The sequence below is a fragment of the Bacillus lumedeiriae genome, from assembly GCF_044891285.1.
Taxonomy (GTDB): Bacteria; Bacillota; Bacilli; order Bacillales; family Domibacillaceae; genus Pseudobacillus; species Pseudobacillus lumedeiriae.
This window is the reverse complement of sequence record NZ_JAUIYO010000007.1, coordinates 1-57,671: the sequence shown is the minus strand read 5'-3', so window position 1 is coordinate 57,671 and position 57,671 is coordinate 1. Positions and strand designations below refer to the sequence as shown.

Sequence of the window (57,671 nt, the reverse complement as noted above, 5' to 3'; positions counted from 1 at the left end):
CCAAAACAGCAATTACGAATAAAAACCAAATAAAAAGTCCAGATGGATCGAGATTGCTAAGTGTGCCGTTATCTAATAAAGAGGGGCTAATCAAAGATGTAACGATCTTTAATGATGGTAAATGGCCAAATAAACACTGGGGTTCACTTCAAAGAAACTATGCACGAGCCCCTTTCTGGAAACAATATCAACACCTTTTTGCTCCTATCTTTGAAAATCCCGACGAAACATTAGCCGATTTTAACTTGCGGCTTATAGATGTCATCCGTACTATTCTTGAAATAAAAACCCCTATCATCCGCTCTTCAGAAATTCTAGGAACAACAGGGTTAAAGGGAGATAAAATTATTAGCATCTGCAAAACGTTACAAGCAGCTGTTTATTTATCAGGTACTGGAGCGAAATCCTATAATGATGAAAGTGAATTTGCAAGAAATCAAATACGCTTAGTTTATCAGGAATTTGATCCGCCTTGTTATCCTCAGCTATGGGGTGACTTTATACCAAATTTGTCTGTTATTGATTTACTATTCAATTGCGGTCCAAAAAGTAAAGATTTTTTACCAAAACAGGTGATTGATTTATGAACACAATAAATGTTCTTGTAACTGGAGCGGGCTCTCTCTATGGTGTGGCGGTTATTCAGTCCCTCTTAAAATCAAAGCTACATATTAAGATAGTAGCAATTGATATTCACTCCCATGCCTTGGGGCTTCATCTTGCCTGCCGCAGTTATCTCGTTCCTCCTGTCAAGGAAGAAGAATTTTATTTAGAGAAATTACTAGAAATCTTAAAAAAAGAAAACATTCATGCTGTTTTTATCGCATCTTCGCAAGAACTTTCCTTTTATAGCCGCTACAAAACATTGATTGAAGCAGAAACCAATGCGAAAGTGTTCACCAACTCGGCACGTGTGTTATCTATTTGCAGCGATAAATGGAATACAGTCAACTTTCTCAAAGACCATCATTTCCCCTATCCAAAAACAATTCGTTACCCGGAAGATAAAGAACAGATCGACTCTTTTCTTAAAGTTGTAGACTTCCCCCTTATTGTGAAACCAAGGCGTGGAAAGGGTTCTGAAGATGTACATGTAGCACAAAATTTAATGGCCCTTCATCAGCTTCTTTCGGAAAAAAAAGACATCATCCTTCAGCAATATCTTCCTGATGATCAAGGAGAATTTACCGTGGGAATTTGCAGCGGCATGGATGGAACTGTTTTATCCTCCATTGCATTAAAAAGACATTTACAGGACGGCATTACCATGAGGGCAACATCTGGTGACTTTAAGGATATTACAGAGTATTGCAAACAAGTCGCTGTTGCTCTTAAACCTTACGGGCCTTGTAATTTTCAACTTCGCTTTTGGCAAGAAAAAGCTTATATTTTTGAAATTAACCCGAGGTTCAGCAGTACAACAGGCATGCGCACACTATTAGGCGTAAATGAACCTGAAATCTTATTGCGATCCGAACTGCTGCAAGAAGAAATTCCTGAACTAAACATAATAAAATCAAGTGTAATCCGGCAATACGCAGACTATTTAGTACCAACTGAAAAAATCTCGCAATTAGAACAAGAAAGTATCTCTACAAAAAGCAAAACAAAAGAATAAAATCAATTACTTTTTAGTTTTTTTATATTTAGGCTTTGTTAAACTCGACGGTTGATTCCCCCTGAGGGTGCTCACTTTTCATTCTAATTAACAAAGCATCCAAATCAACAATAGTCTGTGACACAGCCTATGTTTTACATTCGCTTGCATACTACAGCTTTTCATGTTACACTTAATAAGAATTATTTTTGTTCGGTAAGGATTGATAAGTGATATACTTTCGTCTGGAAGATTTGGAGCAAGGATAGTAACACAATGTATGCACTGCATACGAGGAGGAAACACAAATGGAACAAGGTAAAGTAAAATGGTTTAATGCAGAAAAAGGTTTTGGATTTATCGAACGTGAAGATGGAGACGACGTATTCGTTCATTTCTCAGCTATTCAAGGCGATGGCTACAAATCCTTAGACGAAGGTCAATCTGTAACATTTGACGTTGAACAAGGTCAACGCGGACTACAAGCAGCTAACGTTCAAAAAGCATAATCAACATTAGCACATATGAACAGACTCTAAAATTAGAGTCTGTTTTTTTAATTTTAAAAACATAAAAATTCCCTACTCACGAATGAATAGGGAATGTCGAAACAAGTAATAGTAAATGGTAGACTCAGTATAACATAGGATTCTCGCCGCCACTAATCATTTTCATTATTTTTAACGATTATCCACCGTCTCCGGATACATATCATGATTCATCAAACGATAGTTCGCCATTTCCTCAAACTTCGTCCCAGGACGTCCCCAGTTGCAGTACGGATCAATGGAAATGCCGCCTCTTGGCGTAAATTTCCCCCATACTTCGATGTAACGCGGATTCATTAATTTAATCAAGTCATTCATAATGATATTCACACAGTCCTCATGGAAATCGCCATGATTGCGGAAACTGAACAAATACAGCTTCAACGATTTGCTTTCCACCATCTTAATATCAGGGATATAGCTAATATAAATCGTCGCAAAATCCGGCTGACCTGTCACCGGGCAAAGACTCGTAAATTCAGGACAATTGAATTTCACGAAGTAATCACGATTCGGATGTTTGTTATCAAATGCCTCTAAAATCGATGGATCGTATTCAAATGTATATTTTGTTCCTTGATTGCCTAAAAGTGAAATCTCTGTTTTTAACTCTTCTTCTTTTCTTCCTGCCATGTAAAACCCTCCTTAATCTCCCCTTTATTATAGTGTGATCCGCTCAACAGTACAATAGGAGCGGTTTCACTTGATTGTATATGCCCCTATAGGTAAAGTAATGAAAAAGGAGAGATGGATCATGGAACAAATAACAACAATGACTGTTTTGCAGGAGAACTTAAAAAAGAATCCAATCGTGCTGCTTTATATTTCCCGTCGGAGCTGTTCTGTCTGTCATGCCGTGCTGCCGCAGGTGGAAGAATTATTACTGAACTATCCAAAAATTTCCTCTTTTCATGTGGATGCTGATGACATCCCTGAAGTAGCCGGAGCGTTTTCCGTTTTCACCATTCCTGCCGTTCTATTTTTCGTGGAACAAAAAGAAATGTTTCGCAAAGCACGATTTATTCCGATGGAAGATCTCAACGATCAAATAAAAAAAATTTATGATCTTATATAAAAATTGATTCGTCAAAATGTTTAATTTAGCAATAATCATGTAAAATATATTTTGTAAAAGAAAGGAGCGTTATCAAATGACTCTATTAGAAGAAGTATTATCCTTTAATAAAGAGTTCGTAACTAACAAAATGTATGAGGAATTTACAACAGACAAATTTCCCGACAAACGGGTCGTCATTTTAACTTGTATGGACACACGTCTTGTAGAACTAGTAACCAAAGCAATGAACTTCAAAAACGGCGATGTAAAAATCGTCCGTAACGCCGGTGCAATCATCAATCATCCATTTGGGAGCATCATGCGCAGCCTGCTTGTAGCTGTCTATCAATTACGGGCTGACGAAGTATTGATTGTCGGCCATCATGATTGTGGAATGAGCACCTTGTCAAGTGATGTAATGTTTGATGCGATGAAAGAGCGCGGTGTCAAACAAGAAACGATTGACACACTGCGTCACGCAGGAATTGAAGTCGATCAATGGCTTGAAGGCTTTAGCAGCGTAGAGGAGAGCGTCCAACACAGCGTACATATGGTGAAATCCCATCCGCTGATGGTTCCTAACATTCCCGTGCATGGACTTGTGATTCATCCAGAAACGGGTGAACTGGATCTTGTAGTAGATGGATATGAAAAAGAAGCGTCTCTTTAAGAGACGCTTCTTTTTTGTCTTAGTCTGTTTCTACCATGCTATGTTTAATTTCGCTATATAATCCGGCACAAATAACTTTCAATGCTTTCTCTGCTGTACGATCAAACCCGACTAAAAAACAAGTTGCCGGTCCAGCAGATTTTTCGATGTCAAGCGAACACTCTACGTCCTCCTGCTTCATTTCTGTATGTCCACTCATTATCCTCCACTCATGAAGGATTCCCTTTGATCCGACAGGTAAAATACTCCGGACTCCCTCGATTTCAATCACTTTTCGAAACAGATAAAGTGGAGCAACAGCATGCGGTTCAGCCAATACTTCCAGGCCTACAAGCGGCTTGCCGATCACACCATAACAAACGGAATCACAGTCAAAATCATCTACTTGCCTCGCATGACTTCCAATGACTGTAATGCCGGCAGCTGATTCGCTCATCGTAAAATTCGTTTCTGTGCTTCCTGTCATCTGTATGGAACACTCTGCTTCCCTAGCCGCCTGCTCGATGCCAGCCCTTAATTTTGACCATGCTTCTTCTCCAGCAAAGTTGTGAATGACTGCGGCAAACGGTTCCCCTCCGGCTGCGAGACATTCCATTAATGCCACGCGTGCAGAGAAATAGCCGACCATTTCATATTCTGCTTGTACGGTGTCACCCTTTTTTTCACCAACTGAACCGCTGTTATCAGCAGCGATGACAAGTCCATTTGTATAAATGACATCCCGCTTCATGCGTGAACACGCCCAAAGCGCTTCTCAAACACTGGCAGAACACGCGGAAGTAAAACAGCTGCCACAATCCCATTGAAAACAGCTGCAATCGTAATAGCTGGAGCGGCGCCAGCATAAAACGGCCAGCCCATCACCAAAATGAATGGAGCAGGTGCGGCTAAACCGTTTAAAAGAACAAAAACAAGAACAGCCAATATTCTTTTACCTGATCCATACATTTTACCAAATAACCAGACGACGACCGCCATTTCAGCAGCTACAAGCAAATGCAGCGGCCCCATCGGCAGACCGCCGATGAGGGCAGAAATCAGATGCCCAAATGCACCCACAAGCGCCCCCGGCCCGGCCCCGAGAAGACCTGCGGCTAAAAGCGCAGGAAACGAGTCAAGCGCTATGCTTGAAACCGGTCCCGGTACTTTGATCATCCCGCCGATTACCGACAGGGCAATAAATAATGCAACCCATGATATTTTCTTTACGTTCACTGCTTATCTTCCTTCCTCTTCCCATCTCGAAAGACGTTGGCGCTGCGGACATACTCTACGTCCTTGACACCGAGACGGAAATTGACGACGCGGGCAATTGCAAAGAAATAATCAGAAAGTCGATTTAAGTATTGCAGCGTGACCGGATGCACTTCTTCTTCCTCACGCATTAAAGCCACAACGAGACGTTCCGCGCGTCGTGTAACGGTACGGGCAATATGAATAGAAGCTGATGCTTTGGATCCGCCTGGCAAAATAAAGCGCTCCAACTCCGGTGCTTCCTTAATGTATTCATCAATTTTCTTTTCAAGCGCATCCACTGACTCGGACTGCAGTTTCCAAGGACGCTTGCCCGCAACAGTGGCCAAATCACCGCCACAATCAAACAATTCGTGCTGAATTATTTCTAAATCAGCTAAAATATCTTGAAACTTGTCAGGATCAAGTTCTGCCATCGCCTGGCCGACGAAACAGTTCGCCTCATCTACTGTTCCATAAGCCTCTACACGTATATGATCTTTCCCAACACGTCCTCCAATAATGCTTGTGTCCCCTTTGTCACCTGTTCTTGTATATAATCTCATTTTCCTTCCTCCTCATTTTTTATTATTTGCGGCAAACCATACCACACTTGAATCACTCGCTGTGCTTGATAAGCAGTATCTTGAAAACACCAGCCGGCCGCATCCCGCCACATTCTGTCAAAAGGGTTCGCCGGCACAACCCCTTTCGTCATATCGGTGCCAATAAGAATCAATTGCCGGTCTTGCTTTTCCTTTTCCCACTCCAGCCATCCAGCCACTTCCTTGTTCCACGCAACGCGAGCTGCTTCGGAACTTCCTTCTTTCTCAACGAGCCGGCGGACGTGCCTCTCGATGCCTTCCAATACGATGATCGGATCCGTCCATTCTATCGGCTCACCGGTCTGATAAAACGAATACCAGCGATAGGGCACCACCTCTAACTTATATTCTTTTTTTACCCATTGCTTTTTGCCGTTGAAGGCACCGCCTGTAATGAGATGCATCGTTCACCCCTCCTTAACGCAGAAATTGAACCAGTCAGTTCATACCCCCGGCCATTTTCCGTTTGCCATTCCCAAAATTCCTTTTTCTCGGGAGCCACTTCTGTCAACAGATGGCGGATCACGCCTCCGTGAGTAACGATGGCAGCGCGCTTGATTCCCTGTACAATCAGATGATCGAGCCACTTCCGCCAGCCACCAGCGATCCGGCTGCTAAACTGCGCATACATTTCTCCTTCCGGCAGCGGATTCGAGAATGGATCTTTTATCCATGTAGTGTATTCTTCCATATGCTCCAGCTCCCGGTGAACCTTTCCCTCCCAGCGGCCAAAATTCATTTCCCGAAACTCCGGCCACCTATCAATCATAGAATCAGGAAAAAGAATAGCCGCTGTATCCACACAACGCTGCAAATCGCTTGCGATCACTTTTTCATAAGAAGGGATGTGCGGCTGAATCAGCTGAAGCTTCTTTTTTCCTGTCTCGCTTAACATTGAATTCGTCCAGCCGCTGAAGGCTTTCCGTTCATTGTCCATCGTTACACCATGACGATAGAGACCAATAACCACAAGATCATCCATAAAAGCAATTCCGCTCCTTCCAAACTAGCACCGAGCAGGTCCCCGGTAATACCGCCAAAATGTTTAAGTGCTCCCCGCCGGGCAAACAGGAAAAACAAACCCGCCGCTGCAGCAAGCGTGAGAAATGTCTGGATCCCCCCCATCATGGTGAAGGTAACGAGCCCAATGGCTAAAATCCATATACCATATCTAACAGCAAGACGGCGATCTTTTCCCTGTTGAAAAAAATAAGCAATCCCCTCCTCTTTAGCCGGCTTCACGCCGTTCAATAACAAACCGGTGATCATCTGGCTGTAAAACGGAATAAGACCAACAAAAATGGCGAGCTGACTGTTTCCAAATAAAACAATTTCATATAAAAAGAGAAAGCGGGAAGCGAGCAGGACAATGAGTGAAAGAACACCAAATGCACCGACCCGCGGATCTGTTAATATTTCCAAGCGGCGCTTCACGTCCCGATAGGAAAAAAACGCATCACTCGTATCAATCCAGCCATCTAAATGAAGGCCTCCCGTCCAAATAATCGGCAGCAGCCAGAGTAGAAAGGCATTCGCTAAGGGAGAGAGCGGCGATAGCTCAAGAAGCAGCCAAAAAACACCGCCATACAGAAGACCCTTCACTAAACCAAAGAGCGGAAACACCCTTAAACACGCCCGCAAATGACGAGCATCTATCGGCAGTTCACGATTGACCGGTACGAGAGAAAAAAATTGCAGGCTAAGTAAAAAACCGTTTGCATACATTTTCCAGTTCATTCGCTGCTTTCCTTTACATGTCCGCCAATAATCGAAAGAAGCTGCTCCCAATCCAAATACTTTTGTAAATGGTCAGCCAGTTGATTATATGTTTCTTCTTTGTCTTTCATTATTTTTTGTTCTTTTTCTACCTTTCTTTCCCCTGCCAAAGCATCCTCTTCCTCCAGCTGATGGTCGGCTAAATAAGGTAGAACAGCCAGCACGGGAATGCCCGTCCGTTCCTCAATCCATTGTTTCCCTTCATCAAATAATGCCGGCTCCCCATGAAATTTATTAATGATGATCCCTTTTACACGGGCACGTTCATATGGATCAAGCAACTCAAGCGTGCCGACTATACTGGCAAATACACCGCCGCGGCGAATATCGGCAACCATTATGACTGGTACATCCGCCAGCTCAGCCACCTTCATATTTACGACTTCATTCTTCTTTAAATTCATTTCTACCGGACTGCCGGCTCCTTCAATAACGAGAAAATCAGCCTTGCTGCTTAATCTCTCTAATGACTGTTTAATGACTGTGATCGCCTTCTCATAATACTGTTTGCGATAGGTAAATCCCGAGATCCTCTCAATTCGTTCACCAAGCCAAATCACTTCTGAACGGCCAGATCCCGATGGCTTTAACAAAATCGGATTCATTTCGGGACCTACATTGATTTTGCATGCTTCTGCTTGCAGTACTTGTGCAGTGCCTATTTCTTTGCCATCGCCAGTCACATACGAGTTGTTCGTTACATTTTGCGACTTAAAAGGCGCCGGCTGAAACCCCTTTTGAACGAGCAGACGGCACAGCGCGGTCACGATGAAGCTTTTTCCTACATCAGAAGCCGTGCCTTGGATCATAATGCCGTTCATATTGCCGCCCCCTTTTTCTTTACAATCGGATATCCATGCTCGATAAGCACAGCGCTCTCCGCATCATTGATCAGCCACTGGTGAAGTTCACCTAACGCTTTCGCATAATGAAAAACGAGCGGGCTGTCCATCGGTTCAAACGCTAATTCATTAGATACGATGATGACAGCCCCGGCGGATCTTCTAATCGCACCGATTCCTGTTTGAATGATATTTTTTACACTCGCATGAAAATCCGGCCGTTCCCATCTCTCTTCGTTCATATCACCCGCAAACCACTCGTTTGTTAACAGCGTCGTCAAGCAATCAATTAATACCGTATCCCTTTTCGTGAAACCACCGGATAATGCACCGATGTCAACAGGCTGCTCCCACGTTATCCACTTTTGTCCCGATGATTCCCTCTGCTGTTGATGGGAACGAACACGGGCTTTCATTTCTTCATCCGTTACTTTTCCGCAGGCTATATAATGAAGCTTCCCCTCCAATTTATCAGCCTCAACGATCGCCCTTGTTTCCGCTTCCCTGCTCTTTCCGCTGCGCACGCCCCCAAGAATAATCGTTACCTTTGCTTTTTCCATTGAATTAGCGCCTCTTTCAGCTTATTGTTTTCTTCTTTCGTTTTAACAGCTGTTCTCAGCCATTTGCCGTTAAGCCCCGGATAATTGTATGTATGGCGAAGTATGATACCTTTTTTCAATAAAAATAACAAAAGCGGTTTTTGGTCTTCAAGCGCTGGATCACGAAGCAAATAAAAGTTAACAACCGAGCGGGTAAAGTTAAATTGTTCCCTCTCCAACCATTCAAACATTCGATTTCGTTCCTCTGCAATTTTTTGTCGTGATCTTTCAGCAAATGAAGAATCAGTAAGTACCGCTTCTACCGCTCTCAAAGCCAGGGCATTCACATTCCAGTGAGGACGAAAGCGCGCGATTCGTGTTGCTACCGCCTCGCTTGCGAGCAAATAACCAATCCGTAAACCCGCAATCGCATACATTTTGGTGAGCGACCTTAACACAATAAGCTGCGGGTATTTATGAAGTAAGCTGGCAAACGTAAATGAACCGGCAAAATCGTAAAATGCTTCATCAATGACAACGTAGCAGCGGCTGTTCTTAAGCTGTTCCAAAAGCTGAATCATCTCTTTTGTAGAAAAAGCAATCCCGCTCGGATTGTTTGGGGTACAAATAAAGATAGCGGAAGCCCCTTGTGCTTTGTTGACTATTTCATCGACTGGAAGACTGCCCGTTTCATTGACAAACGAATAGTCGATTTCACACTCATACACTCGACAAGCCGTTTCATATTCGGAAAATGCCGGCTGAACAAGAATGACTTTTTGACGGCTCCATAATTGGCCGAGAAATTGGATCACTTCTGCTGCGCCGTTTCCTAAGACGACTTGATGTTCATCCACTTGATCATGCTGTGCAATTTGCTTCGTTACTGTTTTTCCGTAAGGATCAGGGTAATCAGAAACATCCGCCAGCCAGCTCATCCACTTCTCTTTTATCACTTGCGGCGGGCCGTACGGGTTCACGTTCACACTGAAATCAATGATTGATTCCGGCTGTTCTATTTGCAATTGTTCATATAAGTGGGCCGGATTCGAACCATGAGCGGGCCAATTCATAGCAAATGCCTCCTATCCACATCATTAGTAAGAATAAAAGAGAAGACCGCTCCATAATTTGATTAGCAAGCAGGATATCTCCCGCTGTTTTTTCTTTCAAAGGATCTCCCATTTTGGCACGGTGAGAAACACTGCCTTTATATGTATTCACACCACCAAGCTGAATGCCGAGCAGACCAGCGACAGCTGCTTCACACCAGCCGCTGTTCGGACTCGGATGCTTTTTCGCATCACGGAGGACGATCTGCCATACTCGTTTTCTCGGATACTTACTTTCTGGAAAAGACAAAACCATCAGCCAGCCGGTTAAGCGGGCAGGCAGCCAGTTAACGAGATCATCCAAACGAGCGGAAGCCCAGCCAAACGCTTCATACCGTTCATTCTTATAACCGACCATCGAATCACACGTGTTAATCGCCCGGTACATCATCGCTCCCGGCGCACCGCCGATCAGCGCCCAAAAAAGCGGTGCCGTCACGCCGTCACTTGTATTCTCAGCAATTGTCTCGATCGCTCCCCTCGTGATTTCCCCTTCATTCAAATGATCGGTATCCCGGCCGACAATATAAGAAAGCTTTACACGTGCTTCCTGCAGCTCTCCTCTTTGCAGCGGTTCATACACACTGAGCCCAGCTTCTTTTAAGCTGCGGCAGGCAATGGCAGAAGCGATCAGCACCGCTTCTGCTGCTATGCCGGCTGCGGGATGAAGGCGGTAAAAAACAAATACCAATAAAAAACTCACGCCTCCTGTTAGCAGAAGAACAATAAGAAGCATGAGAATTCCTTTTATTCGCCGATTCCTCCCTTTGTTTAACCGCTGCTCCAGTCTATGAATCAAGGAGCCGATCCATCGAACAGGATGCGGAAGGTGCGGCGGATCTCCAACGAGACGGTCAATGAGAAAGGCAATAGCGGCAGCAAGAAGATGATGAATCATGTTTCCCTCTCTCCTATCCCATTGTTCTCCAATGCTTCCATCGTACACTCATAAACAGCTTTGCCAATGGCCTGGCCGAGCGGTGAAATGGTGCCAGCGAACGTCTGACACGGACCGCGCTGGGTAGCCGCAATTAATACACTATCCGTAGAGGTGCCGGTCGCCTGCGAATTCGTAAGCGGGTCCTTCACTTTTTTATCAAACAGCGCTTTGACCTTCGCTTCTGTTGCAGTCATCACCGCTTGTACGAATGCTTCTTCCGATAAATGTCCGTTAGCAAACACCCAGATGTTAATCGTGCCAGGGGAAAACGCGCGATCGTGTTCTACAGAGCGCGATACATCCACCGCATTTCCAACACCAGCTGTGACAATCGAGAATACTGAGACTCCATCTATTTCTACGAATCGGCAAGCCGCAGTGTGCAAATACACAGCGGTCATCATGCCAACCGTTTCATTCACATCGAAACCGTGCCCACGGAGAAATTGTCTCATATCTTCCTTATAGGAATCATGCCAGTAATTTTTATCGACATGGCGGTTCACGAAGCTGCGGTGCCATCCCCAGCCCGCTCCAACCACGCCTGCTGACAATGTTTTTAATAGAGCGGGAGCATCAAGTGCAATAAATTCCGCAGTTTCCCTCAGATGCATGCGGTCAATCTTTATTTCCTCGTCCTCTTCCCTCGTTTTCTCAGGGAGAATACTCATTTGCGGCTTCGGCACTTCTGGATGAGGACGCTGATGGATCTCTGTTTGATACACTTGTTGAATCGGCTCCTCCTTTAACACTTCACTTGGATTGCCAAGGCTGCGCATCTTTCCGTCTTTCATGAGCAGCAATCTGTCACAATAAAGAGAAGCGAGATTTAAATCATGAAAGATCGAAATCACCGTTAAACCCGTTTCTTTCGTCATTTTCTTTAACAAATCAAGCAATTCTTTTTGAAAAGATAAGTCCAGGTGATTTGTCGGTTCATCTAAAAGCAGGATTTCTGGCTGCTGAGCGAGCGCTTGCGCGAGAAAAACACGCTGACGCTCACCGCCTGACAGTTCTTCAAGAGAAGCATCTGAAAACTGCAGCGTTCCTGTTTGTTCCATCGCCTGCCTCACAGCCCGCTCGTCTTCTGCTCTCCATACTGGGAAGAAGCCGCTTTGATGAGCATAGCGCCCTAAGGAGACCGTTTCTTTCACTGTATAGGAAAAAGATTGTGAGGTCATTTGTGGAAGGACAGCGAGACGTTTTGCCAGTTCTTTCGGCGTGTAATCCGGCAGTTTTTTCCCGTTAATCCATAGTGTCCCGCGGCTTGTAGGGATGATGCCGCTCATCATTTTAAATAGCGTCGTCTTCCCGCTTCCATTTGGTCCTAATATGCCAAAAAGCTCTCCCGCCCCCACAGAAAAAGATAGTTCGTGAACAATCATTTTGCCATTATAGCCGCCGGTGAGTTGTTCTGCTTGAATCATGCTGCTCTTCTTCCTTTCCTTTGTTTACGAAGTAAAATAACGGCAAATACTGGTGCACCGATAACAGATGTGATCACCCCAATCGGCAGTTCTGCCGGCGAGATAATGATCCTGGATACAAGATCAGCCAAAATTAAAAAGCCGGCACCCGTTAACAGTGACAACGGCAGCAAATGGCGATGATCAGGTCCCCAGATGAGACGGATGAAATGAGGAATGACGAGGCCAACAAAGCCAATCGTTCCGGAGACAGCAACAGCTGCCCCTGTCAATACCGAGCCGGCTAACAGCACTGTCAATTTTTTCCGACGGACATTCACTCCTAAATGCTGGGCTTTCTCTTCTCCAAACGACATCGCATTCAATTCGGGCGCATGAATGATTAACAGCAGCGTCCCTCCCAGAAAAAACGGGAGAATAATTCCAATGTAATCCCAGCCACGCATCGATACACTACCAAGCAGCCAGCCAATAATTTGCCGCAGCTCTTCACCTGTCAAGGCGATCATTAAAGAAATGACCGCTCCCAAGAAAGAGCTAAAAATGATTCCTGTCAAAATGATCGTCTCCACTTTAAACGATCGTTCAATCGATTGAGCAAACAAAACGACTATAAAAATCGTCACGATGGAAGCTGCAATACTGACAATAGGCAGCGTAAAGCCGGTCAGCCACGGCAGCTGAATGCCGAAGAACAGCACCATGACCGCACCAACAGAAGCACCAGATGACACACCTAGTGTGTACGGATCTGCCAGCGGATTACGCAGGAGCCCTTGAAAGGCAGCTCCTGCCACCGCTAAAGAGGCACCAACAAGGCCGGCTAACAAGACTCTTGGAAACCGGATCTGCCAGACGATGTTATCGATAGAAGAATCAATGCCATACAGCGGTGTCCCGAAAAAATGGTGTGACAATAGGAAGACAATATCCTTAAATGGAACGTGTATCGTCCCAATGGAGATACCGGCAAATACAGCGATCGTAAAAAAGGCAAACGCTGATAAATAAGCCGAAACTTTATTTCTGAAAAACATCTGAACAAATGGTTTCGGCAAATTTCTCTACTCCTTTAACAAAACAAGTGTCTATCCTATACATCCCTTTATTTTTCATCAGTTTGTTCCTTCTCTCTTCTCTTTGAATGATAAAAATAGGCATTAAAAAAACACCTCTACACGATGAAGAGATGCAGTGAAAAAGGGCAGACAGGCGCAATGAGCCGGCAGCCGCTTCTACACCATCCCATCCGCGCAGGTTATCAGTGTTTTAAATCAGGCAGGTTTTCTGGCTTATAAAATGACATCATTTCACTTACAGTGGCGGGACCGCGCTGGATTTTCATCAGCTTGCCCTTTTAAAAAGCTCTTCTCACTCGAGCTTTACCTGATTCAACGTATGTAGTTTCCTATCAAGCTTATTATACACGAAAACAACGTGACTTCCATGCCATTTTAAAGTAGAAGATAAGTAAAATCACTTGCCAGTCTTTTTAAATGAATGGATTGATATTCTAAAAGTTTTAAAATTTTTGAAGCATAATCAATGATTCCGTTTTACATGCGTGTTTCAAAGAATAGATATAGAACAAACACAAGTGAAAGGAGTGTCTATCATGGGGCTGTTTACCGTCATCGGACTAGCATTTGTCTTGCTTTTTATCGCATCCACTCTCGTCTACTTCCTCCGTCAGTCACTTGACTCTTCCGATACAACTCGGATCGACAACATTCCCGAATACTACAATGATTTACCTGATCACGATTCCACACATGATCGCAACTCATAACATGACAAGGGTGCCCCAATAGTATAACTGCTAGGGGCATCCCTTGTATGGTTCTTTACACGTGTCTGTTGATTTCCGTTCTAGGTACTTCGCTTTCCCCCACAGGAGTCTTCGTGCCTTCCACTCCAATCAACTTAGTGAAAAATTATTGTTTCAACTTTCTTAAAGAAAAGAAGAAAGCCATCGGATTTAGTATTAAGTAAAGGAGCTGTCTAAGACAGCTCCTTCTTGTTTTCTCTTTAATAATAGAATACCATTAATTATTTAGTAACTAGCTGAATGTCTTTGATGGCCTGCTTCATGATTTGACCCATCTTAGTCAGCTCTTCATAAGTAGCAGCAAGCGGCGGCATAAATACAATGACATCACCGAGCGGTCTCGTCAGCATCCCAAGTTCCCGCATACGCAGCGTTGCCCGGTAAGCAGCCCTTTCTTCAAACGGAAAAGGCTCGTTCGTTTCTTTATCTTTCACAATGTCAATGCCGCACATTAGACCAAGCTGACGGATTTCGCCAACGTGAGGCAGTTCCTTTAATTCTGCCAATATCGTTTGAATATATTCCGCTTTACGGGCGGCCTGTTCAACAAGCCCCTCTTTTTCAAAAATAGCTAAGTTCGCTAAAGCAGCCGCGCAGCCAAGCTGATTGCCTGTATAAGAATGACCATGAAAAAAAGTTTTCATTTCTGTGAAATCGGCATAAAAAGCCTCGTAAATCTCTTCTGTAGTAAGTGTAGCAGCAATCGGCAAATATCCACCGGTAATTCCTTTTGCGACGGTCATAATATCCGGAGAGACTCCTTCATGTTCAACGGCAAACATTTTCCCCGTACGGCCAAACCCTGTCGCTACTTCATCGACAATGAGTAAAATATGAAACTCCTGGCATAAGCGCTCAAGCTCTTTCAAATAGCCAGGCGGCATAATGTGCATTCCGCCCGCTCCCTGTATCATTGATTCAACGATAAGCCCGGCAAGCTGCTCATGTTTTTCTTCAAATAGTGTACGCATAGCCGTAAGTGACGATTTCCCATCCCCCGACGGAAATGGAACTGCATATGAATCAAACATAAGGGCACTGTATACTCGATGATAAATGTCAATTGAGCCAACACTGATCGCGCCCACTGTGTCGCCATGATAGCCGTTGGACAATGTTACGAACTTCTTCTTTTCGGTTTCTCCTTTGTTTTGCCAGTATTGATACGCCATTTTTATCGCTATTTCCACCGATTCTGCTCCGCTGTCTGAATAAAATACGCGCATCAGCCTTTCTGGCGAAAGCTCAATTAACTTTTCCGCCAGCTCGATGGATGGAACATTTGCCGCGCCAAGCAGCGTTGAATGCGCAATTTTTTCAAGCTGAGCTTTAATCGCTTCATCAATTTCCTGCCGGCGGTGGCCATGCACGTTCAGCCATAACGAAGAGTAACCGTCTAAATATTCGTTACCGTGAATATCTTTTAACCGAATCCCCTCGCCGCTTTCGATAATGAGCGGGGCTTCTTCATAATCTTTCATTTGTGTAAACGGCAGCCACATATGCTTCTGACTAATCTCATATAAGCGTTTCGTATCCATTCTTTATTCCCTCCATCAGTCTATTGAATTTCCAACCTTTCACGAGTTGGGAGCGGTAATCACTCTCTTTAAGTGCAGTATGAATATCTGGGATGAATGGAATATGCCCAATGACCGGCAGATGCGATAATTGCCCAATAACCTTGATGTTATCCTGATCAATGTCTTCTCCGCCAGGTGCAGTACTTGAAAATACGAGACCAGCGATCGGCAGTTTTCTTTTAATAACTGCTTCAATCGTCAGCATCGTATGATTAATGGCCCCTAGCCCGGCTCTTGCCGCAATAATGACTGGCAGCTTGACTTCTTCCATTACATCAATCATGCATCTTCCTTCACGGTTCAGCGGCACATACAATCCGCCCGCTCCTTCCGCGAGTAAAAGCTGCTGACCGGATGCACGCCTGTTAATTTCAGCAATCAATCCAGCTTCATCAATAGTCGTCCCCTCTTCTTCAGCTGCTAAATGGGGAGAGCTCGCTTTTTGAAATAAATATGTATAGAGCTGATCTTCCTTCACCTCTGGGAGAAGCTTGTACATTTCAGCATCCGGCGCCGTCCACTTCCCTTGCTTCCATTCTGCTCCGCTTTGCACCGGCTTGTATGGAATCGCATCAACGCCCCGTTCCATTAATCCATGAGCAAGCAAAAGTGTCGTGATCGTCTTGCCTGCATCCGTATCTGTACCTGTAATAAAAAATCCCGGCATCGGCAATAACCCCCTTGTAAATATGTAAACTATATTTACAAATATGTTAACATATGAAAAAATGAGAAACAATTATATTTTTAAGGAGAGAAAAATGAATGAAAGCAAATGACATCGTTCTTTGCGCTCTATTTGCCGCATTAATGGCGGTGGGCGCAAACGTATCATCCTTTTTAATGATTGGCGGCGTGCCTGTCACACTTCAGCTCATGTTTGCCATGATTGCAGGCGGTTTGCTCGGCAGCCGGCTCGGAGCCCTGTCCATGACTGCTTATCTATTTATCGGTCTTGCTGGTGCACCAGTGTTCGCACAGTTTAAAGGCGGTCCTGCCAGCTTACTTAGTCCTACATTCGGCTTTATCCTTTCTTTTATTCTTGTAGCCTATGCCTCTGGCAAGATTCTGGAAAATAGACACAAAAAAACGGCTTACCTTTTTGCCGGTATCGCCGCTATTTTCTTCAATTACATGATCGGAACTAACTATATGTATGCAGCATTCAAATGGTGGGCGGACGCTCCAGATGGCTTCAGTTATGCGGCAGCCTGGTCGTGGATGGCTGCTTATCTTCCTCTTGATCTAGCGGTTACCGTTCTTTCTCTTGCTGCTATACCAAAAATCCAGGCGGCGTTACGGCACCGAGGATTGAAATCTTCCAACAGCCAAAAAGTTATGTAGCGTTCTTATGTCAAAAACTCTTCAGAAAGGCCATAAGATATTGCCCTGCCACTATAGTTACAATAAACTTGTTACATTCGGATATCCCAGCCATGCAAAACCCCGTTCTCATTTTAGGACGGGGTTAAAATAAAGTTGTTTCATTTTTAGTGTAGATTCTTTTTACCTCCACGAGACCAGATCACCACCGGAATGAGTAATAGGGATAAAATCCCTCCAGCAAATGATAATGTTAGATAGCTTGAACCTGCCACAATCATCCCAGACAATGCTCCGCCAGCAGCTCCTGACAATGCAATCAAAACATCCACTGTACCTTGCGTTTTAGCCCGTGTGGACATTTTAGTTGAATCAACAATCAGTGCAGTTCCGCTTATCAAACCAAAATTCCACCCTATTCCAAGTAAAGAAAGAGCAATGACTAGGAAAATCATAGAATCTCCTGATGCCAATGCTGCTGTTAAACCTGCGAGAAGCAATGTAGTTCCAGAAGCAATAGCCATCGCGGTACGCCCCAGCTTATCAACAAGGATACCTGTAACCAATGAAGGGAGATACATGGCACCTATATGAAAGCCAATCACAAGACCTACTGCATCCAAGCCATGTCCATGATGTCTCATATGAATGGGTGTCATTGTCATAATAGCGATCATGACCATTTGAGTAAGAACCATAATTGTCGCACCAACGATTATGCCTCTCTTGTTTTCTATATGTTCAGTTGCTGCTAAATGTCCTTTATCACTAGGTTCTTGGCGGGTTACTTCTATCATTCTCGCTATAACTAATGGATCTGGACGAAGCATGATGTAAAGGACAATACCTGCTAAGAAATATGCTGCTGCAGCTAAAATGAAAGGACCTGCAAGTGATGGAACACCAATAGAAAGAGCGAAATTCCCCATCACATTTACTAAATTGGGACCTGCAACTGCACCAAATGTTGTAAAAACCATAGTCATACTAATAGCAGTTGCCCGCTGTTTACTATTCGCTAAGTCCGTACCGGCATAACGGGCTTGTAGATTTGTTGCTGTTCCTGCACCGTAAACAAGTAGAGAAGTAAATAACAGCAAAATACTATTTATTATTGCCGCAATAATAATTCCTATTGCTCCAAGTCCGCCGATCATAAAACCAGCCGTCAAACCTATACGGCGTCCATACGCTTGCGAAAGTCTCCCGACAAATAAAGCGGCTCCTGCTGACCCTAAAGTAAATAAAGCTGAAGGAAGTCCAGCAAACGCAGCAGTGCCAAGCATTTGCTGTGCAAGAAGTGCGCCCACAGTAACGCCTGCTGCTAACCCTGCACCACCAAAAATTTGTGAAATACTTACAACGAATAATGTACGCTTGTATAACGTTTTTTGTTTTTCTTCAGAACAAATGTAGCTTTGTAACGAAGCTGTTTGGGCGTCTAATGCTTCTATACTCTCTTTGTGTAACATCATCTAACCTCCTTTTCTAGAAACCTTATTCTATTTCTTATTCATCCTTCAACTAGATTTGAATCATCATAACACGCACAAAAAAACCACACAATATTATAATTGTATGGCGAACAATATTAGGTAAGATCATTTAGCAAACGTTTAAGGATCATCAATCCATGCTGGAGCTCTTGGAGTGTTTTTGGTGCACAGACAGAAATCCTTACAGCTCTTTCTGGACAACTATTTCCAACTACAAAACGTTCAGCCGCATACACCTGTACCCCTTGCTGTGCAGCTAACGTTTCAAATTCAGCACCTGTGATCTTTCCTGGTAATAGTAACCACCGAAAGATGCCTGTTTCAACCCCGAGGCACGTATAGTCCGCCAAATATCGATTGACGGCTTGGTTTCTGCTAATTGTTTGTTCCCGATGACCCTTAATTAAGACTTCAAATTGATTCGATACAATCGTACGTGCTGTCAGTTCTGCTAATAACGGAGAAACCGTTATATTTAAATTATAAAGTGCCTTTGAAATCGGCTCCTTGAATTGACTCGGCACGGCTACATAGGCTAGCCGTAACCCTGGTGCTAACGATTTAGATAAACTTGCAATATAGATGACCTGTTCTGGGGCAAATGAGGCGACTGCTGGAAGTGGCTTCTCGTTCAGAAGATGGTACGACGCATCTTCAATAACAAACTGTTTATACTTTTTGGCAATGGCTGCAATCCTTTTTCGATTCTCAACAGACATAAATGTCGCTGTAGGATTATGATAATCTGGGATCAAGTAAATGCCTTTAATATTATCATTTTTACATGCATCTTCAAAGGACGCTGGACTCATTTCATCGTTCTCTGATTTTATCGGTACTATTTGCACACTAAGCATCGCTGCAACAGTTTTTAAGCCAGGGTACGTATGTTGGTCAACACCAATGCGATCTCCAGGCTTACAAAGACTTGCCAATGTAGCAGCAATCGCATTTTGTCCCCCATTTGCAAATAAAATGTGATCAACGGTTGTTTCAAACCCGCCTCTTCGGATTAGCTTTATAGCTGCATCCTTTTGCCAAAGGCTTTCGCCTGTCCGGCCATAACTAAACCACTTTTCATACTCGGTCTCTTGCAGCATACTTTTTAATTGGAGTAGCAGCGGCTCGTAAGAAGTGTTATCCGGAAGTGTGGCTCCCATTTCAATTAAGTGCTTTGGCTTTGTATCTTCAAGTAAATACGCATTCGATAACGCATCATACGATACAAATGTCCCACTTCCAACTGCTGCACTTAACAATCCCTTTAACTCACACACTTTAAAAGCTTTTGAAATGGTACTCAGATTCAAATCCAAATAATCAGCTAGCTCTCTTTGTGGAGGGAGTTTTGTTCCAGGCAGCAATCCCCCGTTTAATATGTCCTGTTCCAATTGCCTTGCGAGCGCTTTATAGATAGGCTTTTCAGTTCTATCAATCGCTGGCTTCCAGCTCATCGGATAGTTATCAAAAGAATTAATTGGCATGATATGCACCCTTTTTCACACAATTATAATTTTCTTTAATATTATGCCTTTTAGTGAATATCCGAGCAATGATTACTTTTACTCCACTTTTCCAAAAATGAAAAATCCGAATAAGACTGAACCCTTAATTATATGGCCCTTTTATTACTCTTCAATTATGTTGTTTAAGAATATAGTCTAAACAAAAAATAAGCATATCCTCGTTTGAGAAATACGCTCTATAGCTAAATGAATAGGGAATACATATTTTTGATTAAGAAAATTGATTCAATTGGCATTGAAAGCTATTTACTATTTCTATAATAAAAGAAGGCGTAGAAGGAATGTTGACCGAATCAGCTGTTTTTCCTTTCAACATTTCTTCTCCCCTGGGTACAGAAGATGCGTAGTTTTTTTATTCTCTTTATTTCTCCAACAACTTCTCCCCCACTACCACTCCATCCTCATCCGCATAGACATAATGCCCCGGCACCCATTTCACTTCACCAAATTGCAAGGCAATGCCCTCTTGGCCTTCGCCTCTTTTGATGCTTTTCAGCGGATGGCTGCCTAGTGCGAGGACTCCGATGTTTAGCTGCGCCAATTCAGCCGTGTCACGGACGCAGCCATTAATAATCACGCCGGCTAATTTTCGCTCTTCTGCGATCTCTCCTAAACGGTCACCTAGCAGAGCACACCGCTTGGAACCTCCTCCGTCCACAACGAGAACGTGGCCTTCAGGAATCGTCTGCAGTGCTTTTTTAACGAGTACATTATCTTCAAACACTTTCACCGTTGAAATCGGACCAAAAAAACGCTTTTTCCCTCCGTAAGATTTAAGATCCAATCCACACACTTGCAGTTCGTTGGCAAAGTCATCACATAAATCAGCTGTTTTCACATCTAATTCGTTCATTTTTTTTCCCCCTTTTCCCCGTCGTCTTTACCTTTATTCGACAGATTTTCTCTGTTTCCTGTTCCTCTTCCTTTTCATTATGTTTTTTATGACAGGCATTGGGTATGTATAAAGTGACATTGTTTCCTAACAATTCGACAGATAGAAAAGGGATCAGCCATACAGACGGGACTGCATCAATCAATTATTCATCTCTTCCATCACAGCTTTTTTAAATCAAACGTTTTAACAATATGACAGCGGGTATCTATGCATCATAGGAAATTTAGACATTTCTTTACTAGGAGGCTATAAAAATGGAGAACACGAAGAAGTTCATTGGAGTTTTTAATAGTCAAGCAGAGGTTATTCAAAAAATTGAAGAATTGAAAGCAGAAGGTTACGCAGAATCGGATATTTACGCGGCTGCGAAAGATGAAGATTACATTTCAATGGTAAGAGGCCGGACAGGAGTAGAGACGGAATCGGCAGCTGGCGGTTCTTGGATGGATAAATTCATGGCTTTTCTCTCTGGAGAGGATGAAGTGCGAGGCGGATTGCGTAACATGGGATTAAACGATGTGGAAGCAAATCGTTATTATAATGACATTGAATCCGGCAAAATCCTTCTATATGTAGACAAAGATTATGATCAATATTATCGGGATCGGACATTAACGAATGAAGCGAATCCTCATCTTGGAGCAAATGCATTCGTAAACCGAGATCTAAGTACAACAGATGGCTACGCGAAAGGTGTAGGGGCTGACAGAGTACCAGACCTTGAGGCAGATGCCGGTCTTATAGACGAACAGCGCCTTCTACTTCGCGAGGAACGCCTTGAAGTGGACAAAGAACGTGTGCAAAAAGGAGAGGTATCCTTAGAAAAAGATGTGGTAGAGGAAGAACGAACCGTTGATGTCAACGTGGAGCGGGATGAAGTCTATATTGAACGCCGGGCCATAGATGAAGTAGCAGCTGCCCAGGACACGTCTCCGATCATGGAGGACAATAATACGATCCGCATTCCAATCACTGAAGAACGTGTGGAAGTAACGAAAAAACCTGTCATTTCAGAGGAACTAGTCATTGGGAAACGCAAAGTAAAAGATACAGAAACCGTAAGTGACACAGTGAAGCGGGAAGAAGTGCATGTAGAAAAAGAAGGAAATATCCATGTAGAAAACCGCGGTCGTACCGATCTGCCGCTTAACAAGCGCCATGATCACAATTTAACAGACAATCTCGATCGATACAATCGCCATTAATATCAGACTGAATATGAAAAGGACGCAGCTATTGCCGCGTCCTTTTCGTATTTATTGTCGGCTCCACAAACGTTCTCTGTCTGCCGCATAACGGGAGAAAAGTACATTCGTCCACTTTCCCCGCTTCCCTTGGAAAAGCTGACCATCTATTTCACTGACCGCTGTGATTTCCTGAATAGAATTCGTAAAAAACACTTCGTCAGCTGTTGCTGCTTCATAAGGCGAAAATAAGCCTTCGTTGACTTCCATCCCTATCTCCTGGGCGATGCTCATCACATATTGCCGCGTGATCCCATTTAAAATGCCTGTTTCAATAGCTGGTGTATAGAGCCGATCTTCCTTCACCCAAAACATATTAGATACGACTCCTTCTGCTATCATTCCGGTTTCCGTTAGAAAAATACCCTCTATCGATCCATCTTTGCCTGCTTCTCTCTTGCCAGCAATATTGTTTAAATAATGATGAGACTTCAACCGTTCATGCATTTCAGGAGAATTGCGCCTAGTAGTCAGCCATGTGCCTTGCTTTTCTAACAATTCACCAGGAGGCTGCAGCGGCTTTTGAAAGATAATGACTGTCGGCTGCTCGTATGCTTCTGTTTGCAAGCCAATTTCACCGTTCCCCGCTGAAACATTGAAACGAATGTAAGAATGCTCCCAACTGTTTGCTTCCGATAAACGTTGCAGCATCACCGTTGTTTCGGCACGATTAAACTCCGTGCTAATCATCAATTCCTGCAGACTGCTATTCAAACGGTCTAAATGGTCATCTAGCAAAAAAGGATGGCCATTATAGATTCGAAATGTTTCAAACACACCAACACCGTATAAAAAGCCATGATCGAAAGGAGAAATCCTTGCCTGCTCTTTCGGAACAATCTCTCCGTTTAAATAAATAAACATGTTATACCCGTACTTTCCGGTAGCAGCGGATAAAGCTTTGCAGCATTTCTTTCCCGCCGTACGTCATAATGGATTCTGGGTGAAACTGCACCCCTTCAATTGGCAGCTCCCTATGGCGGATCGCCATGATTTCCCCTTCTTTCGTCCAAGCAGAAACTTCGAAACAATCAGGGAGGGTGTCCCTTTTAACGATTAACGAATGGTAACGCGTAGCTGGGAATGGATTTGGAAGACCTTCAAAAATCGTCCGTCCATCATGAAGCATATCCGATGTTTTTCCATGCATAAGCCGGTCTGCCCGTACGACTTCCCCTCCAAATACTTGGGCAATCGACTGCTGACCGAGGCAAACACCGAAGATCGGTATTTTTCCTGCAAATGTACGAATAGCCTCCAGACTGATCCCCGCTTCATTCGGTGTACAAGGTCCCGGTGAAATCATGAGAAAGTCTGGATTCATCCGCTCAATTTCCTCGATAGAAATCTCATCATTTCTCTTCACGATCAGCTCTTCGCCAAGCTCTCCTAAATATTGAACAAGATTGTAGGTGAAAGAATCATAGTTATCAATCATTAAAATCATGAACGTTCTCCTCCTGGTCTGACAGGGGCCAGCCTGTCCTCAGCCAGCTCTTTCGCTTTCCAAACCGCTTTTGCTTTCTTCAGCGATTCTTTGTATTCATTCAATGGATCAGAATCAATGACGACTCCCGCTCCCGCCTGAACGTGGCACATGCCATTTTCAACGAGCATCGTTCGAATCACGATGTTCAGCTCCATGTCACCGTTAAAGCCGATCCAGCCGATTGATCCAGTATAAATCCCGCGTCTAACCGGCTCCAGCTCCTCAATAATTTCCATCGTTCTAACTTTTGGAGCACCGGTAATGGTTCCGCCTGGAAAGACAGCATGGACGACATCTGCATTCGTTTTTCCTTTAGCCAGCTTACCTCGTACGTTAGACACGATGTGCTGAACATGTGAATACTTTTCAATGACCATAAATTCATCGACTTCTACAGAACCATACTCACTGACACGGCCGAGGTCATTGCGCTCTAAGTCAACGAGCATGACATGTTCCGCCCGTTCTTTTTCATTTTCGATCAGCTCCAACGCTAACCGCAAATCATCAGCATCATCTTTTCCACGTGAGCGGGTGCCGGCAATCGGCCGGGTACTTAATTCATTTCCAGCCTTTTTAATAAGCAGTTCAGGTGATCCCGATACAATTTGAAAATCCGGTGTATGCATATACGCCATATAAGGAGACGGATTGAACCTCCTTAATTCTTCATAGACGGCGATGGCCGGAATATGAAGCGGCTTAGACTGTCTAACGGATAAGTTCACTTGAAAGACATCTCCTGCAGCGATATACTTCTTCGTTTTTTCAACAGCCTCTTGGAATTCTTTCTCTGAGAAAGGCACGCTCCATTCATCCGCTGCTCTCTCTACAGGTACACGTTCCTCTTCGCCGCATGAAACTGTCCACTTGCTTTCCGCTTCATTCAGCACCCGTTCACCAGCTGCTTCATCTTCACTTACAGCAAGAAGCCACAGTTTGTCTGTTTGATGATCAAATACCGCCCATTCCTTAAACACAAGGAAGTACAGCAGCGGCATTCCAAGATCATCTGCCGCAGCGTTCGGCAGCCTCTCAATATACCGGGCGTAATCATAGCTAATATAGCCGATTGCCCCGCCCTGAAAATCAGGAAGACCGTCTTGCTTTGGTACCTCAAACGTCTTCATCCAGCCTTCAAGTTCTGACAGCGGAATGCCTTTTTTGTCTTCGCGTCCACTAGCTGTCTGCACGTGAATCCCTTCATCATTGGAAGAAATAATTGCAAACGGCGACAGCCCCGCTATACTATAACGCCCGCCCCGTCCGCTCTCCAGAAATACATGATGGGACTCAGCAGCCGTCAGCCATTTATATTGATGAAAAAATTGTTCTTTGTTATAGGGAATCGTCCGATAAAACACACGTCGATCACTCACTAGTTATCCCCCTTTTATTTCGCCATAGTCTTTCTAAGCATACTAGACAAAGAAGAAAGAAAAAAGCATCAAAACCGCTTTTTTAGAAGGTTTTTATGCCAAACCATCTTCTTCCTTTATAATGAAAGAAAATGATGGGAGAAGACAATGAAGAATAAACCATTTGTTTCACAAACAAAAGCATTGATCACGATCGGCACATTAAAAAACGATCTTTATTCTCTTGGAGCAGCTCCTGGTAATATTGTGATGGTTCACTCCTCCCTGCGCTCTTTAGGATGGATAGAAGGAGGCGAAGTAACGGTTGTCGAAGCGTTAATGAAAACGGTGACCGAAGACGGAACCATTGTCATGCCGGCTCAGACGACTCATAATACCGATCCAAAATATTGGAAAAACCCTCCTGTTCCGGAAGAGTGGCGGCCAAGCATTCGTTATATGATGCCTGCTTATTTGCCGGAGTTTACACCTACACTCGGCATGGGACGGATTGCAGAGGCATTCCGGACTTTCCCTAATGTGAAGCGCAGCCTTCACCCTTCTAATTCTTTTACAGCCTGGGGAAAGTATGCCGCGTTCATCATTGATCACCATTCACTTGATTTTGCTTTCGGTGAACAGTCTCCTCTCGCCAGGCTATATGAGCTGGATGCTTCCATTTTGTTTATCGGCACCGATTACAGCACATGCACAGCCATGCATCTAGGCGAATTTCGCGCAAACGATGGCCGAAAATCCTTCCAACAAGGATCGGCCTTAATGGAAAACGGCGAACGGGTATGGAAAACTTATCACGAACTTGAAGGAAATTCTGAACAATTTAATGAAATCGGCCATGCCTTTGAAAAAGAAGAAGAAATTAATATTGGTACAATCGCCCAAGCTCCGTGTAAGCTGATTAAAATCCGGCCCTTAGTCGATTTCACTGCCCGTTATCTCAGCAACCTTTTAAAGCGATAAAGCGGTTGACAACAATGGGAAGTTCAGGCGTTTCTATCAACTCTGTCCACCCTTGTCCTATTGCTTCCACAGTAGAACGAGCTGTAACTTGCTGAACAAATATCGTTTCAAAGCCGATTTCCCTTAGCAAATCCCAATAATATGGCAGGCTTTTTATGTAAGCAATGTCTTCTATATGCCGTAATGCTCCTTCTTCAGCTAAATCAATAACGAGCCGGCCTCCCGCTTTCAACAAATCAAAGCTTTTTCTCAGCCAGTCTTCTCCTTCATCCCAAAAATGAATACCCAATTGGCCGGCCACGCCGTCAAACTGAGCCTCTGCGAAAGGGGATGCAGAAGGAGAAGCTGTAATAACGCGCGCTTTTTCAATGGCTATTTTTGATAACAAAGGTGAAGCATCTTCTCCTAGCCACAAAATGTGCTCTCCTTCCCTCATTCGAACGGTATGTAAGAAGCTGTCAGCTGCAATTGTCCATTCCGCTGCGTCCTCTTTTGTCATTAATTTATGGTCAGTCACGATCATGTTCCATTCCTGCCTTTCAGTTAAATATACAAAAAACCTCTTCGATAAGAAGAGGTTGAATAGTTAGCACTCTTTCTTATCTGTCAGCTATTGCTGCAAGAATTAGCACCGTGCTCGTATAAACGAGTCGGTTGCCGGGCTTCATAGGGCTTGTCCCTCCACCTGCTCTTGATAAGATGTTCGTTGTTATTGAATTGTTTTCATTTGCATTGTTGCACGTTTATACTCTACTGTCAATCTACTTTTTAAATATATCAAGCTGTGCAATCCGGCTAATCGCTTCTTTGATTTTCTCTTCAGACGCAACTAAACCGACACGGACATAGCCTTCCCCATACTCGCCAAAACCAATCCCTGGAGCGACTGCTACATTGGCCTTCTCAAGCAGCAGATCGCTAAACTCTTCTGAAGTATAACCATCTGGCACTTTTAACCACGAGAAAAAAGATCCTTGCGGGGCTTTCACTTTCCAGCCAATTTCATTTAAACCGTTAATTAATAGATTACGTCGTTTTTCATACATCTCTTCTTGCCTGCGTACTTCATCCTGCGGTCCAAGTAAAGCAGCCGCTGCCGCTTCTTGTATGCCGCCGTACAAACTGCAGTGCAGATGATCCTGGATTAAATTCAATGCAGCAATCACACTTGGATTGCCCACCGCAAACCCCACTCTCCAGCCTGCCATATTGTACGTTTTCGACATCGTATAAATTTCAATGCCGGTGTCTTTCGCTCCATTAGATTGAAGATAGCTGATTGGTTTTTTCCCATCAAAGCCAATGGCACCATACGCAAAGTCGTGTACGACACAAATATTATGTTGATTGGCAAACTCGATCGTTTTTTCAAAAAACGCTTCATCAGCTACTGCGCCTGTCGGATTATTCGGATAATTAATAAATAACAGCTTCGCTCGCTTCAGCACCTCTTCAGGAATTTCTTCATATTGAGGAAGGAAGCCATTTTCCTCTTTCAAAGGCATCATGTGCATCCCTGCTTCTGCAAGGGCAATGCCCGACCAGTAATCCGGATATCCCGGATCGGGTACGAGCGCGATGTCTCCTGGATTTAATAGACATTGCGGAAGTTCAACAAGCCCCGCTTTTCCCCCAATGATCAGCGCAATTTCTGTTTCAGGATCAAGTTTGACGCCATATTCTCTCTGATAAAATTCAGCACATGCGTTTTTCACATGAGCAAACCCTCTGAAAGGAGAATATTTATCATTAGCCGGATCATCGACGGCTATTTTCAGTGCTTCTTTTATATGGCCGAATGCCGGCTGATCAGGGCTTCCCTGTCCTAAATTAATCACATCACGGCCTTCGTTCACAGCATTGTTTACTTTCTGGACTAATTTAGCGAAGAATTGCTCCGGCAAAACCTGAAGCCGATTCGCTGTTTCAAAGTTTCTCATATATACAGCCCCCGCTTTCAAATTACAGTTAATAATGGTATAACGAAAGGTAGAGAATGTAAAGAAAGAATCTTCAGAAAGGGAAGTGGAGAGAACATGAAATTGAAAGTGGCTGCAATCCAGATGGACCTTGCATTCGGAAACCCGGAAGAAAACTACAATCGCATGAAAAAGTGGCTGCAAAAGGCAGCTGATGCAGGATGTCAGCTAGCCGTGCTTCCAGAATTATGGACAACAGGCTATGATTTAACACGTCTTGATGAAATTGCAGATAAAGAAGCGAATCAAACGATTACTTTCTTGTCTGAACAGGCAAAGAAACATCACATGCATCTCATTGGCGGATCGGTAGCCAATCAAACGAAAGACGGTGTCGAAAATACACTGCTCGTCATTAACAACAAAGGGGAATTGCTTAAGAAATACAGCAAGCTGCATTTATTCCGGCTGATGGAGGAAGAGAAGTTTTTTCAAGCGGGAAAAGATGATGGATTATTTACATTAGAAAATGAAACGATGGCGGCGTTCATCTGCTACGATATCCGATTTCCTGAATGGCTGCGAAAACATGTACTGTCAGGAGCCAGCGTGTTATTCATTCCTGCCGAATGGCCGCTTGCCCGCGTAGATCACTGGCGGACACTGCTTATTGCTAGAGCCATCGAGAATCAAAGCTACGTGATTGGCTGCAACCGCAGCGGAGAAGATCCGAACAATAAATTTGCTGGTCATTCGATCATCGTCGATCCATGGGGGGAAATTATCGCTGAAGCAGGAGAAGAAGAAGAATTGCTCATCGGTGAAGTGGACCTCGCAAAAGTACCGGAAATACGAAAACGAATCCCTATTTTCGAAGACCGCCAGACAGAATTTTATAGCTGAAGCAAAGAAGAGGCTGACTCACAGCCAAAGTGTCAGACCCCACCTCAACAATAGACTGTATATTAGATAGATTAGCACCTGCTATATACAGTCTATTGCGCGTGAGGTCAGACCCTTTTGAGTCAACCTCTTTCTTTAATTATTCCCATTCGTATGGTGTTTCTTGATATACATAATAGTTCAGCCAGTTCGAAAACAGCAAATGTGCGTGCGAACGCCATTTGTTGACAGGTTTTTTTGTCGGATTATTGTCCGGGAAATAATTTTTTGGCATATCAATGTCAAGCCCTTTCGTCACGTCCCGATCATATTCTTCCGCCAGCGTGTGGCCCTCATACTCTAAATGTCCGGTAATCATCACATGCCGCTCATCTTTTGACATGATGATAAACGCTCCCGCTTCTTCAGAAGAAGCTAACAGCTGCAGCTCCTCATGCGCTTCGACTTGCTCTCTTTCTACATCCGTATAACGGGAGTGAGGAGCATAAAACTGATCATCAAATCCTCGCATTAATTTAACAGTCGGTTCGTTCACTGTGTGACTGAAAATGCCGGAGCATTTTTTCGGCAATTCAAATTTCCCGATGCCGAAATGATGATAAAGCGCTGCCTGGGCTCCCCAGCAAATATGCAGAGAAGACGTAACGTTTGTACTCGCCCAGTCCATAATCTCGGTTAATTCCTTCCAATAATTCACCTCTTCAAACTCCATTCGTTCGATTGGCGCACCAGTTATAATCATTCCATCAATTCGTTTATTCTGTACTTCTTCAAACGTTGTATAGAATTGCTCCAAATGGGATTTACTTACATTTTTGGATTCGTGTGTGGCTGTATGTAGAAAAGACACATTCACTTGAAGCGGTGTGTTGCCAAGCAGCCGCAATAACTGTGCTTCTGTTTTTTCTTTTTCAGGCATTAAATTTAAGATTAGTATATTTAAAGGACGGATATCCTGGCTGCGGGCCCGATCGACGTCCATAACGAAAATATTCTCTTTCTCTAAAATCTCCCGTGCCGGCAATTCCCGCGGTATATTAATCGGCATCTTCCTACCCCCTTGTGTTTTTGAATTTTCAATAAACTATTATAGTCAGCATGAGTAAAAAAACACAAGAGGTGTTTGACTTAAATAGTCTCATAAAAGGAAGGGTCTCCTCGTCCCTAACGACTGAATCTCCAGCAAACGTGTGCTATATTTAAACGAGTGGATAAAAGAAAGGGTGTTAATAATTATGGCAAAAAGCGTAGTATTAGCTGAAAAGCCTTCTGTAGCACGTGATATCGCACGTGTACTCAATTGTAATAAAAAAGGAAACGGATACCTTGAGGGAAATAAATATATCGTTACGTGGGCGCTTGGACATCTTGTGACATTAGCTGACCCCGAGAGCTACGATGTGAAATACAAAACATGGAACTTAGAAGATTTACCCATGCTGCCGGAGCGTTTAAAACTGACCGTTATCAAACAGTCCGGAAAGCAATTTAACGCTGTAAAAAGTGTATTGCAGCGTTCAGATGTGACTGAATGTATTATTAGTACCGATGCGGGAAGAGAAGGTGAATTGGTCGCCCGTTGGATTCTTGAAAAAGCAAAATTTAATAAGCTGATTAAACGCCTCTGGATCTCTTCAGTGACTGATAAAGCTATAAAAGACGGATTTGCAAATGTAAAACCGGGTAAACATTACGAAAATCTTTACCAAGCAGCGGCTGCACGTTCTGAGGCAGACTGGTACATCGGACTTAACGCCACACGTGCCTTAACGACACGATTTAATGCTCAACTAAACTGCGGCCGTGTCCAAACACCGACTGTTGCCATCATTGCGGCTCGTGAAGACGAAATCAAACACTTCAAGGCACAAACCTATTACGGCATTGAAGCGCAAACGGCGGATAAGTTAAAGCTGACTTGGCAAGATGCAAAAGGCAATGGCCGCAGCTTCGATAAAGACAAAATCGATGCCATCGTAAAAAAACTCGGCAAACAAAACGCAGCAGTTATAGACATTGAGAAGAAGGCGAAGAAATCGTTCTCCCCTGGACTATACGACTTAACCGAGCTGCAGCGTGACGCTAATAAAATCTTTGGCTACTCCGCTAAAGAAACATTAAACATTATGCAAAAGCTGTATGAGCAGCACAAAGTATTAACATATCCTCGGACAGATTCACGTTACATTTCATCAGACATCGTCGGAACTCTACCCGAACGCCTCAAATCCTGCGGCGTAGGCGAATATCGTTCTTTAGCTAATAAAATTTTAAACAAGCCAATAAAGACCTCTAAATCATTCGTTGATGATAGCAAGGTGTCCGATCACCACGCGATCATTCCAACTGAAGGATACGTGGACTTCTCGGCATTTACAGATAAGGAACGTAAAATTTATGATTTAGTGATTAAACGTTTCCTAGCTGTATTGTTCCCAGCTTTTGAATATGAACAATTAACACTTCGTGCGAAAATTAGTGATGAGAACTTCGTTGCTAGAGGTAAAACGATCCTTTCAAGCGGCTGGAAAGAAGTATACGAAAATCATTTTGAAGATGACGATTCAACAGATGATCTAAAAGAACAAATTTTCCCGAGGATCGAAAAAGGCGATACGTTAAACGTCCAATTGATTGCACAAACATCAGGGCAAACAAAGCCGCCTGCACGCTTTAATGAGGCGACGCTGCTTTCGGCAATGGAAAACCCTGCGAAGTACATGACCACACAAAATAAACAGCTTGCAGACACATTAAAATCGACTGGCGGATTAGGTACTGTAGCAACACGTGCTGACATTATCGACAAGTTGTTTAACTCGTTTTTAATTGAAAAACGAGGTGGGAAAGAGATTTACATCACGTCAAAAGGCCGCCAGCTGTTAGACTTAGTGCCAGAAGAATTACAGTCACCAGCCCTCACTGCTGAGTGGGAACAAAAACTTGAATCCATCGCAAATGGAAGACTGAAAAAAGATGCATTTATTAAAGAAATGAAAAACTATACAAAAGAAATCGTTTCTCAAATTAAAGCGAGCGATAAAAAGTACAAGCACGACAACATTTCCACAAAGTCCTGTCCAGACTGCGGAAAACCAATGCTTGAAGTGAACGGTAAAAAAGGCAAAATGCTTGTGTGCCAAGACCGCGAATGCGGACATCGTAAAAACGTCGCCCGTGTGACAAATGCCCGCTGTCCGCAATGCAAGAAAAAACTAGAACTTCGCGGCGAAGGAGCCGGGCAAATCTTCACATGCAAATGCGGGTATCGCGAAAAACTCTCATCATTCCAGGAACGCCGCAAGAAAGAATCTGGCGGTAAAGCGGATAAACGTTCTGTACAGAAGTATTTAAAGCAGCAGGAGAAACAAACAGAACCTCTGAACAATGCATTAGCTGAAGCATTAAAAGGGCTGAAGTTTGATTAATAAGAGATGTAAGGGGCTATTCATGAATAGCCCCTTACTATTTATTTACACTAACTTCTATATATTGTTTGTTTCTGCAAATAGAGGAATAATCTCCGCTCCCGAAACCCCGTGACTTCTTTCACCTTTTCATTTATATTGGTTAAAATGTAACGTTTTGTCATAACCATATACTATGGAAAAAAGAAAGGAGAGATCGTTATGCTGTCACAGAAACGCGGTGACATCCCTTATATTCTCGGCTTGATTTTTCTGCTCGCTGGAGTCGTTTACTTTTTTGCTTCAAACTGGCCGCTGCTCGACCGCCCTGCCAAAATCGCTCTAAGCATGATGATGATTGTAGTGAGCTTCACTATTGCCATCATCTATAAAAAAAGCGCCACATTCGCCTATCTAAGCAATTGGTGGCTGCTCGTATCGGCTATTTCTTTCGGCATCAGCACAGCTCTCGTCGGCCAGACGTATAATTCCCATGCAGACTCTTACTTATTATTTCTTATCTGGCTGATCCCTGTAATCCTCCTTGCTTTTTTTACGAATTATCGGCCGTTTTTCTGGCTGGCACTGTTGTTATTTGAACTAACCATTTGGATGAAAATTTATCCAACAAGTATACGAATAGACTACTCAACTCATCAAGAAACGAGCATTTATTTAGCGATGACCGCCATTCATCTTCTTATATTCTATGCCCTTCGGAAAACAAGTTTTGAAAAACTAGGGTTTGTCACATTAATTGTTGCCCAATATTGTGCTCTTTTCTTACTAAATAAACATTCTATTTACGATCTGTTTTCGAATTTCTCATCTTTATCTATTGTTTATTTTATCTTTCATGGCATTTATATCGTGCTTCTGCTCTTCTTTTGGCGAAAGTTTATAAACGAGCGAAAAAGCCACCCGGTGATTATGGCCGTTCACCTATTATTCTTCGGCATTTATCTCATTTACAATACGTTTCTCATTTACATTATGGTGTTCGGGGAAACTGTTTTTTACACAGGCTTTCTGCTGCTGATTGCGGTCTTCGGATTCAGTGTATACACCTTGAAAAAGCTTTCGAACACAGTGAAAGAAACAGATAAAAAATGGAGCCGCTATACGTATAAGTTTTTTGTCGGCACCCTTTCTTTTTTAGGAACGATCATTGCTATTGCATCCATTAGTTCGTTTACAGCCTTAGTCTTCGGCTTTGGTACAGGAGTAAAATATGGCTTTCTCATCATTGGGGCGATTTGTGTTGTCGGCGGTCTCTCCATTAGAAAAAGTGATTGGACTGTCATTCGCCTGACTTTGCAAATGACCGGTATTGCACTTTTATTTTTCTTCGCCTATATGCACGGGGAAACATGGGTCTTCTGGCTATTGGCTATCTTATTCGTTAGCATGACCGCCGTTTTGTTTCGGTTGAGAGACGTCTTACTTTATTACTTAGCAATGAATGGAGCCGTCCTCAGCGCTATTTTATCCATCTTTTGGGATTCCGACCTTCCAAGAGAGTGGATCAAACTCATTTTTCTAGTATTCGGATTAGTAAATGCCGCTTTGTTTTCTAAATGGGCACAGCAGCGGCTCGGTCTTCTCGCTTATCTATTATCTCTCGGTTATTTCTTCGCGATGACGGTAGGAGTAGAAGAACATTCAACTGCTTTGGCGATCGGGCTTCATCTCATTTTTGCCGCCTATTTCTATTTTCATTTAACGTATCCGAAAAGCTCATCAAGGCTCTATCTGTGGGTAACATGGGCAGCAGTCACTGTGTTCTTCATCTGGAAATACTACGAATTCGTTTGGAAGCTTCTTCATAAGTCACTTGCGTTTTTTATTGTCAGCTTCCTCTTCTTCCTCATCTTTTATTTGTGGGGGAAAAAACATACAGAAAAAGCGCAAAATATTCTTAAGTGGAGCTGGAAGCCTGCGGCGGTCCTTCTCGTTCTTCAGCTTGTCTTCATTGGATTTACCGCATGGCAAAAAGAACAGCTGCTGAAAAACGGCGAGCTGATCGCACTGCAATTGGAGCCGCTTGACCCGCGTTCCTTACTGCAAGGGGATTACGTTCAGTTGAATTATGCGGTCCATACCGCCTACCAGAACGAGCAGCAAAACGGGCGATTCATAGAGGGGAAAATTCATGTACAGCTAGAACAGACGGCAGAACAGGTCCCTTATCATGGCAAATATGTAGCAGTTTATAAGCCCGTTCATTTTACAAAGGCTGATCAGCCGGCTGTCGTAAATGAGAAGACAGTGACGATTCAAGGCAAGGCACGTTACGGAAATATTAACCTTGGCATCGAACATTTCTTTATCCCTGAAAATACAGGCGTGAAGTGGGAAGACAAGAACATCGCCCTCGTGCGTGTCGCTGAAAATGGGGATGCCCTTTTAGAAACATTAATTAAACGTTAGGCTTTGTTACCCCCTGTTGCTTTCAACTCCAATCAAACATAGTCGTTAACATAGCAGCACGTGAAAAAAGCCGGGCATATGCCCGGCTTTTGTAATCTGTTTGTAACAATATCCGACAAACTGTAACGTTTGTTGTGACAATTTTCTGATATATTAACTACATAATAATCTATACGAAACGGCAGCAGCGGAAGGGTAATAAGGTGAATGAGATGAAAAAATGGGTAACAACAATCATATGTTCATTTATTTTAAGTATTAGCTTGTTAGTTCCAGCACATTCGGCAAGTGCAGCTTCTGCAGATTCTGTTATTGCTGAAGCACAAAAATATATCGGTACACCTTATAGATGGGGCGGTACGACACCAAAAGGGTTTGACTGTTCCGGTTTTATTCAATATGCACATAAGCAAGTCGGCATCCATTTGCCAAGAACAGCTGCACAAATGTACCAAAAAGGCACAGCTGTCGAAAAGTCAGCAATGCAGCCAGGAGATTTAATTTTTTTCAGTACATATAAAAAAGGCGCTTCGCACGTCGGGATTTACCTCGGAAACAATGAATTTATTCATTCGGCTTCTAAAGGGGTCCGCATTGATAAAGTAAGCAACTCTTATTATCAAAAAAGATACCTCGGTTCTAAGCGAATCGCTCAATAAATCATCATCAAACCGGCTCTTGTTCTTGCAAGAGCCGGTTTTTTAGCTGCTACTCCTTCCTCGCTTTTTTCACTTCAATCATGTGAATATGATGACCTTCTACATCTTTGATCGTAAATTGATACCCCTCCTGTTGGAGCGTATCTCCGAGGGCGACATCAATTTTTTGCGTGAGGAACCAGCCGCCGAGTGTATCCACATCATCTTCTGCTAGATGAATACCAAGCAAATCATTCACTTCTGTAATTAATACCCGTGCACTCAGCATATAATGCCCTTCCCCAACTTTTTGTACTTCAGGCTTTTCATCCGCATCAAACTCATCACGTATTTCACCGACAATCTCTTCCAAAATATCCTCTACTGTTACCAGTCCTGATGTACCGCCATACTCGTCTAACAAAATCGCCATATGAATTCTTTCTTTTTGCATTTTCAGCAAAAGGTCGTGAATGGGGATCGTCTCAATGACACTGATCGTTGGCTTAATAAACCATTCTAACGGCCGTTCATTATAATTGTCTTTCGTTAAAAAGTAAGAAAAGATTTCTTTCATATTGACCATACCCACAATATTGTCTTTATCTCCATCGTCAACCGGATAACGGGTATACTTTTCACTTTTTAATATCTCTGTAATTTCAGCCCATGTCGCATCTTTTCGCAGCGTGATCATATCTGTACGCGGCACCATAATTTCTTTAGCAAGCCTTTCGTCAAATTCAAAAATGTTATCTACATATTTGTATTCGGATTGATTGATCTCACCGCTTTTATAGCTTTCCGACAAAATAATGCGCAGCTCTTCTTCTGAATGGGCCACTTCATGTTCTGATACCGGTTCTAGTCCAAATAAACCAGTGAAAAAGCGCGAAGAACTATTTAACGCCCAGATAAATGGATACATCACCCGATAAAACAATTGGAGCACCGGTGCAAATGCCAACGTGATCGACTCTGCTTTTTGGATTGCAAGTGTTTTTGGAGCTAATTCTCCTACCACAACATGCAAAAAAGTAATGATCGAAAAAGCAATAATAAAAGATAAAACCCCTGTCAATGAAGGAGCTACATTCATTTTTTCAAAAAGAGGATGCAGCATCCTTTCCACAGTCGGCTCACCAAGCCAGCCTAATCCAAGCGAAGTAATCGTAATGCCGAGCTGACATGCCGATAAATATTCATCCATATTCGCAACGACCTTTTTAGCAACGGCCGCTTTTTTGTTTCCTTCCGCAATCAGCTGATTAATTCGTGACATCCTCACTTTCACAATGGCAAATTCAGAAGATACAAAGAAAGCGGTTAATGCAATTAACAAAGCAATAAGAAATAAATTAACAATAATCAAAGATGGCAAGGAAAGCGAAAGATGAAAAGCACTGTTCATTTTTTATTCACCTTCTTTACTTTCCTCTCTCACCTCCCGTACAAGTTTATATCTACATTTACCCAATTAAAAAACATCTATGCCGACTGTTTCCATTTTCTTTATTCTTTTACCATTGCCATGAACCTATGCGCCATTTTACGATATTCCTTAGATACTTACCCAATACCCGATTCTTGATTTAGGCTTGCATTGATTTGAATGAAAACCTTTGTTAAACTTCCCTGTTGATTCCCGCTGGGGGCGCTCACCTTCCGCTCCAATCAATAATAATCATAAACATAACCTAATGAAAATAAGGAGTAGTTTTCATTTCTACGCCGCCATAGTAAAATAAAATGAAACTCCATTGAGAGTTAGTTAAATGGATCGGGCGTTTACTGGCAGTTGATCGCCCATCTGCGCTTCTTGGAAATAACTAGAATGCTTGCAGCGAGGGTCTTACTGCCAGTTAATGCGGGTTAAATAAAAGCAATTCACTTTACTAATGAGAGGAATTTGAAATGAGTATTTTAACAGTTGAACGTTTAAGCCATGGCTTCGGTGACAGAGCCATTTTCAATAATGTATCCTTCCGCCTCTTAAAAGGGGAACATATCGGCCTGATCGGCGCAAATGGAGAAGGCAAATCCACGTTTATGAATATCGTTACTGGACAGCTTCAGCCCGACGAAGGAAAGGTATCATGGTCAAAAAACGTCCGCGTCGGTTATTTAGATCAGCACGCTGTGCTTGAGCGGGGAATGACGATCCGCGACGTATTAAAAACAGCTTTTCAATATTTGTTTGATCTCGAAGCTGAAATGAACAGCTTATTTGCTAAGATGGGAGAAGTTTCGCCTGAAGAATTAGAAGAGCTTTTAGAGGAAACCGGAACGATTCAAGATTTATTAACAAATAATGACTTTTACGTCATTGATGCCAAAGTAGAAGAAATCGCCCGCGGACTCGGCCTTGATGAAATTGGGCTGGATCGCGACGTCCATGATTTAAGCGGAGGACAGCGAACGAAAATTCTGCTTGCCAAGCTGCTCCTTGAAAAACCTGATATCCTTCTGCTTGATGAGCCGACAAACTATTTAGATGAACAGCATATCGAATGGCTGAAACGCTATTTGCAGGAATACGAAAATGCATTCATTCTTATTTCTCATGACATTCCTTTTTTAAATAGCGTCATCAATTTGATCTATCACATGGAAAACCAAGAATTGAATCGTTATGCTGGTTCCTATGATGAATTCCTCAAAGTGTATGAAATGAAAAAACAGCAGCTAGAAGCCGCTTATAAAAAACAGCAGCAGGAAATTTCGGAATTGAAAGACTTTGTCGCCCGCAACAAAGCAAGGGTTTCCACACGAAATATGGCGATGTCCAGACAGAAAAAACTCGATAAAATGGAAGTCATTGAGCTGGCACAAGAACGGCCTAAACCTGAATTTCACTTTAAAGAAGGCCGCACATCCGGCAAACTGATTTTTGAAACAAACGATCTAGTCATCGGCTATAACGACCCACTGTCCAGACCATTAAATTTACGCATGGAGCGCGGACAAAAAATCGCTTTAACAGGGGCAAACGGCATCGGAAAAACGACGCTGCTGCGCAGTATACTTGGAGAGATTCAACCATTGTCAGGAAACGTACAACGAGGCGAATCACTTCAAATCGGCTATTTCGAGCAAGAAATCAAGTCCGAAAATAATCGGACATGCATAGAAGAATTATGGACCGAGTTCCCTTCCTTTACTCAATATGAGATCCGCGCTGCTCTTGCTAAATGCGGTCTCATGACTAAACACATTGAAAGCAAAGTCAGTGTGTTAAGCGGCGGGGAAAAAGCAAAAGTCCGGCTTTGTAAATTAATTAACAACGAAACGAACCTGCTCGTCCTTGATGAGCCGACTAACCACCTGGACGTAGATGCGAAAGCTGAGCTCGCTCGGGCCCTTAAAGAGTACAAAGGAAGCATTTTGCTTATTTCCCATGAACCCGAGTTCTATCAGCAAGTGGCGACCGAAGTCTGGAATTGCGAATCATGGACAACAAAAGTGTTTTAAGGAGTGTGCCAAATGGCAAATCGCGTAGTTTTATCCTGGAGCGGCGGCAAAGATAGCTGCATGGCATTAACGAAACTAGTACATGCAGGACATGAAGTTGTCTCCCTCCTTACGACGGTTCCTAAGGAGTCCGACCGGACATTTGCTCACGGGGAAAAAATAGAAATGATCGAACAGCAAAGCAAATCATTAGCTATTCCCGTTCATTTCGTTCACTGTCCCTTGGAACAATATACCGAAACATTTATTAAAGACTTGATCCAATTAAAAGAACAGCTTAGCTTAGATAGCGTTGCGTTTGGCGATATTTATTTAGATGGCCACCGTGAATGGGGAGAAAACGTGGCAGCCGCTGCTGGATTAGAAGCGATCTTCCCTCTTTGGCGCCGTCAAGAAGAAAGCTTGGCCTTGCTGACTTCCTTTGTTCAATCAGGATACAAAGCAGCTGTAATCCGTATACGGCAAGATATCTTCGATGACTCCTGGCTTGGCAAAGAACTTGATCATGATTTTTTAGCATCCATTCAAGAACATCCCGTTTGTCCGCTTGGTGAAAACGGAGAGTATCATACATTTGTGTATGATGGACCCTTATTCCAGTCCTCCATTCCGTTCACCCGCGGGTCGATCATTGCACAAGAAAACAGTAAGCGCCTAGAGATCGGGCTGCTCGCTTGATAAGACAAATGACGAAAGAGAGAAGGCTTCTGTTTTAAAGCCTTCTCTCTTTATTTAATAACTATAAGAAAACAGCTGCGCTTTGTGCACCATTTATTGAACTTTATGTGCACGCTCGTCTATTTTATGCGCGAAAACTTTAAAAGTATGCGCGCTGGCTTATTTCCCTGCATTAATCGGCTTCCCTTTAAAAAATTCTTTTTTCACAAGCGTAATGCCTAATTCTTTCGCTATTCTCTTCAGGTCGCGTTCTTCTCTTTCTGTTACAAAGGTAATGACAGTGCCTGCTTGACCCGAACGCCCTGTTCTTCCAGCTCGGTGTGTATACTGAGTCGCATCTTTTGGCATATCGAATTGCAGCACGTGGCTTAATCCTTTAATGTCCAATCCTCTAGCCGCTACATCTGTCGCAAACAGCAAATCCAGTTTTCCTTCTCGAAATCGCTTTAATGCATTCGCCCGTTCCTGTTTCTTTAACTCACTATGAAGGATACCGTTCGTAAATCCTTTATAATCAAGCTTCTCCGAAAACACATTGACCTCGCTAATATCCCGGATAAAGGCCAGCACTCTCTCCGGTTCAAAACCACGGATGACCCGTTCCACCATGATGTTCTTTTTTCGTTCATCACACACGAAATAAACATGATCCACCTGGGATGCAGGCAGTTCTTCTTTACTGACTCGGATCTCTTTCTCCTCGTTCATCCATCCTTTCGCGATGGCAGCCGTTTTCTCCGGCATTGTTGCCGAAAATAAGACGAGCTGGCGGTCTTTCATCGTCGATTTAATGATGGCTTCTAAGTTTTTCATATGCTCCGGTACGAGCAGCTGATCGCCCTCATCCAAAACGAGCAGCTTCACTTCATGCATTTTCAACTTTTTCATTTGAATCAGTTCATATATTCGCCCTGGCGTGCCCGCAACAACTTGCGGCTGCTTTTTTAGCTTTTCCAGCTGACGCTTCACATTCGCTCCTCCGATGAAAGCAGCACTCGTTATGCCGCCTCCCCATTCCCGGATTTCATCAGCAATTTGCATCACCAGTTCTCTTGATGAAGCTAGTACAACTGCTTGAACAGCTTTTTTAGCAGGATCTACTTTTTCAAGCAGAGGCAGTAAATAAGCGAGCGTCTTCCCTGTTCCCGTCGGTGATTCAGCAATCAGGTCGTTTCCTTCAAGAATCACCGGCACTGCCTTTTCCTGGATCGGTGTCGGTGATTGGAAACCAGCCTTTTCCCATGCTTCCTGTAAAAATGGCTTCATTGTATTTAAAGTTGTAAATGATGTCGTCATAAAATCTCCTTTTTTCTTACCGTTTCTATCGGTGTCGTTATCTCTTCATTATGGAAAACTTTTATCATTTTCGCAATCCCTGGCTGAGAACGTTTCATCCTGTTGAAAAAGTGGAATATTTGTTTAAGCAGTTTTTTTGGAGGAGGAACGAAATGAACAGTAAACAGACAACCCGAATTTCCCATCAACCTATTTTCAAAAAAATCATGACAGCCTCCCTGCTTCTCATGTCGGCCGCCTTCTCTGCACCAACAGCGGCCGCAGCTGAAACAGGGACGATGATCATCCTTTCCTTTGACGGCATGCGGCATGACTTTGCTGAAAAGTATATATTGAACGGCAGCATGCCTCATTTAAAAAAACTGAAAAAAGAAGGCTGGCATGCCCAAAACATAACGACCGTATCCCCTTCATTGACCGCAGCCTCCCATGCCTCCATTGCGACTGGGGCCAAGCCGGAAAAAACAGGCTTCGTCAGCAACGAGTTCCATTACAGCGGCCGCAAGCTCACGAATACAAAAGATGCCTTCGAGGCAAACATCAGGGTCTCTCCGCTCTGGAAAGAGGTGAAAAGGCAAGGAAAAGTAACAGCAGCGGTCGGATTTCCCGGCTCCAATCCGAAGCAGAAAAACGAAGCCGACTACTCGATTTATTACGGTGATATCCTTGCCGAAAGCAGCTATGAAACGCTTGATTTCAATCCTGTGGCCCAGTGGAAAAATACACCAAAAAGCTTTTCCATTCCACAGGAAGCTCACATGAAAATAAAATTGAAAGGAAACAGAGATCGTCACATACATATTTTGGCTATCGATTCTTCAAATAATCATAAAAAAGATTATGACCGTTTCTATCTATCTGAAACTCCCGATGCCCATTCAACTAATACAATTACTGCCATGAATACATGGGGACGCTTTCCCTTGCACATAGAAGATGCAGATACAGCGGGGTTCATATTCAAATTAAAAGGCAGCAAAAACGACCTTTCTTCTATCAAATTTTATCGAACAGCGGTGACGACTAGCCTAATTAAAGGTCCTGAAGGGTTTAAAGAAGCAATCATCAAACGCTTTGGCTTCTTCCCCGATCAAGATGATTTGCCCGCTTATAAAAAAGGCTGGATTTCACGAAAGGAATATGAAGAAATCAATGAGAACTTCGCCAATTGGCTGGCAGATGCCTCTCTTTTTATAAAAACAGAATACAAACCTGACTTATTAATGTTTTACGAACCTCATATTGATCTGGAAGAACATACTTTTTTACTCACCGATCCACGGCAGCCCGGTTATAATGAAAAAACGGTAGAAAAATATGAAACTTATATTCAATGGGCCTACGAGCAGGCAGATGAGATAATCGGAAAAACGATGGCCGCGATGAGTGAAAATGACCGGCTATTTATCGTATCAGATCATGGAATGGAACCGATTCATTCTCGATTATCTCCTAATTATGAACTAAAAAAAGCGGGACTTTTAAAATTGAATAAAAAAGGAGAAGTCGACCTTTCACAATCAAAAGCTTACGCTGTCGCCAGCGGAACGACTGCCCACATATACATTAACTTGAAAGGCCGCGAAAAAGGCGGAATTGTTGATCCAAAAGATTATGAAAAAGTCCAAAATATAATCGTAGACACGTTCAAAGTCATTAAAGATGAGAGAAAACACACCTCAAGAAAAAAGCTATTTAGCTATCATTTTAACGAGTGGCGCGATCATGTTACGAACGATGGCTTAGATTGGCAGGAAACAAAAGATACTGCTTATAGTTTTTTTAGCATTATACGAGATAAAAAAGAAAATCCTTATGAAAAAATCATCGAAACAGACTGGAAAAAAGCAAAAATGATCGACCATCCAAATGCCGGCGACGTATGGCTGTCCGCTGCTCCCGGCTATCTTATAGGCAAAGATGCCAAACAAGCAATTGGACCGACAACAGAACTCGGCAGCCATGGAGGAGATCCAGAAAGAAGAGAACTAAGGCCTGTTTTTTATGCATACGGAAAAGATATCATGTATGGCGAAACGAAACGCCGGCTATCTACCCTTGATATCGCGCCAACTGTTTATCGATTAATGGAACTCAAATCCCCCTCATTTATTGACGGAAAGCCGATAATTGAATTAATGAAATAGTCTGCTTAAAAGGGGGTATGACCGCACTTTGGAATATTCCGACGATATTTCAAGATTTTCCGGCTGCCCCTCTAAATACTTTGCCCACAAATAAATAAAAGTTGACTGCAATAAAAAACAGAAGCCCCAAAAGTTCACACTTTTGGGGCTTCTGTTTTCTATTATAATCGGCCATCTGAGTGAAGTGTACGGCCATTGTCATCTATGTCATCGTTTCCTCTAATAATCATTCTATCCCTCTCGGTCAGATCACTGTCAGCATTTGTTATGCGGGCATCACGATCGACTAAAACGAGCATTTTCCCTTCTTTTACGTACTCGTTATAACGTTCTGCATCTTCTTCTGGAATCCCCATCCCGATCAACGCACCTGTTAAGCCTCCTACTCCAGCTCCGGCCGCTGCTCCAGTCAATCCTGCTACAATGGGTCCAGCCGCAATAATCGGTCCAATCCCCGGAATGGCAAGCGCACCTGCTCCAGCGGCTACACCTGCCAGCCCGCCAAGTATGCCGCCGGTAGCCGCTCCAGCCGCAGCCCCCTCTTCCGCTTTCGTATCTGTTGTATCTTCCACATATTCTACATCTTCGCGATCTTTACTAATAACAGAAATTTCATCTGTACGATAACCTTTGCGCTTCAAATCCTCAATGGCCTCTACCGCATCCATTTGAGTGTCATACACACCGACAATTTGTTTTTCGTTATGATCATTCATCATTAAACATCTCCTCCTTTGTTTTTGCTGTTCTCCCCTTGTTTTCCCCGTTATCTGAAACATAAACAGCTTATTACAAGGTTTCATCTTTCCAAATTGGGATAGAAAGTACATATAAAAGGAGGTGCCTCTATGGCCACAGAAGAAAAACAACCGCTAAAACGCGGAAAAATGGACAATCCGGACCAGATGAAAACAGATAAAGAAAGTTTGTACGATCAATTCCAAAGCGAACAAACAGTAGATTCTATTCCTTTAGAGGACTTAAAATTGGAACAAAAAGAAGAAAAAAATAAGCATGCTACAAAGAGCAGCTCTTCAAGCGAAGAAAAGTTCCCTGAATAACCCTGCTTGCTGTCCGATAGTTTTTTCTTTTTCTCTATCAACTTCTTGTATAATGATAACAAGAGAATCGATATGGGAAAGGCGGCTTATTGTGAGTTATTCGCGAGTTTATTTGACTTTGACAGTACTTATGTTGATTTGGGGAATCAACGTATCTATCGTTAAAATGCTGGTTGAGCATTTTATGCCTGTGACGATTACCGCCGTCCGAATTTTTACAGCGGCGGTCATTGTCTTTCTCATCCTCGGCTGGCTGAGGCAAGTTCGACTGCCCCGCAGCAAGGAGTGGCTTTATATTGTCGGCGGAACCCTTCTTAACATCGTCGGTCATCATTACTTTTTATCAGAAGGGCTAATCCGAACAACAGCAGCCAACGCCGGCTTAATCTTAGGTCTTGGCCCGCTATTGACAGCAACATTAGCCATGATCCTGCTCCGGCAGCGTCCTACTAAAATCCGCCTGCTCGGCTTTCTTCTCGGCGGTGCTGGAGTCAGCTTTACTGTCCTTGCTGGAAGCGATGGAATCGCTGCAGCCTCGGCCGGTGATTTTTATATTTTTCTATGTATTCTATCCCAGGCACTCAGTTTTATCATCATTAAAAAAGCAACAGAAACACTGGACCCCCGCCTTTTAACGGGATATATGCTCCTGATCGGCTCTATGCTCCTCTTTCTCATCAGTCTGTCGAAAGAGCCTTCAGGTTTAACAAGCCTCACACAAGGAACACCAGTTGTTTGGATCGCCTTCCTTGTTTCCGCTGTGCTGGCAACTGCCCTCGGCCAGATGGTATACAACCAAGCGATCAGACGAATTGGTGCGGCAGAAGCTTCTATTTTTCTGAACTTGAACACTTTTTTCTCTTTAATCGGCGCATCTATTTTGCTCGGAGAAACGATTTTGCCCTCTCACTTAATGGGCTTGTTATTCATCGTCCCAGGCGTCCTTCTCGGTTCTGGTTCAATGGAAGATTTAGTTCTTCGCCGCCGAAGAAAGCTTCAGCATAGATGAGTGCGGAACACTTTTGAAAACACCTTCAGAGGTGTTTTTTTATTTGTCCTCAAATATCAATGTGAATGCCGCCATTTAAGGAAACGTTTCGTCAAATAAGTATAAAGAGTGAAATCCCTAAAGGTTGGGGAACATTAAGATTGTAACCTTTTCATTACTACCTAGAGGAGACGCGACAGATGGGACTAATGAATAACACACCAAAGAAGAACTGGCTTCACTTTTATAAAAAAAGCTTTCCGTCTACAGCTCTGATTGCGACTGTTTTGCTTACTTTCATCCCTCTTTCTGCATCTGCTGCAGATAAAGAAACGATGACGATTCTTTCTTTTGACGGCATGAGCCAGCAGCTGACTGAAAAATATATACAAAATGGCCGCATGCCTCATTTAAAAAAAATTAAACAAAACGGCACATACGCAACGAATTTCACTACTGTTTTCCCCTCATTAACAGCTGTTTCTCATGCTTCCATGTCCACTGGAGCTTATCCTGAAAAGACCGGATTCGTCAGCAACAGTTTCCATCACCACCATACAAAAATCAGTGATACGGAAAATGCTTTTCAAGCTAAAGTGGCCGTCTCTCCTCTTTGGAAGGAAGCACGAAAGCAAGGCAAAGTAACGGCGACAGTTGGGTTTCCCGGCTCAAACCCGCCAAACGGGGTGAAAGCGAATTACGCCGTTTATTATGGAGGAGTACTTGCTGAAAGCAGTCTGCACACACTTCATTTTAAAACCGTACAAGGCTGGACAGATGTTCCAACTAGTTTTTCCCTTCCAAAAGAGGGGCATATTCAATTAAAAATGCTGGATGGAAAAGATCGTTATGTTCATATTTTGGCGGTTGATTCGACAGATAACGGCCAGAAGGATTACGACCACTTTTACTTATCCGAAGACCGCCTCATTGATCAAGATGATGCTTTCGCGAAACTAAATGAATGGGGAGAACTTCCTTTACGGATAAAAGGGGACAATCTAGCGGGATTCTCATTTAAGTTAAAAGGCCGATCAAAGGACTTATCATCAGTAAAGCTTTACCAGACGGCAGTGACAACCGGTTTGATTACAGGCCCTAAAGGATTTAAAGAAGAATTAAACAAGCGGATGGGATTTTTTCCTGTAAAGAATGACATTGCCTCTTTCAAAAAAGGATGGATTGCTCGGAAAGAATATGAAGAAATTAGTGAACGTTTTGTTGATTGGATAGCAGATGCCTCTCTTTTTATAAAGAGTGAATATAGACCCGATTTATTGTTGCTTTACGAACCACATATCGATTCTGAGACGCATGAATTTCTGCTGACAGATCCACGTCAGCCTGGCTATAGCCAAAGAGCAGTTCATCAAAGTGAAAAATACATTGAATGGGCATATAAAAAAGCCGATCAAGTGATTGGTAAAGTAACAGCTTCTCTAACAAGCAGCGACCGATTATTCATCGTTTCCGACCATGGAGTAGAACCTATCCATTCAAGAGCTGCGCCTAATTATGAGTTGAAAAAAGCGGGTCTTTTAAAGCTGGACAAAGAAGGAAACGTTGATCCCTCTCAAACAAAAGCCTATGCCGTTGCCAGCGGAACAATCGCTCATGTATATATTAACGTCAAAAACCGGCAAAAAGGCGGAATCGTCGATCCTGCTGATTATACAAAAGTACAAAATAAAATTATAAACACGTTCAAACAAGTGACAGATGAAAGAGAACTAGCGCCAAAACCTCAATTATTGAAGCATTATTATAGGCAGTGGCTATCCGCCACAAAGGTAACTGGTTTCAGCTGGAAAAGGACGTTTTATACTGCTAATCAGCTGATTCTTATTCTTCAAAACAAAAAACAAAAACCTTATGGAACTATCGTGAAATTGGATGGGCGTCAAATAAAAAATAAAGCCCTCCCAATGGCTGGAGATGTTACTTTAACTGCAGCTCCCGGTTATCTCCTTGGCAAGGATGAAAAAATAGGCATTGGGCCTACAAAGGAATTTGGCAGCCATGGCGGTGACCCTGAAAGAGAAGAATTGCGCCCCGTCTTCTTTGCTTACGGCAAAAATATTGAAAGAACCACTATTAAACGCCGGTTGTCCATTGTAGATATCGCTCCGACTATTTATAAACTGCTAGAACTGGATCCTCCTGCTTTTATTGATGGAAAGCAAATAAAGGAAATAAGCAACTAAAGCTTCAGCCTGTTGACAAACGCTCTCCGTCATCCTGAAGGTGTCTAAAATAAAATGAAACTTCCCCCCACGGATGGTTCGTTGAATGGATCGGGCATTTACTGGCAGCTGCCTCCGCCTATACTTCTTCTAAACAAGCTGAAGCCTTGAGACGGGGGTCTTACTGCCAGTTCAGGCGGGATAAAAGTTGTCTACACTATTCATCCTCCCCTGCTAAAAAGCGAGGGGAGCCGACTCATGTCAGCTCCCCTTCATCTGGATACGAATGAATTGCCCGTCACCCAAAAACGCCACGGATACTCTCTCGCTTCTCCCGAATTATCGATCCCGATACGCGGGCCTGTTGAAATATCTTCAGGAGAAAAACCTTTTGTCATATAAAGAGGTGGTTCATCAAAACGTTTTCCGTAATCCTCCATTGTAATTCCTAATGCCTTTGTTAACTTTCCAGGCCCGCTCGTCAAGTTTTTCAACGTGGTACCTCCTCGCCTTTCAATCATTAAGTCAATTCCTTCATACGGCTCTACCGCTCGAATCAACACCACTTCAGGAACATCTTTTTGTCCCGCAACGACATTCACAAGACAATGAGTATGCATGACATACGTGTATACATGCCCTGCTTCATGAAACATGATTTCTGTTCTTTTCGTACGGCGGTTATTAAAACTGTGAGCGGCCCGGTCCAACGCTCCTCTATAAGCTTCCGTTTCTACAATAAAACCGGCTGTTCTCCCTTCTTCTGTTTCTTTTACTAACAAACAGCCAAGCAGCGACTTTGCCAGCTGCAGTGTCGGCTGCTGAAAAAAAGAACGATCCAGCGGAATAAACTCTATGTTTTGCTCCATAATACCCCTCTCTTCGTATCTATACTTATACTTCATTGTTTCCCACACTTTACATAAAAAAACATCATCACTTTTCCACCTAGGCTCTGCTTTTCACCTGCAAAATAATCTCAACCGGCCGAAAAATAAATAATTGTCATTTTTTCACCGATATTTTTTGTTCAATCGTTTACAATAAAGGGTATAGTCTATATACATAACTAAAACGAGAAGGGAGATACCTATGGGACTTATCGGATGGATCATTTTAGGAATTAGCTTGGCCATCGTCGGTGGGGCAGTGATTTACCTAGGCATATCTGGATTAATCACGTATAAATCAATGAAGCCCAAAATTGACCGGCTGCAAGCAACAGCAGAGCGGTTACAAGCCACACAGCAGACGATTCAATCAGAAGCAGATAAATTAAAAACCACACAAGAAAACATCAAACGAGACATAGATCAGAAAAAAGAGGCGATTATGTTCACCGTAAATGAAGCGAAACAAACGCCCCAGTCGATTAAACAACTCGGAACAGCACTGAGCAGTATGTATGAACAAACGAAACTAAAACTGCCTGCCCCTAAACAACAAAAACAAACAAAGACCATTTAGTTCCTCAAATAAAAAATGGCCTGCATATCGCAGGCCATTTTTTTCATTTATCTGTAACTCACAACGTTTTCAAGGAAAGAACTTCCTGTATCAAATGAACCGCCGCGGTTATATTCCACATCGTCGTTTATGATAAACCTAAACGACCTAAGCCCTGCCTTCTCTTAAGTCCTTGCGGCTCCGAAGCCGCTCCAGTGCGAATAAGCCTTACTTCAAAAACATAGCAGAATGCCAATAATTTATATACGAAACGCTCTAAGTTACTTTATATCATGAATACTAAATTATACCCCTATTTAAGCGGATGATCAATAGATCGAAAGAACCAAACGTTCTATTATATTCACTTAGTTTATTGCGAATTATCTTCCCGCTGTTCAGAAGGCTCCTCGGATGGATCTGGTTCATCTTCATCAACGCCGTCACAAGCAAATAAAAGACTCATTGACAAAACAGACGCTATAAAGGCAAGCGTGTACTTTTTCTTCTTCATCCCTCTTCTCCTTTCCATACCATTTCCCTTACCTTTCCCTTTTTCAGCAAAAGTAATGACAAAAAGTACATGTTATGAATAGGAATTTTCTTCAGGCTGTCGAATCGAGAGATATACCTTAATCATGCCATACGTAATTTCTTCTGGAAGACGTTCTTTAATCGGCTTCAATCTTTCGCGCCCTGCTTCTTGAATCGCCGTGTCCAAAGCCTCCCAATATTGTTCTGGCACAATCAACGATATATCTATTTTCATCCCTTCAGAGGCGCACTGTACTAAATGGTTTTCAATCGTATTTATAGTCAGTTCCCGCTTTTCAGCAATCTCACTGACTGTCAGCTTTTGTTCATGAAGCTCATACGTATCAAGATGGGATTGGGCAACGGCTTTTTTCTTATGCTTCGTTTCAACAATGTCAGCACTTACTCCCTTTTCCCGCTCCGGATGCTCTTTACAAAAAGCAGCAATCGCCGCCAGAATTGTTTCTCCATACTTCTCAAGCTTACTGCTTCCTACACCGCTCACAGTAAGAAATTCCTCTTCTGTCTGTGGAAGCTTCACACACATATCTTTTAACGTCCGGTCTGAAAAAATAACAAACGGCGGAACGCCAGCCTCTTCAGCCAAACTTTTTCTCAAACCCCGCAATTCTTCAAATAATGGGTCATCGGCAGCAATCTGCTTCGTCTGTACCGCTTCTTTTCTTTCGACCGACCGCTGCCCTAGGAGCACTTCTTTGCCGTGGGCCGTAACAAAAATCGTCGGATAAGAGCCATGTTCTACACCGAGCAGTTCCTGTGAGATTAAAAACTCAATAAAATTTGTGACATCTTTTGCACTTTGTTCTTTCATAATTCCGTAAGTCGAGAGTGCTTGAAAACCAAATTCAGTAATTTTCTTATTTTTAGAACCCGTCAGCACTTGGGCAGTGATCGATTTTCCATAACGCTGTCCCATTCGGATCACGCACGACAACACCATTTGCGCCTCTTTTGTTACGTCTACAGCTGCCCGAGAATCTGTACAGTTCCCGCAGCGGCCGCACGGTTCAGAAGAGGCTTCACCAAAATATTTCACGATATAGCTTTGCAGGCATGTTTCCGTATGGCAATAATCGATCATTAACTGCAGCTTTTCCAGCTCCCGGGGAATCCGCTCTCTTTCAAGGGACTGATCAATTAAAAAGCGCTGTGTCTGCACGTCTTGAGACGAATACAGCAAAATACACTCGCTATCCAGTCCATCCCGGCCCGCGCGCCCAGCTTCCTGATAATAGCTTTCCATATTTTTCGGAAGCTGATAGTGGATAACGTACCGAATGTTAGATTTATCAATTCCCATGCCAAATGCGTTCGTCGCTATCATGACAGCCGCTTCATCAGTTAAGAATCGGTCCTGTTCATCCATTCGTTCCTCATCACTCATCCCTGCATGATAGCGGGCAGCCGAAATATGGCTTTTTCGCAATTTTTCGTACAGCTGATCAACCGCTTTTCTCGTAGCCGCATAAATAATTCCTGCTTCTTTTTCATTTTTTTGAAGATAATCTTTGATAAAAGCAAAGCGGTCCTGCCCTTGAATAACGGAAAATGATAAATTCTCTCTTGCAAATCCAGTAATTACCGTATTAGATTCGTCAATGGAGAGCAGCCGGCAAATATCTTCGCGGACTTTCGGAGTAGCTGTAGCCGTTAAAGCGAGGACAATTGGCTTTTGCGGCAACATATCAGCCAATCGTTGAATTTGGCGGTAACTTGGCCGAAAGTCGTGGCCCCACTGCGAAATACAGTGTGCTTCATCTACTGCTACGAGCGGGATCGGCATTTCTTTGAGGTCCTCGATAAATACATAAGATTCGAGACGCTCAGGTGCGATATACAAAAGCTTATATTCTCCCTGCTTTGCCGCTGTCATCGTGTCACGCACTTCCTGCGCACTGAGGGAGCTGTTAATATAAGCGGCCGGAATACCCGCCTGGAGCAATGTATCTACTTGATCTTTCATTAAAGAAATCAGTGGAGAAATAACGACTGTTACCCCAGGGAGCACAAGCGCCGGAATTTGATAACAAATAGATTTCCCGCCGCCCGTAGGCATGACGCAAATCGTATTTTTCCCTTCAAACACCTGACTGATGGCCTGATCTTGTCCTCTGCGAAAAGCAGTATAGCCAAAGTACGACTGTAATAATTGTCGGGCTTGTTGGAGCATCCTTACACTTCCTTAGTTGTTTTTTCTAAATTATAACATGATCTAGCTCTTCCTCTTTGCTTTTCATGATGGATTTATACGGTTGATTTCACTATAATGAGAAATAACTATAGGAAAAAACAGAAAGGCTGGTAGCAATTTGGAACACAATTCATCAAACTTTATTAGAACGATTATAAAAGAGGATCTAGAATCCGGAAAGCATGATCATATTATTACCCGTTTCCCGCCTGAACCAAATGGTTACCTCCACATTGGACATGCGAAATCGATCGTGATTAACTTTGGTCTATCAGATGATTTTAACGGAAAAACAAATTTGCGTTTTGATGATACGAACCCTTTGAAAGAAGATCAGGAATATGTGGATGCTATTAAAGAAGATGTGAAATGGCTCGGATATGAATGGGAAGAGCTTCATTTTGCATCCAATTACTTTGAAGAAATGTACAATCGGGCGGTATTGTTAATCAAAAAAGGCAAAGCTTACGTAGATGATTTAACGGCAGATGAAATTCGGGAATACCGCGGTACATTGACTGCACCTGGAAAAGAGAGCCCCTATCGCGATCGGACAGTCGAAGAAAACTTAGATTTATTTGACCGGATGCGCAAAGGCGAGTTTGAAAATGGCCAAAAAGTTCTGCGTGCGAAAATAGATATGGCCTCGCCGAACATTAACTTGCGCGATCCTGTATTGTATCGCGTTTCCCACGCATCGCACCATAATACTGGTGATCAATGGTGTATTTATCCGATGTATGCGTTCGCTCATCCGCTTGAAGATGCCATTGAAGGAGTGACTCACTCTCTTTGTACAACTGAATTTGAAGACCAGCGCCCTCTCTACAACTGGGTTGTAGAAGAGTCAGAAATGGAGCACAAGCCGCAGCAAATTGAGTTCGGCCGTTTAAACATCTCGAACACTGTCATGAGCAAGCGGAAATTAAAACAGCTCGTTGATGAAGGATTCGTTGACGGCTGGGACGACCCCCGCCTGCCGACGATCTCAGGATTACGAAGAAAAGGCTACACACCTGGCGCCATTCGCGAATTTGTGAAAGAAACAGGTGTATCAAAAGGCTCGGGCGTTGTAGATGAAGCCATGCTTGAACACTTTGTCAGAGAAGACTTAAAATTAACAGCTCCCCGCACGATGGGCATATTAAAGCCGTTAAAAATTGTCATTACAAATTATCCTGAAGGCGAAGTCGAATGGCTTGATGCAGAAATTAATCCAGAAAATCCAGAAATGGGCATGCGAAAAATTCCGTTTTCCAGAGAAATTTACGTCGAACAAGAAGACTTTATGGAAAATCCGCCTAAGAAATATTTCCGTCTGTTCCCAGGCAACGAAGTCCGCTTAAAACACGCTTACTTCATCAAATGTGAAGAAGTCATTAAGGATGAGAATGGAGAAGTCGTTGAGCTTCGCTGCACATATGATCCAGAAACGAAAAGCGGTTCCGGTTTTACCGGCCGCAAAGTAAAAGGAACGATCCACTGGGTTGATGCCAATCACGCCCTGCCAGCAGAATTCAGATTATATGAACCATTAATTTTAAATACAGAACAAGAAATAGAGAATGAGACTTCTGAAGAATCAGAAGAGAAAACATTCCTTGACTATGTCAATAAAAACTCACTTGAAATCGTACAAGGCTTCATTGAACCTAATATGAAAGATGTTAAGCCGCACGATAAATTCCAGTTTTTCAGACATGGCTATTTCAATATCGATCCAAAACATACAACAAGCGAAAAACCGGTGTTTAACCGTATCGTTTCATTAAAAAGTTCATTTAAATTAAAGTAATGTCAAAAAACCGGACAACTATTTTATGTCCGGTTTTCTTGATTCTATCGGGCCTCTCTTTCTTCTACAAACATACCTGTCAACTCGTTGCTTTCCATTCAGTTTCCTCCTTCGCTTGTTTAGCAAGTTTTTTTCTATAAACAACTTTTGCTAAACTTACACTGACTTCATACAGCAAGATAAGTGGAATGAGAACTAAAATATCCGATATAAAATCAGGCGGGGTAACAAATACAGACACAACGATCAAGACAAAATATGAATATTTTCTAAAAGCCCCAAGCTTATAAGGATCAATTAAACCGAGACTCGTCAAAAACATCATCACGACTGGCAGTTCAAACAATACGCCAAATGGCAGTGTCATGTGCAGCAAAAATTTAAAATATTTTTCCGTCGTGAAAAAGGTCTGAAACATCTCATCCGTCAGTGACATGAGAAAAGATAAAACGATAGGAAATAATATGAAATAGCCAAATGAAATTCCCGCTAAAAATAAAAGAAATGAGGCCGGAATATAAGCAAGAGCAGCTTTTCTTTCCGCTTCGGATAAAGCTGGTTTAATGAAGAGCCATAATTGATGAGCCGCAACAGGAATCACGGCGGCTCCAGCAACAACGGCCGCAATCATTAAATAAACTACAATAATATCTCCTGGTCCGAGCAATGCCAGCTTAAATGGCAGCCCCTTCACCAAATATTGGTAAATATCTTGAACGAACGTAAACGATGCGATTAAAAATAAAAGAAAAACAGCCAGAGTAATGATCAGCCGTTTCCGTAGTTCTTCAAAATGTTCAATGGCCTTCATGCTGCGGTCATTCATCTTATCCCTCCTTCATCACAATAAAGAAGAGGTTATCCCTAAATACTTTCGGGATTCCCTCTCCTCTGTTATTCTCCAGAATTAAGCGGGATTTTTCTTCTCTTTTTTGTCATCCTCTTCTTCTGAGACAAGATCCCGCGTTGATTTTTTAAATTCCTTTAATGTGGAGCCGAAAGCCCGTCCAATTTCCGGCAGCTTTGATGGTCCGAAAATAATGAGGGCGATGACGAGTATCAAAATCAAGCCCGGTACTCCTATATTTTGCAGCATGACCACTCCTCCTAATATCTAAATCCTGTAATAGCTACAACAGCTGGACGGGGCTGGTTATCCCCTTTGCGGTGCGGCCACATGCTTGTCGGCTTGTTCATATCCACTGTCTCTTCCCCTGGATGCTGTACCGCTAAAAACAACGCCGTTTCGTCATCCGTAAAACACGGACCTGTTAACTCTGCTTCTACAGGAGCAGATGCAAATTGAAAGGCATGTCCCGCACTCTTCCCCGTTGTAGGGATAACAAATACACCATTGTTTTTAAATGAAGAAAATACACCCTTATTTACAGAACTTGACGAAATATCTGTTACTGTCCACAAATTCCCTCCACTGTCAAATGTTAAATTATCAGGCGCACTGAATCCGCTTTGGCGTCCGCCGCAGGCAAAGATTTCAAAATCGAACGTTAAAGACCCCAAATCATCATTCTCTTCTAAGAAACGGGTAATATGTCCATGAATATTCCCATGCTTTGAATTGTTTGTATGAGCAATAAAAATAGATTTATCAAATGGACTAATCTCCACATCTTCCGGGCGGTCTGTCGGAGTAGCTCCGAGTAAAATAGCGGCTTCATGAGCGTAGACAAGCACGTCTGCCTGTGTTTGAAATTTATTAAGCAGCGCTTCATTCCCCGCCGCTTTTTTACGGACAGCGTCAATCGTAAGTGCAACCCATTCACCTTTCGACAAGTTGGCCGCATACAATGTTCCTTCTTCAAGTAAGGAAGAATTGTTTTGCTTACGTGATTTTATGTATTTATGTTTGCTAATGAATTTATAGACGCATGCATCCGTTTTATCATCTCCCATGTACACGGCCACGCGTCCGTCATTAGTAAGACCCATCGCCGCATTTTCATGGTGAAAACGGCCAAGTGCTGTATGCTTTCTCGGTGCAAAGCTTCTATTAAACGGATCGACTTCAACAATCCAGCCATAATGGGTTTCATTCAATGAAGCATCCCTTGACGTTGACTCATAATTTTCTTCAGCAGATAACACCGTATTCCACAGCGTCTTTCCCCCTGAACAATTAGCAAATGTTCCTTGTACGACGTCAGTATTTCCTACCGCTTTAGAGCCTCTTGCCGATCCTGTTAACCTAAACGGGGTCATCCCTGTAATGCGGCGGGCAAATTGAGAGGCTGTATCCATTTTCCATCTGCCTTCCTCATCCCGATACACTTCAATAATAGATCCGCCCTGATTATATAGAAGCTTTTCTATTTGTGCTTTCGTGTATTTTCCGTCTTTATCTTTCGGGCCCGTCACCCATAAATCACTTGTATATTCATGATTTACCCATAACAAACCTCGTTCATTGGAACCCTTAATCGGAAAGAACATCGTGAAATCGTTATTATAGCCAAATGTCTCCCCCTCCTTATTAATCACATCTCCGTAAGCAGCGACCACATCGTATTTAAATCCCCTCGGCAAAACGAGCTCATCTTTGTCTGTTGGTGCAACCGGTGTAAAATTTAGCCCGGATACTTTTTTCCCTTTTCCGAATAAATGTGAAGCAGCTTTTGCCCCTTTTGCTTCTACTCTCGGTGTAAATGCCCCCAAACCTGCAGATGCGAATGTTAAAGCTGTCACTCCTGTACCAACATACGTTAAAAACTTTCTGCGGTTTAATTCTTCCCCCATGATTGTTCCGCCTCTCTATTTTTATCTAATTGCATCGCTCCTTCATATCATAAAAAAAGAGTGTTAAGAATAATCCTTTTGTTTATTATCTTTTTGTAAATAATTGTAAAGTTTGTTTTTTCTGTTTTCACTCTTTTCAAACAATTCATCCCATGTCTATATCCTTATTTTAGTCATTGTCACTTAGCGACAAAAGGGAATACTAATTCTTGTATTTCGCGAACATTGTCAAGTCTTGTCACAAAATTGTAAAATCAAAAGGAATTGAGGTACTCTTCGAATAGTGTTCGAAGAAACGAAAGCGATTGCAAGAGATTTTTCATCCTAAAAATGAAAATCGCTTACCAAGTATGAATAACTTAAAAGGAATCGCAGATAATGCGGATATAAACAAAAATAAAGGAGTATGACTATGCCCATCTTAAAAGATTTTTTTATCGGCCTATCCCAAAACCAATTGCTTAATAGCGCAGCTAAAAAATACGGGTTAAAATTAGGGGCGCAAAATGTTGTAGCAGGAACAAACATTGAAGAAACGATTAAAAGTATTAAAGAACTAAATGCTCATGGGATCTCTTGTACTGTCGATAACTTAGGGGAGTTCGTCTATAAAGAAGAAGAGGCAACAGAAGCAAAAGAGCAGATTCTGGCAGTCATTGAAGCGATCCATGAAAATAAAGCTGATGCCCACATTTCTTTAAAACCGACTCAACTGGGTCTGGATATTGATTACAACTTTTGTTTGAACAACTTAAAAGAAATTGTAGACAAAGCAAATCAATACAATATGTTCATCAATATCGACATGGAAGATTACGGACACCTACAGCCTTCCTTTGATATTCTTGATGAGCTATCCAAAGAATATAACAACGTAGGAACAGTCATCCAGGCCTATTTCTACCGAGCAGAAAAAGATATCGAAAAATATAAAGATTATCGCCTGCGTATCGTGAAAGGTGCTTACAAAGAGCCGGAAGAATATGCTTACCAAGACAAAAAAGATATCGATGCTAATTACATTAAGCTCATTGAATGGCACCTATTAAACGGGAAATTCACGTCCATCGCAACACATGACCATCATGTCATTAATCACGTGAAACAATTTGTTAAAAAGCATAACATTCCGAATGATAAATTCGAGTTCCAAATGCTTTATGGTTTCAGAAAAGAGTTACAGCTGCAATTAGCAAGCGAAGGCTACAACTTCTGTACGTATGTGCCTTTCGGCAAAGACTGGTATGGCTATTTCATGCGCCGTCTCGCAGAACGGCCGCAAAACTTAAACCTTGTTGCTAAGCAAATGTTTACGAAGAAGACTAATACAATGATTGGTGTAGCAGCAGGAGCATTTTTATTAGGCAGAATGTGCGGGAAGAATAGACATAAATAATTGACTTGTCATCCTCCCCTTCTCTTCTTCGCCATTGAAAATGAACTTAAAGGGAGATAGCCTCGCCATCAGCATCTTGTATATAGTCCTCTGAATATACAAAGTATAGCTGATACGAGGCCTCATCCTTTAGTATCGAGAGCAGAAAGCGATCGTTTGTCTACATCCTAAAAAGGGTATATCCCTTTACTATTAACTCAAAAGGAGATATAAAACATGATTCCATACAAACACGAACCATTCACTGACTTTTCAAAACCTGAAAATAAACAAGCATTTGAAGAAGCGCTGCAGCTCGTTGAAGGATATCTTGGCCAGGATTACCCATTGGTGATCGGCGGCGA

56 protein-coding genes and 2 riboswitches (1 of these 58 running past the window's edge) are annotated in these 57,671 nt (G+C 42.8%); of the genes, 23 read left to right on the top strand and 33 right to left on the bottom strand.

Annotated elements, in window-relative coordinates:
- From QYG89_RS10725 to QYG89_RS10715, 3 genes are all read left to right on the top strand, one after another.
- Positions 1-587, top strand: the 3' portion of a protein-coding gene (locus QYG89_RS10725; protein ID WP_404317082.1) for a WbqC family protein. 103 nt of this gene lie to the left of the window's left edge; 587 of the gene's 690 nt are visible here — the last part of the coding sequence; its start codon lies off the left edge, out of view; it ends in the stop codon at positions 585-587.
- Positions 584-1,618: an ATP-grasp domain-containing protein gene (locus QYG89_RS10720; protein ID WP_404317080.1), complete on the top strand. Its 1,035-nt coding sequence runs from the start codon at positions 584-586 to the stop codon at positions 1,616-1,618. Before QYG89_RS10725 ends, QYG89_RS10720 begins: the two co-directional genes overlap by 4 nt.
- Before the next feature lie 287 nt (positions 1,619-1,905).
- A complete protein-coding gene (locus QYG89_RS10715) occupies positions 1,906-2,106 on the top strand; it encodes a cold-shock protein (protein ID WP_404317078.1) in 201 nt (66 codons plus the stop codon).
- Positions 2,107-2,277: 171 nt separating this feature from the next.
- Here the strand turns inward: QYG89_RS10715 and queF are convergent, their stop codons facing one another.
- Positions 2,278-2,778, bottom strand: coding sequence for a preQ(1) synthase (queF, locus tag QYG89_RS10710; protein WP_404317076.1), 501 nt, complete (start codon positions 2,776-2,778; stop codon positions 2,278-2,280).
- A gap of 121 nt (positions 2,779-2,899) precedes the next feature.
- Between queF and QYG89_RS10705 the strand changes: the two genes are divergently transcribed.
- Positions 2,900-3,220, top strand: a complete 321-nt coding sequence (locus tag QYG89_RS10705; protein ID WP_404317074.1) for a thioredoxin family protein — start codon at positions 2,900-2,902, stop codon at positions 3,218-3,220.
- Positions 3,221-3,296: 76 nt separating this feature from the next.
- Positions 3,297-3,872 (top strand): beta-class carbonic anhydrase, encoded by a 576-nt coding sequence (locus QYG89_RS10700; protein WP_404317071.1) that lies wholly within the window; start codon positions 3,297-3,299, stop codon positions 3,870-3,872.
- A gap of 19 nt (positions 3,873-3,891) precedes the next feature.
- Here QYG89_RS10700 and QYG89_RS10695 read toward each other — a convergent pair whose 3' ends face one another.
- The 12 genes from QYG89_RS10695 to QYG89_RS10640 are packed head-to-tail and all read right to left on the bottom strand — an operon-like array spanning position 3,892 to position 13,404.
- Positions 3,892-4,602: a hypothetical protein gene (locus tag QYG89_RS10695; protein ID WP_404317069.1), complete on the bottom strand. Its 711-nt coding sequence runs from the start codon at positions 4,600-4,602 to the stop codon at positions 3,892-3,894.
- Positions 4,599-5,087 carry an ECF transporter S component gene (locus QYG89_RS10690; protein WP_404317067.1) on the bottom strand — a complete coding sequence of 163 codons (489 nt, stop codon included), beginning with the start codon at positions 5,085-5,087 and terminating at the stop codon, positions 4,599-4,601. Before QYG89_RS10690 ends, QYG89_RS10695 begins: the two co-directional genes overlap by 4 nt.
- Positions 5,084-5,671: a cob(I)yrinic acid a,c-diamide adenosyltransferase gene (locus QYG89_RS10685; RefSeq protein ID WP_404317065.1), complete on the bottom strand. Its 588-nt coding sequence runs from the start codon at positions 5,669-5,671 to the stop codon at positions 5,084-5,086. The genes QYG89_RS10690 and QYG89_RS10685 overlap by 4 nt, the downstream gene beginning before the upstream one ends.
- Positions 5,668-6,114 (bottom strand): bifunctional adenosylcobinamide kinase/adenosylcobinamide-phosphate guanylyltransferase, encoded by a 447-nt coding sequence (locus QYG89_RS10680; protein WP_404317063.1) that lies wholly within the window; start codon positions 6,112-6,114, stop codon positions 5,668-5,670. Before QYG89_RS10680 ends, QYG89_RS10685 begins: the two co-directional genes overlap by 4 nt.
- The gene (locus QYG89_RS10675) at positions 6,066-6,692 is read right to left on the bottom strand and encodes a histidine phosphatase family protein (protein WP_404317061.1); all 627 of its coding nucleotides are present in this window, start codon (positions 6,690-6,692) and stop codon (positions 6,066-6,068) included. Before QYG89_RS10675 ends, QYG89_RS10680 begins: the two co-directional genes overlap by 49 nt.
- Positions 6,650-7,447 (bottom strand): adenosylcobinamide-GDP ribazoletransferase, encoded by a 798-nt coding sequence (locus tag QYG89_RS10670; RefSeq protein ID WP_404317059.1) that lies wholly within the window; start codon positions 7,445-7,447, stop codon positions 6,650-6,652. The genes QYG89_RS10675 and QYG89_RS10670 overlap by 43 nt, the downstream gene beginning before the upstream one ends.
- Positions 7,444-8,307, bottom strand: a complete 864-nt coding sequence (locus tag QYG89_RS10665) for a cobyric acid synthase (RefSeq protein WP_404317057.1) — start codon at positions 8,305-8,307, stop codon at positions 7,444-7,446. Before QYG89_RS10665 ends, QYG89_RS10670 begins: the two co-directional genes overlap by 4 nt.
- Positions 8,304-8,888, bottom strand: coding sequence for a bifunctional adenosylcobinamide kinase/adenosylcobinamide-phosphate guanylyltransferase (locus tag QYG89_RS10660; RefSeq protein ID WP_404317055.1), 585 nt, complete (start codon positions 8,886-8,888; stop codon positions 8,304-8,306). The genes QYG89_RS10665 and QYG89_RS10660 overlap by 4 nt, the downstream gene beginning before the upstream one ends.
- Positions 8,870-9,940, bottom strand: a complete 1,071-nt coding sequence (gene cobD / locus QYG89_RS10655; RefSeq protein ID WP_404317053.1) for a threonine-phosphate decarboxylase CobD — start codon at positions 9,938-9,940, stop codon at positions 8,870-8,872. Before cobD ends, QYG89_RS10660 begins: the two co-directional genes overlap by 19 nt.
- A complete protein-coding gene (cbiB, locus tag QYG89_RS10650; protein ID WP_404317051.1) occupies positions 9,897-10,877 on the bottom strand; it encodes an adenosylcobinamide-phosphate synthase CbiB in 981 nt (326 codons plus the stop codon). Before cbiB ends, cobD begins: the two co-directional genes overlap by 44 nt.
- On the bottom strand, positions 10,874-12,346 hold the full coding sequence (locus tag QYG89_RS10645) for an adenosylcobinamide amidohydrolase (RefSeq protein ID WP_404317049.1): 1,473 nt from the start codon (positions 12,344-12,346) through the stop codon (positions 10,874-10,876). Before QYG89_RS10645 ends, cbiB begins: the two co-directional genes overlap by 4 nt.
- Complete coding sequence (locus tag QYG89_RS10640; RefSeq protein ID WP_404317047.1) at positions 12,343-13,404, bottom strand: FecCD family ABC transporter permease; 1,062 nt, start codon at positions 13,402-13,404, stop codon at positions 12,343-12,345. The genes QYG89_RS10645 and QYG89_RS10640 overlap by 4 nt, the downstream gene beginning before the upstream one ends.
- A 202-nt stretch (positions 13,405-13,606) precedes the next feature.
- Positions 13,607-13,751, bottom strand: a riboswitch (cobalamin riboswitch).
- 210 nt (positions 13,752-13,961) lie between these two features.
- Here QYG89_RS10640 and QYG89_RS10635 point away from each other — a divergent pair.
- Entirely contained in the window at positions 13,962-14,135 is a 174-nt protein-coding gene (locus QYG89_RS10635; protein WP_404317045.1) for a hypothetical protein, read from the top strand.
- A gap of 260 nt (positions 14,136-14,395) precedes the next feature.
- Here QYG89_RS10635 and bioA read toward each other — a convergent pair whose 3' ends face one another.
- Positions 14,396-15,715 carry an adenosylmethionine--8-amino-7-oxononanoate transaminase gene (gene bioA / locus QYG89_RS10630; protein ID WP_404317043.1) on the bottom strand — a complete coding sequence of 440 codons (1,320 nt, stop codon included), beginning with the start codon at positions 15,713-15,715 and terminating at the stop codon, positions 14,396-14,398.
- Complete coding sequence (gene bioD / locus QYG89_RS10625; RefSeq protein ID WP_404317040.1) at positions 15,693-16,424, bottom strand: dethiobiotin synthase; 732 nt, start codon at positions 16,422-16,424, stop codon at positions 15,693-15,695. The genes bioA and bioD overlap by 23 nt, the downstream gene beginning before the upstream one ends.
- 98 nt (positions 16,425-16,522) lie before the next feature.
- Between bioD and QYG89_RS10620 the strand changes: the two genes are divergently transcribed.
- A complete protein-coding gene (locus tag QYG89_RS10620) occupies positions 16,523-17,101 on the top strand; it encodes a biotin transporter BioY (protein ID WP_404317038.1) in 579 nt (192 codons plus the stop codon).
- A 146-nt stretch (positions 17,102-17,247) separates the two neighbouring features.
- Here the strand turns inward: QYG89_RS10620 and QYG89_RS10615 are convergent, their stop codons facing one another.
- The 3 genes from QYG89_RS10615 to rraA all read right to left on the bottom strand — a co-directional run bounded on the left by QYG89_RS10615 (position 17,248) and on the right by rraA (position 20,955).
- Positions 17,248-18,555, bottom strand: coding sequence for an MFS transporter (locus QYG89_RS10615; RefSeq protein ID WP_404317036.1), 1,308 nt, complete (start codon positions 18,553-18,555; stop codon positions 17,248-17,250).
- A gap of 116 nt (positions 18,556-18,671) precedes the next feature.
- Positions 18,672-20,060, bottom strand: a complete 1,389-nt coding sequence (locus QYG89_RS10610) for an aminotransferase-like domain-containing protein (protein ID WP_404317034.1) — start codon at positions 20,058-20,060, stop codon at positions 18,672-18,674.
- A 403-nt stretch (positions 20,061-20,463) separates the two neighbouring features.
- Entirely contained in the window at positions 20,464-20,955 is a 492-nt protein-coding gene (gene rraA / locus QYG89_RS10605; protein WP_404317032.1) for a ribonuclease E activity regulator RraA, read from the bottom strand.
- Positions 20,956-21,251: 296 nt separating this feature from the next.
- Here rraA and QYG89_RS10600 point away from each other — a divergent pair, with 296 nt between their 5' ends.
- Positions 21,252-22,202: a YsnF/AvaK domain-containing protein gene (locus tag QYG89_RS10600; RefSeq protein ID WP_404317030.1), complete on the top strand. Its 951-nt coding sequence runs from the start codon at positions 21,252-21,254 to the stop codon at positions 22,200-22,202.
- A 51-nt stretch (positions 22,203-22,253) separates the two neighbouring features.
- On the opposite strand, the gene pabC is transcribed toward QYG89_RS10600, so the two are convergent.
- From pabC to QYG89_RS10585, 3 genes are read right to left on the bottom strand one after another with little or no spacing between them, the layout of a single operon-like run.
- Positions 22,254-23,105, bottom strand: coding sequence for an aminodeoxychorismate lyase (gene pabC / locus QYG89_RS10595; protein ID WP_404317028.1), 852 nt, complete (start codon positions 23,103-23,105; stop codon positions 22,254-22,256).
- A 1-nt stretch (position 23,106) separates the two neighbouring features.
- Positions 23,107-23,688 (bottom strand): aminodeoxychorismate/anthranilate synthase component II, encoded by a 582-nt coding sequence (gene pabA, locus QYG89_RS10590; protein ID WP_404317025.1) that lies wholly within the window; start codon positions 23,686-23,688, stop codon positions 23,107-23,109.
- Complete coding sequence (locus tag QYG89_RS10585; protein ID WP_404317023.1) at positions 23,685-25,109, bottom strand: anthranilate synthase component I family protein; 1,425 nt, start codon at positions 25,107-25,109, stop codon at positions 23,685-23,687. Before QYG89_RS10585 ends, pabA begins: the two co-directional genes overlap by 4 nt.
- Before the next feature lie 147 nt (positions 25,110-25,256).
- Between QYG89_RS10585 and QYG89_RS10580 the strand changes: the two genes are divergently transcribed.
- The gene (locus tag QYG89_RS10580) at positions 25,257-26,069 is read left to right on the top strand and encodes an aminoglycoside N(3)-acetyltransferase (RefSeq protein WP_404317021.1); all 813 of its coding nucleotides are present in this window, start codon (positions 25,257-25,259) and stop codon (positions 26,067-26,069) included.
- Here the strand turns inward: QYG89_RS10580 and QYG89_RS10575 are convergent.
- Positions 26,047-26,592, bottom strand: coding sequence for a methyltransferase domain-containing protein (locus tag QYG89_RS10575; RefSeq protein WP_404317019.1), 546 nt, complete (start codon positions 26,590-26,592; stop codon positions 26,047-26,049). The genes QYG89_RS10580 and QYG89_RS10575 overlap by 23 nt on opposite strands.
- Positions 26,593-26,665: 73 nt before the next feature.
- Positions 26,666-26,770, bottom strand: a riboswitch (SAM riboswitch).
- A gap of 60 nt (positions 26,771-26,830) precedes the next feature.
- A complete protein-coding gene (locus QYG89_RS10570; protein ID WP_404317017.1) occupies positions 26,831-28,009 on the bottom strand; it encodes a pyridoxal phosphate-dependent aminotransferase in 1,179 nt (392 codons plus the stop codon).
- Between the two features lie 96 nt (positions 28,010-28,105).
- Between QYG89_RS10570 and QYG89_RS10565 the strand changes: the two genes are divergently transcribed.
- On the top strand, positions 28,106-28,891 hold the full coding sequence (locus QYG89_RS10565; protein WP_404317015.1) for a carbon-nitrogen family hydrolase: 786 nt from the start codon (positions 28,106-28,108) through the stop codon (positions 28,889-28,891).
- A 139-nt stretch (positions 28,892-29,030) separates the two neighbouring features.
- Here the strand turns inward: QYG89_RS10565 and metA are convergent, their stop codons facing one another.
- Positions 29,031-29,939 carry a homoserine O-acetyltransferase MetA gene (gene metA / locus QYG89_RS10560; RefSeq protein WP_404317013.1) on the bottom strand — a complete coding sequence of 303 codons (909 nt, stop codon included), beginning with the start codon at positions 29,937-29,939 and terminating at the stop codon, positions 29,031-29,033.
- A gap of 187 nt (positions 29,940-30,126) precedes the next feature.
- Here metA and QYG89_RS10555 point away from each other — a divergent pair, with 187 nt between their 5' ends.
- From QYG89_RS10555 to QYG89_RS10545, 3 genes are all read left to right on the top strand, one after another.
- The gene (locus tag QYG89_RS10555; RefSeq protein WP_404317011.1) at positions 30,127-32,319 is read left to right on the top strand and encodes a DNA topoisomerase III; all 2,193 of its coding nucleotides are present in this window, start codon (positions 30,127-30,129) and stop codon (positions 32,317-32,319) included.
- A gap of 201 nt (positions 32,320-32,520) precedes the next feature.
- Complete coding sequence (locus QYG89_RS10550; protein WP_404317009.1) at positions 32,521-34,728, top strand: GDYXXLXY domain-containing protein; 2,208 nt, start codon at positions 32,521-32,523, stop codon at positions 34,726-34,728.
- Positions 34,729-34,940: 212 nt separating this feature from the next.
- The gene (locus QYG89_RS10545) at positions 34,941-35,387 is read left to right on the top strand and encodes a C40 family peptidase (protein WP_404317209.1); all 447 of its coding nucleotides are present in this window, start codon (positions 34,941-34,943) and stop codon (positions 35,385-35,387) included.
- Positions 35,388-35,436: 49 nt separating this feature from the next.
- Here the strand turns inward: QYG89_RS10545 and QYG89_RS10540 are convergent, their stop codons facing one another.
- Positions 35,437-36,738, bottom strand: coding sequence for a hemolysin family protein (locus tag QYG89_RS10540; protein WP_404317207.1), 1,302 nt, complete (start codon positions 36,736-36,738; stop codon positions 35,437-35,439).
- A gap of 542 nt (positions 36,739-37,280) precedes the next feature.
- Between QYG89_RS10540 and QYG89_RS10535 the strand changes: the two genes are divergently transcribed.
- Positions 37,281-38,837, top strand: a complete 1,557-nt coding sequence (locus QYG89_RS10535) for an ABC-F family ATP-binding cassette domain-containing protein (RefSeq protein ID WP_404317008.1) — start codon at positions 37,281-37,283, stop codon at positions 38,835-38,837.
- Between the two features lie 12 nt (positions 38,838-38,849).
- Positions 38,850-39,515: a Dph6-related ATP pyrophosphatase gene (locus QYG89_RS10530; RefSeq protein ID WP_404317006.1), complete on the top strand. Its 666-nt coding sequence runs from the start codon at positions 38,850-38,852 to the stop codon at positions 39,513-39,515.
- Between the two features lie 159 nt (positions 39,516-39,674).
- Here the strand turns inward: QYG89_RS10530 and QYG89_RS10525 are convergent, their stop codons facing one another.
- A complete protein-coding gene (locus QYG89_RS10525) occupies positions 39,675-40,811 on the bottom strand; it encodes a DEAD/DEAH box helicase (RefSeq protein WP_404317004.1) in 1,137 nt (378 codons plus the stop codon).
- Between the two features lie 152 nt (positions 40,812-40,963).
- On the opposite strand from QYG89_RS10525, the gene QYG89_RS10520 reads away from it, so the two are divergent.
- The gene (locus QYG89_RS10520; RefSeq protein WP_404317002.1) at positions 40,964-42,958 is read left to right on the top strand and encodes an alkaline phosphatase family protein; all 1,995 of its coding nucleotides are present in this window, start codon (positions 40,964-40,966) and stop codon (positions 42,956-42,958) included.
- Positions 42,959-43,119: 161 nt separating this feature from the next.
- Here QYG89_RS10520 and QYG89_RS10515 read toward each other — a convergent pair whose 3' ends face one another.
- Positions 43,120-43,677 (bottom strand): general stress protein, encoded by a 558-nt coding sequence (locus QYG89_RS10515; protein WP_404317000.1) that lies wholly within the window; start codon positions 43,675-43,677, stop codon positions 43,120-43,122.
- Between the two features lie 129 nt (positions 43,678-43,806).
- On the opposite strand from QYG89_RS10515, the gene QYG89_RS10510 reads away from it, so the two are divergent.
- From QYG89_RS10510 to QYG89_RS10500, 3 genes are all read left to right on the top strand, one after another.
- Positions 43,807-44,019, top strand: a complete 213-nt coding sequence (locus QYG89_RS10510) for a hypothetical protein (RefSeq protein WP_404316999.1) — start codon at positions 43,807-43,809, stop codon at positions 44,017-44,019.
- A 91-nt stretch (positions 44,020-44,110) separates the two neighbouring features.
- On the top strand, positions 44,111-45,028 hold the full coding sequence (locus QYG89_RS10505; RefSeq protein WP_404316997.1) for a DMT family transporter: 918 nt from the start codon (positions 44,111-44,113) through the stop codon (positions 45,026-45,028).
- Between the two features lie 179 nt (positions 45,029-45,207).
- Positions 45,208-47,211 (top strand): alkaline phosphatase family protein, encoded by a 2,004-nt coding sequence (locus tag QYG89_RS10500; protein ID WP_404316995.1) that lies wholly within the window; start codon positions 45,208-45,210, stop codon positions 47,209-47,211.
- A 251-nt stretch (positions 47,212-47,462) separates the two neighbouring features.
- On the opposite strand, the gene QYG89_RS10495 is transcribed toward QYG89_RS10500, so the two are convergent.
- A complete protein-coding gene (locus tag QYG89_RS10495; RefSeq protein WP_404316993.1) occupies positions 47,463-48,059 on the bottom strand; it encodes a DNA-3-methyladenine glycosylase in 597 nt (198 codons plus the stop codon).
- A gap of 223 nt (positions 48,060-48,282) precedes the next feature.
- On the opposite strand from QYG89_RS10495, the gene QYG89_RS10490 reads away from it, so the two are divergent.
- On the top strand, positions 48,283-48,657 hold the full coding sequence (locus tag QYG89_RS10490) for a DUF948 domain-containing protein (protein ID WP_404316991.1): 375 nt from the start codon (positions 48,283-48,285) through the stop codon (positions 48,655-48,657).
- Between the two features lie 352 nt (positions 48,658-49,009).
- On the opposite strand, the gene QYG89_RS10485 is transcribed toward QYG89_RS10490, so the two are convergent.
- Positions 49,010-49,150: a hypothetical protein gene (locus tag QYG89_RS10485; protein ID WP_404316989.1), complete on the bottom strand. Its 141-nt coding sequence runs from the start codon at positions 49,148-49,150 to the stop codon at positions 49,010-49,012.
- Positions 49,151-49,222: 72 nt separating this feature from the next.
- Positions 49,223-51,361 carry a DNA helicase RecQ gene (gene recQ / locus QYG89_RS10480; RefSeq protein WP_404316987.1) on the bottom strand — a complete coding sequence of 713 codons (2,139 nt, stop codon included), beginning with the start codon at positions 51,359-51,361 and terminating at the stop codon, positions 49,223-49,225.
- Positions 51,362-51,500: 139 nt separating this feature from the next.
- Between recQ and QYG89_RS10475 the strand changes: the two genes are divergently transcribed.
- Complete coding sequence (locus tag QYG89_RS10475) at positions 51,501-53,177, top strand: glutamine--tRNA ligase/YqeY domain fusion protein (protein ID WP_404316986.1); 1,677 nt, start codon at positions 51,501-51,503, stop codon at positions 53,175-53,177.
- Positions 53,178-53,256: 79 nt separating this feature from the next.
- On the opposite strand, the gene tatC is transcribed toward QYG89_RS10475, so the two are convergent.
- The 3 genes from tatC to QYG89_RS10460 form a co-directional block, all read right to left on the bottom strand.
- A complete protein-coding gene (gene tatC, locus QYG89_RS10470) occupies positions 53,257-54,003 on the bottom strand; it encodes a twin-arginine translocase subunit TatC (RefSeq protein ID WP_404316985.1) in 747 nt (248 codons plus the stop codon).
- A gap of 81 nt (positions 54,004-54,084) precedes the next feature.
- Entirely contained in the window at positions 54,085-54,273 is a 189-nt protein-coding gene (gene tatA / locus QYG89_RS10465) for a twin-arginine translocase TatA/TatE family subunit (protein ID WP_404316983.1), read from the bottom strand.
- Between the two features lie 11 nt (positions 54,274-54,284).
- Entirely contained in the window at positions 54,285-55,931 is a 1,647-nt protein-coding gene (locus tag QYG89_RS10460; RefSeq protein ID WP_404316981.1) for a PhoX family protein, read from the bottom strand.
- Positions 55,932-56,343: 412 nt separating this feature from the next.
- Here QYG89_RS10460 and QYG89_RS10455 point away from each other — a divergent pair, with 412 nt between their 5' ends.
- Positions 56,344-57,327, top strand: a complete 984-nt coding sequence (locus QYG89_RS10455; protein WP_404316979.1) for a proline dehydrogenase family protein — start codon at positions 56,344-56,346, stop codon at positions 57,325-57,327.
- A 216-nt stretch (positions 57,328-57,543) separates the two neighbouring features.
- On the top strand, positions 57,544-57,671 hold a 128-nt coding region (locus QYG89_RS10450), incomplete at its 3' end, for a hypothetical protein (RefSeq protein WP_404317205.1).

Bases quoted from the DNA above. Each gene is read 5' to 3' on its own strand.
- tatA (WP_404316983.1), bottom strand. From the start codon at position 54,273: ATGCTGCAAAATATAGGAGTACCGGGCTTGATTTTGATACTCGTCATC.
- QYG89_RS10620 (WP_404317038.1), top strand. From the start codon at position 16,523: ATGAAAGCAAATGACATCGTTCTTTGCGCTCTATTTGCCGCATTAATG.
- QYG89_RS10645 (WP_404317049.1), bottom strand. From the start codon at position 12,346: ATGATTCAAGCAGAACAACTCACCGGCGGCTATAATGGCAAAATGATT.
- QYG89_RS10635 (WP_404317045.1), top strand. From the start codon at position 13,962: ATGGGGCTGTTTACCGTCATCGGACTAGCATTTGTCTTGCTTTTTATC.
- metA (WP_404317013.1), bottom strand. From the start codon at position 29,939: ATGCCGATTAATATACCGCGGGAATTGCCGGCACGGGAGATTTTAGAG.
- QYG89_RS10555 (WP_404317011.1), top strand. From the start codon at position 30,127: ATGGCAAAAAGCGTAGTATTAGCTGAAAAGCCTTCTGTAGCACGTGAT.
- QYG89_RS10510 (WP_404316999.1), top strand. From the start codon at position 43,807: ATGGCCACAGAAGAAAAACAACCGCTAAAACGCGGAAAAATGGACAAT.
- QYG89_RS10720 (WP_404317080.1), top strand. From the start codon at position 584: ATGAACACAATAAATGTTCTTGTAACTGGAGCGGGCTCTCTCTATGGT.
- QYG89_RS10665 (WP_404317057.1), bottom strand. From the start codon at position 8,307: ATGAACGGCATTATGATCCAAGGCACGGCTTCTGATGTAGGAAAAAGC.
- QYG89_RS10700 (WP_404317071.1), top strand. From the start codon at position 3,297: ATGACTCTATTAGAAGAAGTATTATCCTTTAATAAAGAGTTCGTAACT.
- QYG89_RS10485 (WP_404316989.1), bottom strand. From the start codon at position 49,150: ATGAAGAAGAAAAAGTACACGCTTGCCTTTATAGCGTCTGTTTTGTCA.
- QYG89_RS10460 (WP_404316981.1), bottom strand. From the start codon at position 55,931: ATGGGGGAAGAATTAAACCGCAGAAAGTTTTTAACGTATGTTGGTACA.
- QYG89_RS10550 (WP_404317009.1), top strand. From the start codon at position 32,521: ATGCTGTCACAGAAACGCGGTGACATCCCTTATATTCTCGGCTTGATT.
- QYG89_RS10545 (WP_404317209.1), top strand. From the start codon at position 34,941: ATGAAAAAATGGGTAACAACAATCATATGTTCATTTATTTTAAGTATT.
- QYG89_RS10600 (WP_404317030.1), top strand. From the start codon at position 21,252: ATGGAGAACACGAAGAAGTTCATTGGAGTTTTTAATAGTCAAGCAGAG.
- recQ (WP_404316987.1), bottom strand. From the start codon at position 51,361: ATGCTCCAACAAGCCCGACAATTATTACAGTCGTACTTTGGCTATACT.
- QYG89_RS10610 (WP_404317034.1), bottom strand. From the start codon at position 20,060: ATGCCAATTAATTCTTTTGATAACTATCCGATGAGCTGGAAGCCAGCG.
- QYG89_RS10535 (WP_404317008.1), top strand. From the start codon at position 37,281: ATGAGTATTTTAACAGTTGAACGTTTAAGCCATGGCTTCGGTGACAGA.
- QYG89_RS10580 (WP_404317021.1), top strand. From the start codon at position 25,257: ATGAAGAATAAACCATTTGTTTCACAAACAAAAGCATTGATCACGATC.
- QYG89_RS10520 (WP_404317002.1), top strand. From the start codon at position 40,964: ATGAACAGTAAACAGACAACCCGAATTTCCCATCAACCTATTTTCAAA.
- QYG89_RS10695 (WP_404317069.1), bottom strand. From the start codon at position 4,602: ATGAAGCGGGATGTCATTTATACAAATGGACTTGTCATCGCTGCTGAT.
- tatC (WP_404316985.1), bottom strand. From the start codon at position 54,003: ATGAATGACCGCAGCATGAAGGCCATTGAACATTTTGAAGAACTACGG.
- QYG89_RS10615 (WP_404317036.1), bottom strand. From the start codon at position 18,555: ATGATGTTACACAAAGAGAGTATAGAAGCATTAGACGCCCAAACAGCT.
- QYG89_RS10565 (WP_404317015.1), top strand. From the start codon at position 28,106: ATGAAATTGAAAGTGGCTGCAATCCAGATGGACCTTGCATTCGGAAAC.
- QYG89_RS10670 (WP_404317059.1), bottom strand. From the start codon at position 7,447: ATGAACTGGAAAATGTATGCAAACGGTTTTTTACTTAGCCTGCAATTT.
- pabC (WP_404317028.1), bottom strand. From the start codon at position 23,105: ATGTTTATTTATTTAAACGGAGAGATTGTTCCGAAAGAGCAGGCAAGG.
- QYG89_RS10685 (WP_404317065.1), bottom strand. From the start codon at position 5,671: ATGAGATTATATACAAGAACAGGTGACAAAGGGGACACAAGCATTATT.
- bioD (WP_404317040.1), bottom strand. From the start codon at position 16,424: ATGCCGGGATTTTTTATTACAGGTACAGATACGGATGCAGGCAAGACG.
- QYG89_RS10525 (WP_404317004.1), bottom strand. From the start codon at position 40,811: ATGACGACATCATTTACAACTTTAAATACAATGAAGCCATTTTTACAG.
- QYG89_RS10455 (WP_404316979.1), top strand. From the start codon at position 56,344: ATGCCCATCTTAAAAGATTTTTTTATCGGCCTATCCCAAAACCAATTG.
- QYG89_RS10495 (WP_404316993.1), bottom strand. From the start codon at position 48,059: ATGGAGCAAAACATAGAGTTTATTCCGCTGGATCGTTCTTTTTTTCAG.
- QYG89_RS10660 (WP_404317055.1), bottom strand. From the start codon at position 8,888: ATGGAAAAAGCAAAGGTAACGATTATTCTTGGGGGCGTGCGCAGCGGA.
- bioA (WP_404317043.1), bottom strand. From the start codon at position 15,715: ATGGATACGAAACGCTTATATGAGATTAGTCAGAAGCATATGTGGCTG.
- QYG89_RS10680 (WP_404317063.1), bottom strand. From the start codon at position 6,114: ATGCATCTCATTACAGGCGGTGCCTTCAACGGCAAAAAGCAATGGGTA.
- QYG89_RS10675 (WP_404317061.1), bottom strand. From the start codon at position 6,692: ATGGATGATCTTGTGGTTATTGGTCTCTATCGTCATGGTGTAACGATG.
- cbiB (WP_404317051.1), bottom strand. From the start codon at position 10,877: ATGATTCATCATCTTCTTGCTGCCGCTATTGCCTTTCTCATTGACCGT.
- QYG89_RS10570 (WP_404317017.1), bottom strand. From the start codon at position 28,009: ATGAGAAACTTTGAAACAGCGAATCGGCTTCAGGTTTTGCCGGAGCAA.
- pabA (WP_404317025.1), bottom strand. From the start codon at position 23,688: ATGATTTTAATGATTGATAACTATGATTCTTTCACCTACAATCTTGTT.
- queF (WP_404317076.1), bottom strand. From the start codon at position 2,778: ATGGCAGGAAGAAAAGAAGAAGAGTTAAAAACAGAGATTTCACTTTTA.
- cobD (WP_404317053.1), bottom strand. From the start codon at position 9,940: ATGAATTGGCCCGCTCATGGTTCGAATCCGGCCCACTTATATGAACAA.
- rraA (WP_404317032.1), bottom strand. From the start codon at position 20,955: ATGAACGAATTAGATGTGAAAACAGCTGATTTATGTGATGACTTTGCC.
- QYG89_RS10500 (WP_404316995.1), top strand. From the start codon at position 45,208: ATGGGACTAATGAATAACACACCAAAGAAGAACTGGCTTCACTTTTAT.
- QYG89_RS10705 (WP_404317074.1), top strand. From the start codon at position 2,900: ATGGAACAAATAACAACAATGACTGTTTTGCAGGAGAACTTAAAAAAG.
- QYG89_RS10490 (WP_404316991.1), top strand. From the start codon at position 48,283: ATGGGACTTATCGGATGGATCATTTTAGGAATTAGCTTGGCCATCGTC.
- QYG89_RS10515 (WP_404317000.1), bottom strand. From the start codon at position 43,677: ATGATGAATGATCATAACGAAAAACAAATTGTCGGTGTGTATGACACT.
- QYG89_RS10530 (WP_404317006.1), top strand. From the start codon at position 38,850: ATGGCAAATCGCGTAGTTTTATCCTGGAGCGGCGGCAAAGATAGCTGC.
- QYG89_RS10715 (WP_404317078.1), top strand. From the start codon at position 1,906: ATGGAACAAGGTAAAGTAAAATGGTTTAATGCAGAAAAAGGTTTTGGA.
- QYG89_RS10575 (WP_404317019.1), bottom strand. From the start codon at position 26,592: ATGATCGTGACTGACCATAAATTAATGACAAAAGAGGACGCAGCGGAA.